We start from the raw sequence: 57,671 nt of genomic DNA, 5'->3' as shown, positions 1-57,671 counted from the left end.
ACAGAAACGCGAGGAGCTGAAGCCGTGGCTGGACAGGATAGAGCGGCGTTTTGGTGTAGACCGGGATATATTGCTGGCCATCTGGTCCATCGAGTCCAGCTATGGTGCGATTCTCGACAATCAAGAGGTTGTGCGAGACCTGGTCCGCTCCCTTGCCACCCTCGCCTATGCGGATCCGAAGCGCAGTAGGTTTGGGCGCCAACAGCTCATCGCCGCCCTGAAGATTCTGCAGAGCGGTGATATTGACGAGGGGCACCTGGTGGGTTCCTGGGCCGGGGCCATGGGCCACACGCAATTTATTCCCACCAGCTACCTGGCGTATGCGGTGGATATCGACGGTGACGGCAGGCGCGATATTTGGAATTCGGTCCCCGACGCGTTGGCTACCGCCGCAAGTCTGCTGGCAAAAAATGGCTGGCGCACCGGCGAAACCTGGGGTTACGAGGTGGTTACCCCAAACCGCAAACTACCGGCCGGGCGGCGTACTTTGGCGGAGTGGCAAAAGCTGGGTGTTCGCCGAGCCAATGGCAAGCCGTTTCCTCGTCCTGCCGATAAAGCCGAACTCAAACTGCCGGCGGGACCTGATGGCCCCGCATTCCTGATGTTAAAGAATTTTCGTGTGATCAAGCGCTACAACAACTCGGACCGCTATGCCACTGCCGTGGGACTGCTGGGAGATCAGATAGGTGGTGGCAGTGGACTGGTCCACGACTGGCCGCGACCGTTTACGCCTATTGATAGCATCGAAGTTGAAGAGCTACAAAAACTGCTCCGGGAAAAAGGCTTCTACGATGGAGAGATCGACGGTAAGGCCGGACCTGCGACACGCAAGGCGATCAGGGTGTTTGAGCAAAGCCTGGGCGCCGAAGTACAGGGCTACCCGAGTAGGGAAATCCTGGAGCGGCTGCGTGGTGGTCGGTAAGGGGATAGGAAATGACCAGGGATAGCTACTCTTTGCCAATATCCTCAACGCCGACAGCTCACAGATTGTAATGGGCAGTAATTCTGTCGGCGGTTAACACAACTGTCGGGTTGAAATCCAATACGCCTTACCGATTCTATATATGACCGGAGGCGGTACATCCCTGTACCGTATTAACCCAGTAATTTATTGAATTTGTGGGTTAATAGTATCGGCGTCACTCCTTAAGCTTAGTGTCCGGTTTCGTAGTGCATGGTGGCTTCTACAAATTCGATACTGCCGTCATCGTAGTGGATGTAGGCCTTTCCCCTTTGTATGGAATAGGCAGGTACATTAACTATACATGATAAGCCAGAACTGCATCCGTCAGTCCAGACAACTCGATCAATAGATTTGGTAATATTGACGATACTCCAGCTTCCTGTGGTCGAATTGCCAAAGCTAAAATCTATTCCAAAACAGGAGGAGGTGCCATTGCCAAATACATTGCCTCCAGCTCCGGGTTGCAAGCTCAGGTGGCAAACCATGTCTGCAGAAAGCACAGGCATAGGGGTCACGACTAATAAGCATGCTAGTATTATTTTCTTTGCATTCATATCCTTAACCTTATTTTTTTAGTTTCTTCGTTGCCGTCGTTGATTTGACGACTAGCACGAGCCTATCACCAGTATTTTAACCGTGCCACTGCCAAAAACTTTCCTGCTATCGGAATGCGATCGGGTTAACAAAATTCATGTGGTCGACAATTCTCAATTAATTTTAATTAAGTGGCGTGCAAAATAACCTGCAAGGGACCAAGATAAAATTTTCGCTACTTTAAGTGCTCTGTAACAATTTATTTTTGCTGTCTCACTGCTAGAACCTGACCGATCTATTGTACTGCTTTGCAGTATGGTTCTGGTTGCAATCGGATTTAGAGTTGAATATCCATCAATATTGACCTGGAAATGCGATAGTCTGCCGGGTTAGTGAGAGTTTTTTTCTGCGCATAAACCGCTGCTAGTCAGAACGTTTCTGATGAAAAGAAAGCTAATGGTAGAAAGTCAAAAAGGCCGATGATCTATCGAAAAATACTGCGATAAATCAGAATCCTCCTTTCTATTCTGAATTTTATTTTGAAAATATTTATGGTGAGAGGATTGGTTATTGTTTAATTCTTGCGCAAAAGGCGCCTAATTAGCCCTCCTTTTGGTGACTTGTATCTATTAAACTTAAGAAATGTTTTTACATTATTTGCCTGCAAATAATTACAATTAGCATCACTGGTCAATTCTGTAACGCTGATTGGGTTTAGTGTGTTAGGACCTCACCAGATTTTCTTTTCGCGGGTTTCCCGCTTCAACAAGCTGGCACCTGGGAGTCTATTACTACGGATACCGGGGGGCTATAAATAACCCGTAATTGCGACAAATTTTGTGTTGTGGAGCGCCGGGCTTGCCTGTGGTAATTCTGCATGGCTTGTCAATAGGGTAATTGGAGGGACAAATAGCCCGACTAATGCTCATTGATCAATTTGAGCAAGGTGTCGAATCTCCGCAAAATTCGTGTTTATCAGCAGGGTCCCGTTTCGGAACACCGGCCTCAGCAGATTATTGCGTCCACCGAGAGCAGTCGCAGCCACTGTTTGCAACTTGCCCCGGTCATCTACGATAAGTGCCAGGCGTCCGCGCTTGGATTTTTTTTCCGGATCGGTGACTGGGTCCTTGTAGATGGGCTGCCAGTGGCCATTTATGCGGATGGCACTGGCCTTCATGGCGAAGTTCATGACATCGCGATCGAGTTTTTGCAGCAGTTCGCCGCCCATGCCAAAAGTGATATTGTCAGCGCTGATTTTCCGCTCTTTCATCGCTTGCAGGATTTTGGGTATGGAGTGACGCGATACGCCGTCGCCCTGTATTACCCGGATGAAGTCCGGCAGCACCCGGTAACCCCTGGTATTCTCGCAAAAGCCGAAGATACGCATGAGTCGCTCCAGGCTTTCAGTCACTATGGCGACCGGATCACCGGAGTCCGGTCTCAACACCAGAGTTCCGCCACTGTTGACCACGCGGCTGCGCAGTTTGCCACCCCAGAGGTTTTCGATCGCATGCCAGAGGTCGTAGCTGTCGCTCACCACGGCCAGGGTTTTACCCGGCCCCGCAAACCGGTCGAGCATATTGGCGTAGGCATCGACTTCCCGCTCCCTGCCCCAGGCGGTCATGGTGCAATGCTCGGCGGCCGGAATGGAGTGGCCTGCCATGTCCGCGGCATAGAAACGTCGGGCTGCCACCAGCCCCGCTACCGTATCGGTGCCCTGGAAATTCACCAGGTGCGCCATGCCGCCCAGCATGGCGGATTCCTGACTGGTGGCACCTCTGGCACCGAAGTCGTGTAATTTGAACGGCAGTCCCTCCAGATTGTCGGCCGTCTCGCGCAGGAAACCAGCGATGCGCTTTTTGATCTCCCTGCTTTGGGTGGCCACTGTGGTGGGGTACCAGATGGCGCGTAATAAAGCGGTTTCCATATAGCTGGTGAGCCAGAAGCAGGCCGGGCAGGTATTCACCATCTGCAGCATCACATTGTGCGATGGAACCGGTGTGCCCTCGGCAACTGCGGAGATTTCCAGTGGCAGCAGACCGCCGTGGGCTGCGACGATATGCTCCCAGCCGGCGCGGTGAAACGGCAGCCCGTGCTGATGCAGAAGCGTTTCCGCTGCAGCGATATCCGCTGTGCTGATGGGCTGCAGCAGGTACTCTTTCACAAAAGCCTGCAAGCCAAAGAAGACCGCCTCGGGAAACTGCCCTCCCCGGCTCTCTATGTAACTGCTCACATACTCGGAGCCGGGCGGGTACTGGAGATAATGGCTCGCCTTGTAGCTGTCGGTATTCAGGATCAGGTTGTGTTTCATCGTCCGGGGGATCTGTTCACGGGGTTGTGTGACCGAAGGCGGAGGGCAATGCAAGCCATTGGCAGGGGTTCCATTCCACGCAGTCGCACAGGGTTTCAGGCTCAGAGGCGGTATTTCTTCCTTTGATTGCCGGCGAAAGGCTATCCTTGCCATGACTGGGCGGAGCACGGCCTTACCCAGGAAACTTTAGCTGCAAATCTGTCGACGGTCGGAGCGGGTTAGGGACTGCGGGTGAATATTTTCACATGGGGATTGGCGACGTCTCATGGAGTATAAGGATTACTACAAGATTCTGGGCCTGGAGCGCGACGCAGACCAGGCGACAGTCAAGCGCGCCTACCGCAAACTGGCGCGTAAATATCATCCCGATGTCAGTGAAGAAGAGCAGGCGGAGGACCGCTTCAAGGATGTCAACGAGGCTTACGAGGTCCTGAAAGATCCGGAGAAACGTGCCGCTTACGACCAGCTTGGCAGTAGCTACCATTCCGGACAGGAATTTCGCCCGCCGCCGGGCTGGGATGCAGGTTTCGAATTTCATGGCGGTGGCTATACGGAAGCGGACCCGGGTGCTTTCAGTGACTTTTTCGAGAGTTTGTTTGGCCGAGCGGGCGGTTTCGCGCAGGGCTTCGGCGGCGGTCATCAGCCCCAGTTCCACGCGCACGGAGAAAACACTTACGCCCGCATCGCCATAGCGCTGGAGGACAGTTACAGTGGCGCGACCCGGCAGATTTCCCTCAAGCATTCCGAGTGGGGCGAGGATGGGCGCCCGCATACAGTAGAGCGAAAGCTGAAGGTAAAAATTCCCCGGGGGGTTACCGAGGGGCAGCAGATCAGGCTTGCGGGCCAGGGAGAGCCGGGAATTGGTTCGGGTAAGCGGGGCGATTTATACCTGGAAGTCACCTTTACCCCTCACAGCCTATATCGTGTCGAAGGCAAGACAGTTTATTTGGATCTGCCAGTGCTGCCCTGGGAGGCTGCGCTGGGTGCCAAAGTGGAGGTGCCCACCCCGGATGGCCCGGTTAATCTGACCATTCCACCAAACAGTGCCAACGGGCGCAAACTGCGCCTCAAAGGGCGTGGAATACCCGCGGCAGAGCCGGGGGACATGTATGTGGTGCTGGAGACGGTAGCGCCACCGGCCCACAGTGAGGCGGAAAAAGATGCTTATCGGCAGTTTAGCCAGGCTTTTGAATATGACCCGCGCAGCGGGCTGCGGAGCTGACAGGAGATAGAGATGCCGTCAGATAAAGACCAGACAAAGGCTGCCGCAATCCTCGATGAACAGAGTCAGCTCAGCCTCAGTGAGCTCTGCCGCGCCTGCGGCCTCTCGGCTGAGTATATATTGGCATTGGTGGAGGAAGGCGTTATAGAGCCCCAGGGCAGATCCCAGGCGCTCTGGCGCTTCAGTGGTATCAGTGTGCGGCGGGTGCGTCGCGCCAGTACCCTGGAGCGGGACCTGGGTATCAACCTGGCCGGTGCAGCACTGGCAGTGGAATTACTGGAGGAGATTGAGCGACTGAGGGTGCGTCTGGCCCGGTTTGAGAGAAGGCCCTAGCAGGTTGTTGAAAAGGGCATCCTGCCTGTTTCAACGCACGAAAAGCAAAAAATGTGATTTTCACTTTTCTCCCAAAATCAACGACTTAGGCGTCGCCGATTTTGCCGGAACATCCATATTCCGGTACCAGGCGTCGAAATTCTTCCAATTTCAACAGCCTGCTAGGCAACCGCCGCGCGGCCCACGGTTACCACCAGATAGCCCATATAGGTGCAGTATGCCAGCAGCAGCACTGCACCTTCCCAGCGGTTGATTCGCCCCTGGCCGCGAAAGCCGTATGCAAACAGGTACAGCAGCAGGGTCAGACCCACGACCGTGGGCCAATCGCGGGACAGCACTTCCGGCGGTACCGAGTCCATAGGCGCTATGGCACCGGCAATGCCCACTACCGCCAGCAGGTTGAACATGTTGGAGCCCACCACATTGCCCACCGCAATGTCGAACTCCCCTTTGCGGGCTGCCGCCACTGTTGCCGCCAGTTCCGGCAGTGACGTTCCCAGCGCGACTATGGTCAGGCCGATAATCAAATCGCTGACCCCGAGCGCCTCGGCGATGGATACCGCGCCCCACACCAGCAGCCGGGAGCTGATGATCAGCAGTGCCAGCCCCCCCAGGACCCAGAAAATCGCCCAGCCCAGGGGCATCACGTGGGATTGCAGCTCTCTTTCCACCTCCCCTGCCAGTACATCGCCCTTGCCCTTTAGCGCAGCGTAAATAGTCCAGCCGATGAGGCCGACAAAGCCCGCCAGCAGGATCAGGGCCTCCCAGCGCTGCAGAGCGCCATTCCACAGGAAGGCGCCGGTGAGGCAGCTGATGGCCAGTAGCAGCGGCAGCTCCCTGCGGACTATTTTTGAGTGCACTATCAGCGGCACAAACAGAGCAGTAAAACCCAGGATAAGACCCGTGTTGGCGATGTTCGAGCCGTAGGCGTTGCCCAGCGCCAGCCCCGGGCTGCCACCCAGGGCGGCGATGGCGGACACCACCATTTCAGGCGCAGAGGTGCCAAAACCCACAATCACCATACCGACCACCAGCGAAGGTACGCCGGCGTGGGTAGCGGTAGCCGCGGCGCCCTCCACAAAGCGGTCGGCGCTCCAGACCAGTAGGATGAACCCGGTAATGATAGCGAGGGAAGCGAGCAGCATTTTCTGTTCCTGATAGCAGTTACCGGGACCACCGGGCCCTATAGCGGGGTTTGCGACCCGCATCCAAGTTTCGCAGCCGGCGGGCGGCAGTGCATGCGCGCCGGACCATGCGGGCAGGGTCGGACAAGCAGGGCACGGGAGGGCGATTGTACCCGCCCGGTAGAATAACGAAAGTGTCCTGCCCGGGAGCCGTTCCTGCCCAGGTGGGTTAGGACCGTCGGCGGGTGTGGTGAAATTACCCGGTGGTGGGAACTATATTCGTGGAAAGAATGCTGGGGGTGGGGAAACTGCCGTAACCTGAGCGAGAAAATTCAGTGGCGATTTTTTTCAACAACCGGACAGGCCCTAGCTCCAGCCAGCGGCGGCAGTGTCCCTTGCCGCACAGGACTGCCACTTGTTGCGCGGTTCCACAATCTCAGCGCACAGGCGGTCAGGCTGGCCGGGGCGTGCGCCCTTGAACCTACCGGCGTGGGCGATGGGCTCCGCGGTAGGGCCGGCTGTAGTGGGGACGGGCGCGATAGTAACGGCTTGAGCGGTAATAACGGTGTCCGCGGTAGCCGTGGTGATGGTAGTAGCGATAGCGCGGGTAGCCGTGGCGATAGTAGTAGCGGTACGCTGGGTAGGTACGGTAGCGATAGTAGCGGGGTGAAGAGTAGTAAAACGAAATATTGCTCGAGGGGTAGGCGTAGGGGCTGCGGTAGTAATAGCTCGGGTAGCTCGACGAGTAACCGCGCGCATAATAACTGCCGGAGTAATAGCCATCCGAGGCACAGGCTCCCAGGCCCAGCGCTGCAAATACAGTGGTGCTGATGAGCACCATTTTAAGCTCTCTGTTCATAGCAGTATCTCCCGTGGGACATCTCCGTTGATGACGGCATTCCCTGCGGCTACTGCTCGCCGCTCGCCCTCGGTTGGATAAGGCGGTCCTTTCCGGGGCCGCCGGGAAGTGAGTTCACAGGAATCGCGGCCGCGCCAATGGAGGCCGCATGGTGATGGGGTGTGTTGAGACTGTTTGGCTTGTAGCTGCCGCCGCACAGGGTTTGGTTGACGGGAAGTGTGCCTGGGCAGAAACAGCCTGTGGAATAGGGCGGATGAGCCCTGGTGACACTGCCGGCGCCGCCAGGGCCCCTCCCATAGGGCACAGCGAGATGAATGACGGGTTGGAACGCTGCCATATCAAGCGCCCGGCGCCCGTCACCAGCAACTGCTCGGATCGTCGCTTCACTACAGACCTCCACGCCTTTCGGCGGGTACAGCGTCTACTTTCAGCCTAGCACTGTTGGCGCGAATTTCATCTTTTGTGTTTCGCCCAGGTTACTCCCTCACCCTGTGGGTTTGGGCTCAAAGAGAGCCGTCACCGGGAGCGGATACGGCTGGTTTGTATCCGCAACAGGCCCTAGCTTAGTGTCGTGGGGAGGCGGACCCCACAGATCCGCAATTGGCACTGGGGCGCCGCCACCGGGCGTCTGCTGGCGTCCTTTACTAAGCCCGGGGGAGATGGTTATTCATCGGTGCCCTCGACAGTGTTGGTGGCGAGTATCTTCGAGTTCATCAATGCCCGCTGCAGTCCTGGGATAAAGGTGGCACCGTGCACCACCTGTACGCTGGAGCCTTTCAGGTCATCGCCGAACGGCTGGTAGCGGCCACCGAGGCAGTCGGATAAAAAGGCTTCCGCGGCGGCGAAAAAAGACAGTCGGTTTTCCGGCTTCTGAAAACCATGTCCCTCATCCGGGTAGAGAATATAAGTTACCGGAATCTCCCGGGCCTTCATCGCCGCCACTATCTGATCCGACTCCGCCTGCTTCACCCTGGGGTCATTGGCGCCCTGGCCGATGAGCAGGGGGCGCACAATTTTGTCCGCGCGGTGCAGGGGTGAGCGCTCGGTCAGCAGATTTCTCCCCTCTTCCGTATCCGGATTGCCCACGGCGGCATGCAGGGTGGAGCGGAAGCTCTCCCAATAGGGTGGTATCGAGCTGATCAATGTGTTGAGGCTTGACGGCCCCACTACGTCCACACCGCAGGCAAATTTCTTCGGTGTGAAGGTGAGCCCTACCAGGGTGGCATAGCCACCGTAACTGGCACCCATGATCGCCACCTCATCCGGGCTGGCAATGCCCTCGGCTATGGCCCAGTCCACCGCGTCCACCAGATCGTTGTGCATGGCCCCGGCCCACTCGCCGTTACCGGCGTTGACGAACCCCTTGCCAAAGCCAGTGGATGCGCGGAAGTTGACCTGCAGCACCGCATAGCCGCGATTGGCCAGCCACTGGGCCTCGGGGTCGAAGCCAAAGCTGTCCCGCCCCCAGGGGCCGCCGTGCACCAGCAGCACCATGGGTATCGGCGCCGTCAGGCTGCCGCCCTGGTCGAGATCAGCCGGCAGGGTCAGGTAGGACACCAGATCCTTGCCATCGCGTGCGGAAAGGACCAGCAGGTACATCTTCGCCAGCGGCAGTGTCGCTAGTTTGGGGTGAGTGGTGAACAGCGTCGACAGCGTATTATCGCGGGTGTCGAAAACCTGGTACCGGGGCGCTGCGGCAGCGCTATCGGTATACAGAACCCACTGGCTGGCGTCGAGGGTGGAGCCGAGGATGTTGAAGTCACCGCGCACCTGTTTTTCCAGGGTGGCCAAGTCCTCGGTGTAGGCGCCGTCCAGGGGAATCCAGGCATTGGTCTCGAAGTTAATGGCGTAGGCGATCGGCAGGTGCCTGCGCGGATGCATCAGCACATTGGCAATATCCGCCTTGTTCGACTCGGCGATAACAACCTTGTGACCGCTGTCCAGCGCATAGTGGACCAGTGCCGCCTTGTCCCGCCCGCGGCTGTCGAGCATGTAAAATCCATTGTTGTCGCCATCAAACCCGAGAATGTGCGTGGTCAGTGCATCCTCGAAATCCACCTCGAACACTTCCAGCCAGTCGTCGTCGGTAAATTTGTATGCGCGGTAGCCGCCACTGGGCGTCGACTCAGTAGCGAGCCTCAGCTTGAGGTCGTGATCCAGAAAAAAATGGGCGAAGCCGTCATTTTCCTGCAGCAGCTCGCGTTCGGCGGTTTTCAGATTGACTTTATAGAGATCGTGCCAGCGCGGGTCCCGGTCGTTCATGCCCACAATAACCGCGCCCGGGTGGGTTTCGCTCTGCGCGACCATCTGCGCCTGCACACCGTCGAACGGAGACAGGTCGATGATTTTGTTATTGTCCAGATCTACGGCGTAAAGGTGCCAGTTTTCGTCGCCATCGCGGTCGCGGATATACAGCAGGTGGCGGCTGTCCAGTGCCCAGAAATGGCTGGGTATACCGCGCCCCGTATCCCGCGTGACCGGCTTCGCCGAGTCTATGTCGCCGGCGGGTGCTACCCAGAGATTCATCACCCCGTTCAGGGGAGCGCGAAAGCTCATCATTTTCCCGTCCGGACTCAGTCGCCCCTGAAAGCGGCTCGGGTTGCCGAATAACAATTGCCGGTCAATGAGGGGCGGAGCCTGCGCTGTGGATTTTGTTTGTTCGGTGTTTATTCCGGTTTCTTCTTTTTTGTTGGCATCGGTCTGTTTGTCCGGCGCACACGCCGAGAGCAAAGCGGCAATGGAGAGGGCCCCTAAAAATCTCAATCGATTTATTGTTGGTCGCTTCATCACTAATTCCTTGTCTGCTTGCAGGTGCTTCCTATTTTTTTACCAGGGCAGCATCGCACAGGCGCTTGGGGGAAAGAAGGGGCGGATCCGGGGCTGAAGAAATTTGTGGCGTGGAAATTATTTCATGCAAAAAAAAGGCGCCAGCAGAAACTGGCGCCTTCTGAGAGTCTGGGTTCAGCCTCGCGGCTGGACAACCATCACTGATTTCCCGGCAGCAGATCCTCCGCCACAAAACCCCGGTATTCTGAGCCTGCGAGTAACTGCTTGGCCTGTTGAATATCCGGCGCGAAATACCGGTCCTTGTCGTAAAAGGGTACACGCGCGCGCAACAGTGCCTTGGCCTGCTCCAGTTTGGCCGTGGTTTTCAGCGGTGCGCGGAAATCCAGTCCCTGGCAGGCAGCCAGCAGTTCCACCGCGAGAATACCGCAGGTGTTGTCGGCCATATCCCGCAGGCGCCGCCCGGCAAAGGTGGCCATGGATACATGGTCCTCCTGGTTGGCGGATGTGGGCAGTGAATCCACACTGGCGGGATGGGCCAGGGACTTGTTCTCACTGGCCAGGGCCGCCGAGGTTACCTGGGCGATCATAAAGCCGGAATTGACACCGCCGTTGTCTACCAGAAAGGGCGGCAGTCCGGACAGGTTGGTGTCGATCAGCAGGGCCATGCGCCGCTCCGAGAGGGCACCGATTTCCGCCAGCGCCAGGGCTAGGTTGTCCGCCACCATGGCCACCGGCTCGGCGTGAAAGTTGCCGCCGGAGATAATGTCGGAATTTTCCGGCTGGGCGCCATCGGTAAACACCAGGGGGTTGTCGGATACACCGTTGGCCTCCGCCAGCAGCACCTCGGCGGCGCAGCGGATCTGCTGCAGGCAGGCGCCCATCACCTGTGGCTGGCAGCGCAGCGAATAGGGATCCTGCACTTTTTCACAGTCCTGGTGGGACTTGCCGATGTCACTGCTGTCACCCAGCAGGTCGCGGTAGCTGGCCGCCACATCCCGCTGTGCCAGCTGGCCGCGGGCGGCGTGGATGCGATCGTCGAACGGGCGGCGGGAGCCCTTGGCCGCCTCCAGGGTGAGCGATCCGGTGACCAGTCCGCCGGCGAACAGGTCCTCCGCCGCGAACAGTCCCAGCAGTGCGAAGGCGGTGGAAGCCTGGGTGCCGTTCAGCAGCGCGAGGCCCTCTTTGGGCGCCAGTGTGAGGGGGGCCAGCCCGGCTTTTTTCAGTCCCTCGCTCGCGGGTTTGCGCGCGCCGTCGATAAAGACTTCCCCCTCCCCCAGAAGCACCACACTCATGTGGGCCAGTGGTGCCAGGTCACCTGAAGCACCCACCGAGCCTTTTTCCGGAATCGCCGGGAAAACACCGGCGTTGACCAGTTGGATCAAAGCTTCGATGACTTGCGGGCGCACTCCGGAAAATCCGCGCGCGAGAGAGTTGATCTTCAACACCATGAGCAGGCGCACCGTGGCCTCATCCATAAAATCCCCGGTGCCGGCAGCGTGGCTTAAAACGATGGCCCGCTGCAAAGTCTCCAGGTCCTGCTGCTCGATACGGGTGTTGGCCAGCAGACCGAAACCGGTGTTGATGCCGTAGACAGTGCGGCCCTGAGTGATCACCTGCGCCACTGTCGCCGCCGATGCCTCGATGGCGGTGTAGGCACTGGGGGCCAGAGAGAGCTTGACCGGCTCGCGGGCCGCGCGGCGAAGCTGCGCCAGGCTCAGCTGGCCGGGATCTATTTCCAGTTGATACATAAATATTTTCACCGAAAAATACGTGTTCGATTATATCTTCGTGCTTGCGGGCAAAAATTGAATCAGCCGTTCAGCATGGGCAGATCCAGGTCCAGCTGGCGAGCGCAGTTTTTGGCAATGTCGTAGCCGGCGTCGGCGTGGCGCATCACGCCGGTGGCCGGGTCGTTCCACAGCACGCGCTCGATGCGCTTGCGCGCGGCCTCGGTACCGTCGCAGACAATCACCACCCCGGCGTGCTGGCTAAAGCCCATGCCCACACCGCCGCCGTGGTGCAGGGAAACCCAGGTGGCGCCCGAGGCGGTATTCAGCAGCGCGTTCAACAGAGGCCAGTCGGACACCGCGTCGGATCCGTCCAGCATCGCCTCCGTCTCGCGGTTGGGGCTGGCTACGGATCCGGAATCCAGGTGATCGCGACCTATGACCACCGGCGCCTCCAGCTCGCCGCTGGCAACCATTTCGTTGAACGCCAGGGCCAGCCGTGCGCGGTCCTTCAGGCCCACCCAGCAGATACGCGCCGGCAAACCCTGAAACTGGATGCGTTCGCGGGCCATGTCCAGCCAGTTGTGCAGCTGCGGGTTGTCCGGTATCAGTGCCTTCACCATGGCATCGGTCTTGTAGATGTCCTCCGGGTTGCCCGACAGGGCGGCCCAGCGGAAGGGTCCTATGCCCTCGCAGAACAGAGGGCGGATATAGGCGGGCACGAAACCGGGAAAATCGAACGCGTTCTGCACCCCTTCCTCGAGGGCCATCTGGCGGATGTTGTTGCCGTAGTCGAGGGTGGCGGCGCCGCACCGCTGCAGCTCCAGCATGGCCTCCACCTGGATTGCCATGGACTGCTTGGCCGCCTTCACCACGGCGGCCTCGTCCTGTTTGCGCATCTGGGCCGCGTATTCCAGGGTCCAGCCCCTGGGCAGGTAGCCGTTCAGAGGGTCGTGGGCGGAAGTCTGGTCGGTGACGGAATCCGGTGTGATATTGCGCTCTACCAGCTGCGGGAAAATTTCCGCGGCGTTGCCCAGCAGGCCCACGGACACCGCCTGCTGCTTTTCCCTGGCATCCGCAAGGATATTCAGGGCCTCGTCCAGGCTGGTCGCTTTTCGGTCCAGGTAGCCGGTGCGCAGGCGGAAGTCGATACGGGTCTCATCGCATTCCACCGCGATCATACTAAAACCCGCCATGGTGGCCGCCAGTGGTTGCGCGCCGCCCATGCCGCCGAGGCCGCCGGTGAGAATCCACCTGCCCGCGGCGGCGCCATCGAAATGTTTGCGCGCAACGGCGGCGAAGGTTTCGTAGGTGCCCTGCACTATGCCCTGGGAACCAATGTAGATCCAGGAGCCGGCGGTCATCTGGCCGTACATGGCCAGCCCCTTTTTATCCAGCTCGTTGAAGTGTTCCCAGGTGGCCCAGTGCGGCACCAGATTCGAATTGGCCAGCAGTACCCGCGGTGCATCGGCGTGGGTCCTGAACACACCCACCGGTTTACCGGACTGCACCAGCAGGGTTTCGTCGTCCTCCAGGCGTTTCAGCACCTCGACAATTTTGTCGAAACACTCCCAGTCCCGTGCGGCCCGGCCGATACCGCCATAGACCACCAGATCTTCGGGCCTTTCGGCGACGTCCGGATCCAGGTTGTTCATCAGCATGCGCAGAGGCGCTTCTGTCAGCCAGCTTTTTGCATTCAGCGCAGTACCGCGGGGTGCAGTAATCCTGCGGCTGGGGTCGTGACGTTTATCGGCAGTCATGGTCACCTCGAATCCTGTGATAAGTGGTTCAGATATTCCCGGGCGCGACTGGCGCCCCCGTTTTTTTGTAGGTTAAAACCGCAGCAGTGCACCCAGGCGGTAGCGGTTACCGGGGTGTATCAAACGGGCAAAGCTCACTGTGCCCGAGCTGCTTTTAGTGCGGCGACAGATCTGCAGGCAGGCGCTGCCGGCCTCTATTTGCAGTGCCTGCGCAACCGGGCCGTCCGCCCCTATCGCTTCCACCGTGGTGTCCGCCTCGGTCAGCGGTGCCACCCGGGACAGATAGGCGTTCGGCGTGCTGCTGGAAAAGTCCTGACGCAGATATTCCGGGGCCAGCTCCGGATTGGTGTAGCGCTCCTCCCACTGGACCGGCAGGCCGTTGTCCCTGTGCACTATGATTGAGTGAAAGGTGCGTGCTCCCTCCCCCAGAGACAGTGCCAGGGCCACTTCAGCGGTAGCGCATCGTGCCTCCAAAACCAGAACCCGGCTGCTGTATCTGTGGCCGCGGGCCGAGATTTCGTCGGCGATATTGCGAACTTCCAGCAGCGAGCCGGCGGGCACCGGCTCGGCGACGAAGGTGCCCAGCCCCTGTGTCCGCTGTAACACACCCTCATCGGTCAGTTCACTCAGGGCGCGGCGCGCGGTCATGCGGCTGACACCAAACTCCTGTGCCAACTGGTTTTCCGACGGCACCTGAAAGTGTATCGGCCAGTCGCCGGACTCAATGCGACAGCGCACATGGCGCTTGATGGCAAGGTAGCGGGGCTGCCCCGGCACCGATGGCACATCTGCTGAGGGTTCTGTTGCAGTATTCATAAACTCAGGTAGAGTGCGGCCTCGTCTTGTATATGCTTGTATATACAAGACCAACTATGAATCGGCGACCCCGGTCTGTCAAGGTGGTCACTGGACCCCAGGCGTGGCAAGGTTCACCTCTGGCGCCGACCTTCGCCGGGACCCGCACCCGGGGCCGCCGGTAGACCGGGGTTAAAATAAGAGGAAAACGCACCGTGAGCCTTCTATGACAGAACGCTGTGACCTGTTGATTACCAATGTGCACGCCGCCACCATGGACCCCTCTGTCAGTGGCGCCTATGGCGCTGTGGAGGATGCGGCGGTCGCCATCACCGGCGGCAGGATCGTATGGCTGGGGCCGCGCAGAGAGCTGCCCCACTGTGCCGCAGACCACAACATCGACGGCGAGGGTGGCTGGCTTACCCCCGGACTCATCGATTGCCACACCCACCTGGTGTACGGCGGTCACCGCGCGTCCGAGTTCGCCCGGCGCCTCGGCGGTGAGAGCTACACAGAGGTGGCACTATCCGGTGGCGGAATTTTATCCACGGTGCGCGCTACCCGCGCCGCCAGCGCCGAGCAGCTCTACCGTGCCGCCGAACCGCGTCTGCGGGCCCTGCTGGCCGAAGGTGTGACCACGGTGGAAATCAAATCCGGCTACGGGCTGGACCTGGACACAGAGTTGAAACAGCTGCGCACCGCGCGGCGGCTGTCCCAGCACTACCCGGTGGCAATTACCACCACCTGCCTCGCCGCCCATGCGCTGCCGCCGGAGTACGAAGGCCGCGCAGATGAATACATAGATCTGGTGTGTGAAGAGATACTGCCAGCGGTGGCCCGCGAGCAACTGGCCGACGCGGTGGATATGTTCTGCGAGTCCATCGCCTTCTCTGTGCGGCAGTGCCAGCGGGTCATCGACTGTGCACGGGGGCTGGATCTGCCCGTCAAGGTGCACGCTGAGCAGTTGTCCCGATCCGGCGCCACTGCCATGGCCGCCGGGGCCAGCGCCCTGTCGGTGGACCATGTAGAGTATATTAGCGATGAGGATGTAGCTGCCATGGCCGCCAGCGGCACAGTGGCAGTGTTGCTGCCGGGCGCTTACTACACATTGCGCGAAACCCAGCGGCCGCCAGTGGAGACATTGCGCGCGGCCGGTGTCTGCATGGCGCTGTCCACGGATCTCAACCCCGGCAGTTGTCCCATAGCGTCGCTGAGGCTGATGATGAATATGGGCTGCAATCTGTTTGGGCTCACCCCTGCCGAAGCCCTGGCCGGCGTCACCCGCAGTGCGGCCCGCGCCCTGGGAATGTGTTGTTCCCGCGGCGCTTTGCGGCCCGGGTTGCGCGCCGACATGGTGCTCTGGCCTATGGACACCCCGGACCAGTTGGCCTACGAAATAGGCGCGCTGCAACCCGCACAGATTTTTTTTGGAGGCCGGGATGTTACAGCTGGCTGATATGCGCCTGTGGAGCGGCCGCACTGATGCTGAGGACGGCAGGGCAGGCGAGCGCTGGCACCAGCGCATTACCCCCCTGCAACTGGACAGTGCTCCGGGACTGGCGGTGCTGGGTTTTGCCAGCGATGAGGGGGTGCGCCGCAACCAGGGGCGTATCGGTGCCGCCAAGGGCCCGCGCATTTTGCGCCTGGCGATGGCCAACCTGCCGGCCACTTTCGACCGGCCCCTGTACGACGCGGGCAATGTGCGGGTGGAACAGGCGGACCTCGAATCGGCTCAGGCACTGTTGGGAGCGCGGGTTGCGGAACTGCTCGACGGAGGCCACTTTCCCCTGGTACTGGGAGGTGGTCACGAAATCGCCTACGGGAGCTATCAGGGAATTGCCCGCTGGATGCGCGAACTGCACCGGGATAAAACCCTCGGCATCATCAATTTTGATGCCCACCTGGACCTGCGTATCCCGTCACCGGCCAGCAGTTCGGGAACACCTTTTTATCAAATTGCCGAGGAGTGCAAGCTCGCCGGCAAACCTTTCAACTATCTGTGCCTGGGTGCGGCGGACAATGCCAATACCGATGCCCTGTATCGCCGTGCCGCGGAACTGGGCGCGCAGGTGATCCGCGACCGGGAGATCACCGCCTGGAACCTGGATGTGACGCTGGAAAGGATCGCCGCATTTATCGATGCGGTGGACCTGGTCTATCTCACTGTGTGCCTGGACGTATTTCCGGCAGCGGTGATGCCGGCAGTCAGCGCCCCCGCCAGCAGGGGGGTACCGCTGGAATTGTTTGAACCCATGCTGGATAGGGTGCTGAACTCCGGCAAGGTCTGCCTGGCGGACATGGCCGAATTCAATCCCTACTTCGATATCGAGGATCACGCCGCGCGCACCGCTGCGCGTATCGGTTTCCAGATCGCCAACGGTGTAATGGCCTAAGGCCTGTTCAAAAAGCCTCCACGACCAGCCAGCTTGATTTGCGGCCCGTACCCGCCGGTTCGAAACAGCCGCCCACCGTTAACTTGGCGACTCAATAAGTCATCGGTTAACAGGAAGGGCCTGTGCGCCTGGAATCTGCTGGCTGACCTCATACCAAAGGCAAAGAGAAAAAGGTCCGGGTAAATTTCCACTGGAAAAATTTTCGTAAGTTTTTTCACCGCCCAGGTACTGTAGAGGTAACAACAGGGGGTGTAGTGGAATCACGCGACCAACTTTTTCAGCAGCTGCTGGCCGAGCACAGTGGGGGCGTGTCCCGCGTCGCAGCGACCTATGCGCGCGGCATCGGCGAGCGCGAGGATCTCACCCAGGAGATCTGGCTGGCAGTATGGCGGGCCCTGCCCGCATTCCGCGGCGAGGCGAGCCTGAAAACCTTTGTCTACCGCATCGCCCACAACCGCAGTGTCTCCGCGTTGGTGCGCCGCCACCCGCCGGGTGATGCGCTGCAGGACGCCGAAGAGCCGGAGGACCCGACACCGGGGCCGGCGCAACAGTATGCCGCTCTGCGGGATGCGCAAAGCCTGCTGGCCGCTGTGCAAAAACTGCCGCTGGGTTTGCGCCAGACACTGAGTCTGCGCCTGGAAGGCTTGAGTTACGAGGAAATTGCCGAGGTACTGGGGGTTTCGGAATCCAATGTGGCGGTAAGGCTGAATCGCGCGCGCCAGCGACTGAGCGCACGCCTGACAAGGGATGAGTAGATATGGCTGATGGGAACAACGGTCACTGGCGACAACTGGAAGCGCTCTGGCAGCAGCAGCCGGTTGCACTGCCGGTGCCGGAAGAATTGCGCAAGCTGGTCAAGCGCCAGGCCCTGCGACTGCGTGTCTTCGCCGGTCTGGAGTGGTGTATGGCGGCGCTGCTGGCGGTCTACGCACTCTATAGCCTGGGACAGGGTATGACCCTCAGCAACCTGGCCTGGAGCCTGATTCTGGTGGGCCTAGTGGCCTGGGCCCTGCGCTTTTCCATTGGCAACCGGCGCGGTATCTGGCACCCGTTGGAGGAGTCCACCCAGGCATATCTGGCACTGGCACGCGAACGGCTGCAGCGCAAGCGCGCCGCCATTCGGTTCGCCTGGATTCTCTTTGCCACCGAACTGGCTATTTTTGCCCTTTGGCAATTGCTGGCGGCCTTCGGCTGGCTCGACCCCCTGTTTAATCTTTTCTCCTGGCGGGCGCCGCTTACTATCGGTGTGATCGCTGGAATTCTCGGCGCCTGGAGCTGGCTGACAAGCGCCCGCATCCGGCGGGAAACACTTGTGTTTGAACAGATTCAACACAACCAGGAAGAATAATTTTAAGGAAAAACCCCAACCGCGACAGAACAGATAAAACCCGATTATTTTTGAATATTCAGATTTTTTAATTTGCAGGAGAAACCTAATGTTCACGGATTTTGATCAAACCCTGGCGGCGTTTACCGAGGCCTTCCGCCAAATGAATTGGGTACAGGTGCTGGTGTTCACACTGTTTTTTCTGGTGGTGTGGTTCCTGCCGGCAATAGTGGCACTCTTCTGTAACCGCCGCCATCTGGGCAAGATATTCATTGCCAATATCCCCGCCATCGCCTCCTGGGTGGTCTGGTTCGGCCTGCTGGCCTGGGCGGCGACGGGTCGTTTGACACAGAAAAAAATCGCCGAAGAACCATAAACGTCAAAAGCGGCAATCGCTATACGCCGGCAAGTCATTTAGTTACCGGGCTAATAATTGAAATCGGAAGCCGCTGGAAGAGAGCGCTGAAATACTGCAACCAATATGCAACTAGTTGCATATTGGTTGGGTAGCGGCTATGGTTGGAAAATCATGATAACAATAGGGCGCTGCCCATGGCTGCTTCGAAACCGGCTTCCCAGGCCCCAAAGCCCAGCCGCTTGCGTATTGGACGGCGCTACCGCGCCACCCGACTCGATCCCCCCTACGATGCCATCGTCATCGGCTCCGGCATTGGCGGGCTCACAACGGCAGCCATGCTCAGTGCCGCGGGTCGCAAGGTGCTGGTGCTGGAGCAGCACTATACCGCCGGGGGCTTCACCCACGCCTATGATCGCAACGGTTACGAGTGGGACGTGGGTATTCACTATATCGGTGACGTGGGTGAACATCCCACCATGGTCCGCAAGCTGTTCGACTTTCTCTCGGATGGCCAGTTGAAGTGGGCACCGATGGATCGGACCTACGACCGGATCTTTCTCGGTGACCAGCATTTCGATCTGCGCGCCGGGCCGGAGGCATTTATCTCCGGTTTCCTGGAGCGCTTTCCCGGCGAGGAGCGGGCACTGCGCGAATATCTCAAACGAGTTTCTGCGGTGGGCCGGGCCATGCCGCTGGTGACCATGGAAAAACTGCTGCCGCTCTGGTGCGGTCCCCTGTTGTCGCTGATCAAAAAGTGGAGCCTGCCGCCCTATCTGCACAAAACCACCTATGAGGTGCTAAGGGAACTGACCGACAACGAAACGCTGATTGCCGCGCTCGCCGGCCAGTGGGGTGACTATGGCATGACCCCGGATGTCGGCAGCTTCATGGTTCATGCTCTGATCGTCAAACACTATCTGTACGGCGGCTACTATCCAGTGGGCGGGGCCAGCAAAGTGGCCGAGACCATTATTCCGCGGGTTCAAGCCAGCGGTGGTGAAGTGTTTACCTATGCAGAGGTCGAGACTATTTTGCTCGACGGCCACCGTGCCGTCGGTGTGCGCATGGCCGACGGCACCGAGATCCGCGCACCGCTGGTAATTTCCGGCGCCGGTGTATTCAATACCTTTGCCCGACTGCTGCCCGCAAGCGCGGCGGAACATAGCGGTTATCGTGACCATCTCACCAAGGTGCGCCCGTCCATGGCGCATCTGTGTCTGTACATCGGCTTGCAGAAAACCGCTGAAGAACTGGGCTTGCCGAAAACCAACTACTGGCTGTATCCGGGCGCTGACTACAGCGGCAATGTGCAGAAGTTCCTCGAGGACCCCAAAGCTGAAATCCCGCTGGTCTACCTGTCTTTCCCCTCGGCCAAGGACCCCAGTTTTACCCGGCGCTATCCGGGCCGCGCGACCATCGAAATCGTCGCCCCGGGGCCCTATGAATGGTTTGCCCAGTGGCAGGAGCAGCCCTGGGGCAAGCGCGGGGTGGACTACGAGTCCCTCAAGGAAGACTACAGCCAGCGCTTGTTGGAGTATTTGTACCGACACTTCCCCCAGCTGCGCGGGCAGATCGATTACTACGAACTCTCCACCCCCTTGTCCACACGCTATTTCTGCAGTTACGGGAAAGGGGAAATCTACGGCCTGGACCACGATCCCGATCGTTTCAAGCAGACCTGGCTGCGGCCAAAAACCCGCATCAAAGGTCTCTTTCTCACTGGCCAGGATATTATGAGCTGCGGTGTGGCGGGGGCCATGGTGGCTGGTATGGTTACCGCGCAGAGTATCCTGGGTCTGCGCCGGGGGCGGTCACTACTGAAAAAAGTCTTCGCCGATTCCGCTTCTGCAACGGTGAAAGAAACGGACCCGGCGCCGGGCTCCGTTTCCCGCTCCCCCTGACTCCAGAGAGCCCCTGCTGCGCGAAAGGCTGATTTCGCCTGGGGCAGGTGTCATAGGGTACCGCTGGTAGCGAACCCCGGTGATGGGACAGGTCCAGCGGGGACCTATGACGGTGCAGTGAGGGGCAGGTAGGTTTGAGAATGAAAAAAAGGCCGCTGGGGGCGGCCGAGTTAGGGGGTCAATATTCGCAGCGGGTCAGACGTCGAGTTTTACCAGGTCGTAGGGGGCCAGCGCCGGGATTGCGGACTGCAGTTTTTGCTCGGTGCTGTCGATCACCGCTATCTGACTGCAAAGTGCCTCCACCCTCTGCTCAAGCCGCTCAGCCCGCCGTTCCACTTTGTGTCCGATTTCCTCTGCCATCTGTTCAGCTTTGGCATCAATACTGCCGCCACCGGTAAATACCGCTTTTAGAGTGTGCCAGGCGATGGCGCTGGCGGACTTTCGCGCGAGCCGCTCCACCTGGGGCTCCAGTTCCTCGTCGACCATTTGCGCGATGAAGGTGTCCGTTTCCGAGTGGTCAAGGGTATACACCTCGCCGTTTTGGTTCAGGTGGTCCTCTACCCGCTGGCGCAAAGCGTCCGCGGCCTGTTTCATATCGAGGGTATCCGGGTGATCCGCTCCGAGCGCGGCCAGTGCGACGGAGACACCGTCGAGGGCCAATTCCACCGCTTCCAGCGACACCAGGGTCAGCTCGCGGCCGGCCTGATGCAGCTGCTGCTGGTACTGCCTGAGCAGCCGTTGCTGAGCGCTGTTCAGGGCGACCTTTCGACCATCCACCAGCAGCTGGTCCGGGGCGGCGTAATGGAACAGGGTGTCGGGGTCATCTGCCGCGGCCCTGGCTTCGATAAAACCGGGGCCGACACTCACCGAATGGCGTAGCTCCGCGGAGCATTGGACGTCGTCGTCAATGGACAAATCAATGTTGTGTGCCCAGGCACAGCTGCCGGCGACCGCAAAGCAGGACACCAGGCCGAAGTTGGTGAGGGGTTTCCACATAGAGTTAATACCAAAATTTTTATCGATTGGCATTAAGACGCGCTCAGTAGAAAAATGGATGCGCCGCAGGGGGATTATTTTTTAGGTAACTGAACACGAACCCCCGGACGATTCAGAGGACGCAAAAAAAGGGGCCAGAGGCCCCTTTCCCATCCTGTTACAGTGGTTATGGGTATCAGCGGTTTGGCTTACCGCCTCCATTGCCACCGCCTCCACTACCGCCACCGGGGTTAGAGCCGCTACAGGCGTTGGCGGCAAGATAATCAAACGCCGCCTTGGCCTGGACCAGGCCGTAGCCATAGGCGTTGTCCCGTCCGGCGGCACCCAGGTCTTCCGCCGTGGCGTCCAGGGCAGCGCGGATTTCACCCGGAGCACAGGACGGATAGTGGCTCCAGACCAGCGCCGCGACACCGGCCACATGTGGCGTGGCCATGGAGGTGCCGTTGTTATAGCCATAGTCGCTGGCTTCCACCGTCACAGTGGCGGAACTGCCCAGCTGTGTCAGCAGCGCTGCACCGTCGGTATCGGAAATACCCACCGAGGGAATGCCGGTGACAGTTTCCCCCAGGGTGCCTGACACGAGGCCCGCTTCGTTGTTGTAGATGATGGCGCCTATACCGCCGCCGGCTTCACAGGCCTGTACCTTCTCGGCGAAGGAAATGTCGCCACGGGATATGAGACAGACCTCACCCGCTGCTGCGGTGCAAGCAGTGTCGCCCAGGCCGCAATCAACCAGTGCACCGGTAGCAGACGCTAGCGGGCTGCCTTCCATACCGTTGGCATCCACGTCACTACCGGAAACTGTCAGCGAGGCATCGGTGCCGCTGCCCACCGGAACAGAGGACAAAATGGCCACTCCAGGGGCCGACAATTCCACCTGGTCTGTCTGTTGGGAAAAGTCGGCGATGTTCTTGTCGCTGTCGATGGCCGCCACAGATACGACGGAGTCGTAGGAGGCCGGGTAGGAGTGGCGGGTGTTGCCGTCGTTACCGGCGGCGGCAATGGAGAGTACGCCCTGGCCGTACAGGTTGGCGAAGGCCCGCTCCTCAGTGCGGGACTTGCGCTCACCACCCAGGCTCATATTGAGTACGTCGGCGCCGTTCGCGACACAGACATCGGTCGCGGCCACCAATGTGGAGGAATAGCCCCAAGTTCTGCCGACGAAAACCTTGACGATATGCAGGTTGACGTTGCCGTTGGGCAGCACGCCCACTACACCGGTACCGTTGTTGATGGCGGCGATGGTGCCGGCTACGTGAGTGCCGTGACCAAGCTGGTCCTCGTACCAGTTGCCGGTACCCGAGTCATTGGTGCCGGTCACTGCATTGCCCGACAGATCCTCGTGGCCAATATCGTAACCGGAATCGATGATACAGACGGTGCGGTTGCCCGCGGCCACATCGCTTACCTGATCCGCCTGCACCATAGAGATGCCGAAAGGGACTTCCTGAGCCATCAGATGGCGTTTAACGTCTGGCTCAACATACTCTACGTTGGGATTGTTTGCCATTGCCCGCAACGCCTGCTCCGGCAAGTAGGCCGCCATGGCGTTGTGCTTGCTCAGTGCCAGTGCGGACCGGCCGCTGGCCTGCCGCATTTGCGACTTTACGGCGGCACCTTTGCCGGCTTTGAATTTGATGATGTAGCGCTGGTCGTCGGCGCTGGCGTAGGAGGAAACTGCAAGCGCGACCGCACTGGCCGCGAACATGGACATCGTTTTTCTCATAAATACTCTCCGCAGTGGGCTGTTTTTTTTTTAATATTCTTACTGCCAGCGCCCCGACCAAATCGCCGCAACAAGTGGTAGCCTGGTCTGCGCGGTGGTAGAAGAGAGCGAACCGTAGCAGTTTCACAACAGCAGCCAATGGAAAAGTGTCGACGGTGTGAACAAGTTGGCAGTTTGAATGCAAAAAAATTGACGTAGCGGTTAAAAATATCCGCAATCTGAGGTGGCGAAAACTCTGTTTTTAACGTAGGGAATGCTTTATTGATCCTGTCGCGTAGTGAAAAAATTCCGGCCTTTAATAAAATATCCAAAAGCCGAAATGTCAATTCAGACCGGTGTGTTGGGCTTGTACCGGTTTCTGCAGAAATTCCAAAAATCAATGTGACCAAAAAACACTTGACCGTCAGCGTGAATCGAGACGCTATTTCCAATTCCGGCGTACAAAGACGGCCATTTACCCCCTGGCTGGGAAGTCGCCAAATATTCCGCGTTTGACAGTATTTTGACAAAAACCCCACAAGACACTGACACAAGGCTCAATAGAATAGCGACACCTAAACCGCTGTAGATCATTGATGATGTGTCCGGATGTCGAACAGGCCGAAAGCTCCGGGTGGGCCTGGCCATTACTGTGTCGCCTTCGTGTTCCCTTCACCGGCTTTCTCGCTGCCGGTGGACTGGCAACCGGCGTCCACTGGGGGGTAATGGCTCTGGTTGTCTCCCTCACCGGCCAGCCCGCCATAGCCACTTTTGTCGGATCTGCGTCCGGCGCCGCGGCCAATTATGGCTTGCAACGTCAGCTGGCTTTTCCCAACGCCGGCAGTCACCGGCAGACCTTTTCCCGCTATCTCCTGTCCTGTGTGCTGGCATGGGGCGCCAATCTGTCCTTTTTCATCCTGTTGAATCAGATTATGCAGGTTACGGTTATCGCCGCGCAGCTGGTCACCACTGCAATGGTGGCCGCCATGAATTTTGTCGTTTATAAAAGGTTGGTATTCAATGACAAATTATCTTAATCCCCTACCCGATCGGTACCAGGATTTGTTGCTGTCGATCGTAGTACCTGTGTTTAATGAAAGTGCCATGCTGCCGGTATTTTTCCAGCAGGTCCTGCCCATCGTAAAGGCGCTGCCACTCAGGACGGAACTGATATTCATTGATGATGGCAGTGAAGACGACAGCGCGGAATATCTAAAGCGGGCCCTGCATAAGCATAGCGAGCAAAAGCTGATTAAACTCAGCCGGAACTTCGGCAAGGAAGCCGCAGTTACTGCGGGTTTGGAACATACCCGCGGGGATGCGGTGGTGATTATGGATGCCGATCTGCAGGACCCCCCGGAATATATACCGGTTATGGTGGATACCTGGTTGTCAGGCACCGATGTGGTGCTTATGCAACGCCGTTCGCGGGTCGGCGAAACGCTGTTGAAACGGCTGAGTGCGCATTTATTTTACCGCTTGCTCAACCGGACCAGTCGTACCGAGATTCCGGTGGATACGGGGGATTTTCGCTTGATGAGTCGCCGTTCAGTCAATGCGCTGCTATCGCTGAAGGAGCGCAACCGCTATATGAAGGGCCTGTTTGCCTGGGTCGGCATGCCCACCAAAGTGATTCACTACGATCGGGCGTCCCGTGCTGCCGGGACAACCAAATGGAGCTTTTGGGGTCTTTTGGGGCTGGCCCTGGAGGGCTTGACTTCCTTTTCCATCTCCCCATTGAGGTGGGCGGCGGGGGTGGGACTCCTGGCCTCCGCCGCCGGAGCATTGTTCGGCATCTGGATTGTGGCCAAAACCCTGTTTATCGGTGACGTGGCTGCCGGCTATCCGTCGCTGCTGGCCATTGTCACCTTCCTGGGCGGCGTGCAGCTGTTCAGCATCGGCCTTGTTGGGGAATATGTCGGCAAGACCTATATGGAGACAAAGCAGAGGCCCGTCTATCTGGCCGAGGAAATTATTACCAGCCCACCGGCAGATAAAACGGCGAAAGTTCAACACAGGGAACCGGTGCAGCATGTCAAAGTGGTCTAATTACTGGTTCCTGGCTCTGGGTGCCATCGCGATCAGTCGCCTGGCGGCCATGGCAGTATTGCCATTCGTGGATACGACCGAAGCAAGGTATGGGGAAATCGCCCGCCTGATGGCCGAGACCGGCGACTGGATCACCCCCTGGTTCGAGCCGGGAGTCCCATTTTGGGGTAAGCCGCCACTTTCATTCTGGGCCCAGGCCGCTGCCATAAAAGCACTTGGATTAAGTGAATTCTCCCTTCGCCTTCCCTCCCTGCTGGTTACCGGTGTTATGGCACTTCTTGTCTGGCACCTCGCGCGGGAGTATCGGGGCCTGAACACGGCCCGCTGGGCTGTTGTGATCTTTGCCAGCATGGCGCTGTCCTATGTCAGTGCCGGAGCAGTGATGACCGATGCCTATTTCGCTTTGGGCACCACCCTGTCCCTGGCTGGATTCTATCTGGCGATACAGAAAGCCGGCAGCATCTGGGGCTGGTTGTTTTTTCTGGGGCTGGCAATTGGACTGCTGGCCAAAGGACCATTGGCAGTGGTGCTGGTGGCCATACCCATAACCCTATGGATACTGTTTGATTTTTGTCGTTTGCGAGAGCTGGCAGTTCTGCCCTGGCGGGCGGGAACGCTGTTGACACTGGTGCTCGTGCTGCCCTGGTATTTATGGGCGGAAATCAAGACACCCGGGTTTCTGCACTACTTCCTGCTGGGTGAACATATCCTTCGCTTTATAGATCCCGGCTGGTCCGGTGACCTCTATGGTAATGCCCACTTGCAGCCCAAAGGCATGATATGGGTATTCTGGCTGTGGGCCAGTTTTCCCTGGGGAATTTTGTCGATACTCCTGTGGGTCTCTGCGGGCTCGAAAAGTGGCAATCTATTTGATCGGGAATTTTGGCGGGACAAGAAGCTGGTTTTTGTGTTGGCTTGTGCCCTGGGGCCGCTGCTGTTTTTTAGCCTTGCCAGCAATCTATTGTGGACCTATGTGCTGCCGTCATTGCCATTTAGCGCAGTGCTGATAGCCGCGCAGATTACACGGTACAGCAGGTCGCCATATGGCAGACGCCTCTGCAACAGCCTGGCGCTGGTGTCGCCGCTTCTGTTGCTATCCGTCACACTGGCATATGGCCTGAGTGATTACAGGTTGAAGAGTGAAAAGAGTCTGGTTGGCCACTATAATCAGCGCAGTGATGCCGTGCACAGCCCTTTGCTCTATTTGGGAGACTTGCCATTTTCCGCGCGTTTTTACTCGCGCGGAACTGCTCAGTCAGTAACTTATGCGCAATTGACAGCGATGTTGAAAAGCGGCAGTTATGATGAATATTTTATTGCAATTCCCCGCGGGCGGCTAAGTGACGAAAGGTCTGCAATGCTTGCGGATACCGGTATCCGCGAGTTCAAAAATCGCAGATATGAACTGATTTCCATTGACCGCTCGACCCCTGATTCTGAGAGTTTGAGTAGTGCCGAATAGTACTGAAATAAGGGATTGCGGAACTAAAATCCGCCTTCTGATCGTGGAAGACCAAATCGATTTGGCTGAAAATCTATTTGAGTTTTTGGGCGAAGAGCGCTATGTGCTGGATTTTTCTCCGGACGGCCTTACCGCACTGCACTTGTTGGCCACCCATTCCTATGATGTGGTCGTTCTTGATCTGATGTTGCCGGGTGTAAATGGATTTGAATTGTGTCGCAGAATCCGCTCGGACCTGAAATGCAAAGTGCCCATTATTCTTACCACAGCATTGGGTTCTCTGGCGGACAAAGAGAGAGGGTTTTCCTGTGGCGCTGATGATTACCTGGTAAAGCCCTTTGAACTGAGGGAATTACAGCTGCGGATAGAGGCTTTGTATCGGCGGAGCATACTAAAAGAGTCGGGACTCAGGGCGGGAAGTGTCTCTTTTGATCCGGAGACATTGACCGTCGAGCTATATGGTAAAAGTGTCCAGTTGACAGGTATTCCCGCCAAAATTTTTGAATTGCTGATAGGTGCCTATCCGAAGATTATCAGCCATGAAGTCATGCATGAGGCTATTTGGGGAGAGGATGGCAGCGAGCATGAAGGGCACAGCTTGCGCACACATATCTATGCCCTGAGAAAGATATTGCAAAGCAATTTTGACGTCGGCTTGATAAAAACCGTGCACGGGCGTGGCTATCAATTGATAACTATAGAGAAGCAGAGTGCGGCCAAATGAAGCAAAGCGCGCTCTACACCCGTCTTCTGAAAACCATATATTTAATGGTTGCGATTACGGTGCTTATATGCGTGCTGGCGGTGGAAATATTCTTTGAGGATGTGGAAAGCAGGGCTTTAAATTTTGAGTTTCGGGCGAATGCAGATTTTTTCAAGGCAAATATAGAAGGGAATAAATTCCAGCATTGGAAAACGGCTGATTTGGAAGCATTCTTCTTGCCGCAAGCTGGAAGCGATGCCCGCCTTCCGGAATTATTCAGAGGCAGGGAGGCGCCGTCTTTTGATGAAGTAAAAATTGATGGAAAAACCTTTCTGATCACTGTTGAACAAGTTAACAATCCCTCCGGAAAGCTATATCTGGCTAAAGATTTTACCAGTATGGAGAGGCGCGAATTCATCGTCGAAGCTTTTCTGGTTTTATTCGCTGCTATTATGCTGGTGGCGGGGTTTTTCGTTTCAAAAGGAAGTGCGCGCCTATTAATAAAGCCCCTGGAAAAACTCTCCAGAGATATTCGCGTTGTAAAACCGGGGGTTTCAATGCAACGGCTCAAGAGGGATTACCGTGATATAGAGTTTGTAAGGATTGCGGAATCCTTCAATTTGTTTCTTTCGGAACTAGAATTTCATATCAAGCGGGAAAAAGCCTTTGTCAAGTTGGCTAGTCATGAACTGCGTACTCCTCTGGCAGTGATCAGCGGCGCGCTGGAGATTCTGGAGCAACGCCAGAACCTTACGGAACAGGATCAAAAAACCCTGTCCAGAATTGGTAATGCGACCAGGACCATGCAGCAGGATACGGAGATGCTGTTGCAGTTGGCACGTGGAAAGGCGGATGATGAAAACCTGACTCAGGTGAATGTGCCAAGGCTGGCCGAGGAGGTGGTAGCAGACTTGGGCAGCAGTAATCGCAGTTTTGCCAATCGGGCAGAAATTATTTCAGAAGCTTCTGTACCCCGGATTTATACAAATCCCGTATTGGTGCGTATGCTGCTGCGCAATCTGATCAAGAATGCCCTGGTTCATACCCCCTCCAAGGTGGAGATACATCTGGACGAGGAGCAAATTCACATCAATGACTTTGGCGGCGGCCTTCCACCACCTATCGTCAGCAAGGTGACAAGCTCCAGCTACAAGGAATCAGGGGGCCTGCAGGAAAGTAGTTTTGGGCTTCTGATTGTTCAGTTGATCTGCGAGCGCCTGAATTGGCAACTGGAAATAGCCCAGTCATCGAAAAGTGGTACACGCTTTGTTATTCATATGAGCAGACCCCTACAAGAGTAAGCTATGGAAAGACATGGCCTGCACCAGTATATGTCAAGGCGACAATCCAGTGGCTGAGGGATCACCTATTGGATTGCCAGGCTAATAGTTGCGGGCTTGGTTTCAGCATCGATTAGAGGTCCTCACTATCTCAAGCCTTCCCGGCTTGACGCGCAAGTTATAGGGTGTCGCAGAGTTGAAGGGCCATGGCTAGTGGAGGTAGCCATCTCCTGAACCTGAGGTTTTGCCCCGGCCTTGGTGTCCAAGCCGGGCTCCATTCCGCCCCCTTTCACCGGACAGAATCCCGGTTAACGCACTTTTAATCCGGGATATCCTGTTTGTCCCCACCACCGATTGATGTGCCCGCGAAACCGGGCAAACTGCGATTATGGCGTGCGCATCGCCAGGTTTGGGTGCCTGTGCCGGGTCCGGGCCGGCGGCAAAAGGGTAACCAAGCGACAGCGCCGATAGGCATAAATTACGCTTCGGTCAAAATATAAATACCATTCGGGGTAGTGTCGATGAGAAGAACAATTTTCCATAAGGATCGGCTCGCGCTGACCATTTCTGTCGCCCTGGGGGCTACCGCTTGCCCGCAGCTTCTGGTGGCCCAGGAAGTAGACACGGGGCCGCTGGAGGAGATTACCGTAACCGGCATTCGCGCCAGTCTGACCCGGTCCATGGACGTGAAGCGGGACAGTAAAGGTATTGTCGATGCCATCTCAGCGGAGGATATCGGCAAGTTTCCGGATACCAATCTGGCGGAATCCCTGCAGCGCATCACCGGTGTGTCCATTGACCGTCAAAATGGTGAGGGTAGTAAGGTCACTGTGCGCGGTATTGATCCCGAGTTTAACCTGGTGACCCTCAATGGCCGGCAGCTGGCCCGCACTACCGGTGGCCGCTCCTTTGACTTCCAGAATATCGCCTCCGAAATGGTCACCGGGGTATCCGTGGCCAAGAGCAGCAATGCTCTGGTGCCCAGTGGCGGTATCGGTTCCACCATCAACTTGCTGACCGCGCGCCCGCTGGAGATCGGCGAGCGCCGCATCAACTTTGCCGCCAAAGGCGTATTGGACGAGTCCTCCCAGGAAGGCGGCATCACCCCGGAATATTCCGGCTTCTACTCCGACACTTTTGCCGAGGGCACTTTTGGTGTGGCCATTTCTGCCAGCGTGGCGGAGCGCGAGAGCGGCAGCCAGCAGGCACTGGTGGGCACCGGCTGGCGCAGCTTTCCCGGCAGTGTGGATCAAAATTATGATGCGGGCACTGGCGATTGGGGCGGTGTGCCCCAGGACAACCAAGTGAACCGGCCCGGTCCCGACGACATCTATTCGGTGCCGCAGACCACCATCTACAAGTTTGAGGAACAGCAGCGCAAGCGTTCCAATGGCCAGTTGGTGTTGCAGTGGGCACCCAATGACGATATCACCGCGACCCTGGACTATATGTACTATGCCAACGATATCGCCAAGCAGCACAATGATATCTCCGCCTGGTACACTTTTGCGCCGTCGGAAAACGTCTGGACCGACGGTCCAGTGGCGTCGCCGCTCATCTACTCGGAAACCTATGACACACCCCAGGATCTGTCCATGGGCGCGGGCAGTGTGGCCGAAGCCTATCGCGGCGACACATTGGGGCTGAACCTGCAGTGGCAGCTCAATGAGCACCTTTCCCTGGCATTGGATACACATCACTCCGAGGCCGAGCGGCGCCCGGACAGCCCCTGGGGCTCCAATGTCACCCTTTCCACTGCGGCGTTTATCCGCACCAGCGCTACCACGGATTTTACCGGGGAGCTGCCGGCGCTGGCGGTAGGCGGCGGCAACGCGGTTAAGCCATCGGATATGCGAATTACCGGTAGTGTGTTTGGCAATTCCCGTGATTTTTCTGAAATCGACGCCTACCACTTCAGCGGCAACTTTGAATTCAATGAATCCTCCGATATCGATTTTGGTATCAGCAGCCAGGAAGTGACCAATCACTCCCAGTCCGTGAATGTGCAGCGCAATGCCTGGGGGGGTGTGGGCGCGGAGGGGGATTTTGATGATTCCTTCTTCCCCGCTGACAGTATTCAGGACAATTTCGATATTTCCACCGGTGATTTCTCCGAGATTGGTGACGCAGACATTCAGGACATCTATTTCGCGTGGGATTTTGACCGGGTGCGCGCGCGGGCGGAAGAACTCTACGGCGACCAATTAGAGTCGGGTTTCATAGGTGACTGTGGCACCCAATTCTGTCCCTCTACGGATTACAGCGCCGATGTGGACCGCTTGACCACCGAAACCACCACGGCTTTTTACACCCAGTACAACTTTGAATCCGCACTGGGCTCCATGCCTTTCGACGTTCATCTCGGTCTGCGCTACGAGGACACGGAAGTGGATTCCACATCTGCAGCCATTATTTATGATGCGGCGGACTGGATTGCGGCAACTGAGATAGCACTGGTGCCCACTGGTGAGCGCCAATTTTTTACCGACAAGGGTGGTTATGACTACTGGTTACCGAGTTTTAACCTAAATTTTGAACTGCGCGATGACCTGTTTGTACGCGCGGCCGCCAGCAAGACCATAGGCCGCCCGGACTACAACTCCATCAAGGGTGGTACTACCCTGGGGACCCTGGGCAACCGCAATGAATTTGGCGGTTCTACCGGCACTCCTGCATTGTTGCCATTGGAATCGGTCAATCTGGATCTCTCCGTTGAATGGTACTACGGCGAGTCCAGCTATGCCTCCATCGGCTTGTTTAAGAAGGAGATCTCCAACTTTATCACCCAGGTTAAGGAGGAGCAGAATTTCTTTGGTATAGCGAATCCGGCCGACGGCGCTTGGTACAACGAAGCCGTGGAAGCGGTGGGAACCGATGCGCTGGCGATAAAGCGGTATATCGCCGAAAACTATGGTAGCAGTGAATTTGTCACTGTCGCCATAGATCCGGAAACCGGCGATATTGATCCGTCGAAAACTGTGATCAGAGGTAACCCGGAAACCGATGAATTGGTGAAGTTCCTAATCGACACGCCGGTCAATAGCGACCGCGACGAAACCGTGGATGGCCTGGAACTTGCAGTGCAACATGTCTTTGGTGAGACCGGCTTTGGGGTGATCCTCAACTACACCATGGTGGACTCCGGCCTGGAGTACAACCCCTACCTGTTGGAGGACCAGGAGGCACTTGTCGGTCTCAGCGATTCCGCCAACCTGATTGCCTTCTACGATAAAAATGGCCTGCAGGCGCGGGTGGCTTATAACTGGCGCGATGACTTCCTGAACTCCCGCGGCCAGGGCACCGGCGCCAACCCACAGTTCACCGAAGCCTACCAGCAGGTGGACCTGAATGTGAGCTACGATGTGCCGCAGTTGCAAGGTCTACAAGTGTTTCTGGAGGGCTTGAACGTGACCGAGGAATACAGTCGTGTTCACGGGCGCGCCCGGGAGCAGGTGCTCGGTGTTTATCAAGGTGGAGCCCGCTGGCAGTTGGGTGCGCGCTACGCATTCTGATAGCATCCTGGAACAATGCAGAAAGCTATGGAAAGCCGCTGATTCCCAGCGGCTTTTCTGTTGACGGAGACGGCCCGGCGAGTCAATGGCAATGTCCCTTTGTGCGGCCCAGTTTCCAACCGGTGGTTAGAAGAGTATGAGTAGGCTTGACCCGACAACCCGACACCTGGTGATCGTTGGAGGCGGTAGTGCCGGCTGGCTTACGGCCGCCCTGTTGGGGGCCGAATTCGCCGCTGACCCGGATAGTGGTGTGCGGATAACACTGGTGGAGTCCCCCCAGATACCCACTGTGGGTGTGGGTGAGGGCACCTGGCCGTCCATGCGCGGAACCTTAAAGCGCATAGGGATTGCGGAAACCGAGTTTCTGCGTCAGTGCGATGCCAGCTTCAAACAGGGCAGCCGTTTTATCGACTGGGTCAGCGGCGCGGGGGAGGAATACTTCCACCCGTTCACTCCTCCGGTGGCTTTTCAACAATTGAATCTGGCACCCTACTGGCAGGCGTACCGGGATCAGGTCTCCTATGCGGACGCTGTGTGCGGACAGGCCCAGGTCAGCCGCGGCTGCCTGGCACCCAAGATGCTATCCACGGCGGAATACGCCTTTGCGCTGAATTATGGTTACCACCTGGATGCGGCCAAGTTTGCCACTTTTCTGCAGCGCCACTGCACGAAAAAGCTTGGGGTTGTCCACCGGCGGGAGCGGATTACCCGCATACAGAATGACCCCGATGGTTATATTGCACTCCTGCACATGGAATCGGGCGTTCAATTGCAGGGGGATTTATTTGTAGACTGCAGCGGCGCGGCGGCGCTGCTGATTGGCAAGCATTACGGTATTGGGGTCCGGCCCCAGGGGCGGACGCTGTTCAACGATCGCGCCCTGGCGACCCAGGTCGCCTATGCGCAGGAGGACAGCCCCATCGCCTCCTGTACCCATTCCAGCGCCAGGGATGCGGGCTGGGTCTGGGATATCGGCCTGCCTTCCCGGCGGGGCATTGGCTACACCTACTCCAGCGCCCACAGCGGGGATGCCCAGGCAGAGCAGGTGTTGCGTGACTATATCCAGCGAGGCGGTGGCGGGGACCTGCTCAGCGAGCCGCGGCAGATCCGCTTCAACCCCGGCTATCGGGAGAAGTTCTGGCACCGGAACTGCATCGCCATCGGCATGGCGGCGGGCTTTATCGAGCCGTTGGAAGCTTCGGCGCTGGTAATGGTGGAAAAGTCGGCCCAGATGCTGGCCGAGCAGTTGCCGCCGAATCGCGCCGCCATGGCGGCGGTGGAGCGCCGCTTCAACCGGCGTTTCAGCGCACACTGGCAACGTATTATCGATTTCCTCAAATTGCACTATGTACTGTCGAAGCGGGAGGACAGCGATTATTGGCGCGACCACCGCACGGCGGCGGGCATCCCTGACAGCTTGCGGGAGGCGCTGGAAATCTGGCGTCTCTACCCGGCCTCGCTGAATGACGCGCTGATGGCGGATGAGTTGTTTCCGGCAGCCAGTTACCAGTATGTACTGTCCGGTATGGGGCTGGTATCGGCGACGGAGGCATTTTCGCGGCGTCGCAAAGACACGGCGGAGGCGGAGCGGCTTTTTCGCGAAAATGCCGAGCAGACCAGGAAAATGCAGCGGGCCCTGCCCACCAATCGGAACCTGCTGCGGCAGCTCAGGGAGGTAGCGCTGCCAACTATTTAAGCCCTGCAGGTTACCAGGGCATCGAATGAATCAGAAGCGCCCCAGGCCCCGTTGAAAGTGGTTTTTCAACAGGCTGCCGGGGAGGGCTCCGCTCACGCGGGGTTGCAGAATTGGATAAGTATAACGAGGTAAATATGACCAATGCGGTACCACTCAACAGCGTTGACCACAGCGAGCTTCGCGTTATTACGGAGCGCTCTGCGGCCTACGGCGACGACGTCTGGTATGCGCTGACGTTTCCACTCGAATTCCGCTCTTTACAGGCCAGCTATCCGATTTTCTTTCAGAAGGATGCGCGCACGGGAAATTTTCTCTGCCTGGCGTTGCTGGGTTTTACCGAGGGCGAAAACCTGTATCTGCGCGATGGCCGCTGGGACGCCTCCTATGTGCCGCTGGCTATCCGCCGCCAGCCATTTCTCATCGGCCGCCAGACGGTTTTCGAAGAGGGTCGGGAAAAAAATCAGCGGGTGGTTCACATCGATCTGGAGAATCCGCGGGTGAATAGCGACAAAGGCGAAGCCCTGTTTTTGCAACACGGCGGCAACTCGCCCTACCTGGACCAGGTCGCGGACATGCTGGAAGCCATTCACCAGGGGCTGGGCCAGAACGAGGGGTTCATTGCCGCACTGCTGGCCCACGAGCTGCTTGAATCCTTCACCCTCGATATCACCCTGGACAATGGTGAGCGCAACCAGCTGGTGGGCTTTTACACCATCAATGAGGACCGGCTGCGGCAACTGGACGGAGAAACGCTGGCACAGTTGCACAGCGCCGGTTATCTGGAGGCGATTTTTATGGCGATGGCATCGCAGTCCAATGTGCGCCGGCTGATGGATGAGAAAAACCGCCGGGTGGCCGGCGGGTGATTCCGGTGGATACGAGGGGCGAGGACCTGTTTGCTGATCTGCCGCCGGTGGTGGAAGTGGACAAGTTGCCCGCGGACAGTATCGCCGGGAAAATTCGCGGACTTTCTCAGCCATTGGTGATACGGGATTTCTGCGCCCATTGGCCTGCAGTGGTGGCCGGTCGTGCAGCGCCGCGGCAGGCGGCCGACTATCTGCGCGGTCACTATAAGGGTGTGCCGGTATCCGCCTGTTATGGCGCCCCGGAAACCGGCGGCCGGGTGTTTTACAATGAGGAACTGAGCGGTTTCAATTACCGGAGTGTGCGCGAGGACCTGAACCGGGTTCTGGACGATATTCTCGCCTGTGCCCATAGTGAAAAACCGCCAATGATTTACATGGCCTCTACCGATGTGGGCCACTGGTTCCCCGGTTTCGCCGCCGAAAACGATGCGGGAATTAGCCAGTTGAACCCGACAGGATTTCTGTGGCTGGGCAATCGCGTACGGATTGCCGCACACTACGATTTGCCCGACAACCTGGCCTGTGTAATCGCCGGTCGCCGCCGCTTCACCCTGTTTCCACCGGAGCAGATCGCCAACCTTTATCCCGGTCCACTGGAGTTTGCCCCGGGCGGCCAGGAAATCAGTTTGGTGGATTTACACAACCCAGACTTCGAGCGTTTTCCGCGTTTCCAGGAGGCCCTGGCCTCTGCGCAGGTGGCCGAGTTACATCCGGGTGATGCCCTGTTCCTGCCGGGCATGTGGTGGCATCACGTGGAGAGCCTGGATTCCTTCAACCTGCTCTACACCCAGTGGTGGCGGGACTCACCGGCCTATATGGGCCGCCCCATGAATGCCCTTCTGCACGGGATTCTGAGTATTCGCGATCTGCCGGAAAGGCAGCGCGACGCCTGGAAGGCACTGCTGGATTACTATGTGTTCGATGCGAATGGTGCCGACCACATAGCGGAGCCCGCAAGGGGCGTGCAGAGCCGGCCACTCAGTGAATTGCAGGCGCGCCGGCTGCGGGCGGAACTGCTCAACAGGCTGAAGCGCTGACGACGGGATTGGGCGGGGCTTTGGGTATTTTTATCGAGGTGTTAAGTGATGACTGAAAACCCTATCAAAAAAGTTGTCATAGCCGGTGGTGGCACCGCTGGCTGGATGACAGCCGCAGCCCTGGCGAAATTAATCGGTAAGCACCTGGACATCCGTCTGATTGAGTCCGATGCCATCGGCACTGTGGGCGTCGGCGAGGCGACCATTCCCACTCTGCATATTTTTCACCAGTTGCTGGGGTTGAAAGAGCAAGAGGTGATGGCGGCGACCAACGCTACCTTCAAGTTGGGTATCATGTTCGAAAACTGGCGCGATACTGGCGCCGACTATCTGCACTCCTTTGGCTCCCTGGGCAAGGATTGCTGGGCGGCGCAATTCCATCACTTTTGGCGCAAGGGGCTGGAGAAGGGGATCGATTTTGAAATCGGCGACTATTGCAAAGAACACCTGGCCGCCCGTTCACACCGCTTCGCCGCCCTGCCCAACCAGGATCGCAACCACGCCTATCACCTGGATGCCTCTCTGTATGCGCGTTTTTTACGCAGTTTTGCCGAAACCCATGGGGTAAGCCGCACCGAGGGCCAGATCCTGGAGGTACAGCTCAACCGGGACAATGGTTTTATCGAGGCACTCCACCTGGACACTGGCGAGTGTGTGGAGGGCGATCTGTTTGTCGACTGTACCGGTTTTCGCGGGCTGCTGATCGAGGGCGCACTGCACAGCGGCTACCACGACTGGACCCACTGGCTGCCCTGTGACCGCGCCATTGCAGTGCAGACGGCGACGGTTGCGCCACCGGTCCCCTATACCCGCTCCATTGCGCGGGAATCCGGCTGGCAGTGGCGAATACCACTGCAAAGCCGGGTGGGTAATGGGCTGGTGTATTGCAGCAGGTATATGGACGAACTGCAGGCAAGCGCGCAACTGCTGGAGAATCTGGAGGGGGAGCCAATCAGCGATCCCCGGGTGATCCCCTTCCGCACCGGAACCCGGCGCAGGCACTGGAACAAAAACTGTATTGCTATCGGGCTGTCCGGCGGTTTTATCGAGCCGCTGGAGTCCACCAGTATCCACTTGATTCAGCGCAGTGTCGTGCGCTTGATGCAGTTGTTTCCTTCGCGGGGAATCTGTGTGGCGGATGTCAATGAATTCAATGCGCAGACGATCCAGGAAATGGAATATATCCGCGACTTTATCGTGCTGCATTACCATGTCACTGAACGCAGCGACAGCAAATTCTGGCGCTACTGTCGCTCGATGCCGATTCCCGACAGCCTGGCCCATCGCCTGGAGATGTTTCGAGACAGCGGCAGTTTGTTTAAATACGAGGCGGACCTGTTTGGCGTGGCATCCTGGGTGCAGGTGATGCTCGGCCAAGGATTGATGCCCGCCCGCCACCACCCGATCACCGACCTGATGGGGGATGCGGAACTGGCCAGCTTTCTCGACAATATTCGCCAGCAGGTGCGCCGTCAGGTGGATAATCTGCCCGGCCATCTGGACTTTCTGGACCACTACTGCAAGGCGCAGACTGTGTGAGCGAAGTCGGCAGCGGAAGGCGGATCGGCACCGAGCGCACCCCGGTACTGGTCATCGACGGCTTCACTCCCTGGACCGAACCGTTGCGGCGCAACGCCCGTGCCGGTAGTTTTGCCGAGGATGGCGCCACCCTGTATCCGGGCCTGCGCGCCAAAATGCCGAGGGAGCCGGCGCTGGCGGTGCTGGAGAGGGTTTATCGGCAGCTGTATGGACTTTACCGGATTCCGAGTAGTTTGCGCCTGAAGCCGTTGCAGGCGTATTTTTCTCTGGTAACCCGATCCCCAGCGGAACTGGATACGCTCCAGCGCATACCCCACTTCGACACTTCGTCCCCTTTTTTCTTTGCCCTGTTGTTGTACCTCAATCCCGGCAGTCACGGGGCCACCGGTTTTTTTCGTCACAAGCCCACGGGTTACGAGCGTATCGGCGACGACCGTGTGGATTCCTATTTGGTGTCTGCCAGTGAGTATATGCAGAGTGCCGGAGCGCCTGCGCAACAATACTGCACTGGGACCACGGGTCAATATGAGCTGTATCATCGAGTCGAATATCTTCAGCACCGCCTGGCAATCTACCCGGGCAATCTGTTGCATTCGATCCTGGTGGATTCAGAGCGTGATATCTGTGCCGACCCCACCAGGGGACGTCTCACGGCCAATATTTTCTTCGAATTCCGCTGAGTCCCGGTCGCCTACGATTTGTACCTCCTTGCCGAAAAGCGGCCTTTAGGCTGGTGCTTTTGTGTTACAAGGTCACCTGGGCCCCACTATTTTTGGGGCGGCCATCCAACCGGTGAGGGGTCATCGATTAGATGGTCGGGTTAATAAAAGTGCAGTTTTAGGAATAAGAACAATGGCAACACTGGGAACCAATGTCGAGACGGGTTCGCTCGATACCAAACAGCGGGAAGCTTCCGGCTACCGGTTTGCGCTGGTCGCGCTCACCTCGCTGTTTTTTATGTGGGGCTTTATCACCTGCTTGAACGATATTCTCATTCCGCACCTGAAGGGTGTGTTCGATCTGAACTATGCCCAGGCGATGCTGGTGCAGTTCTGCTTCTTCGGGGCATATTTTCTCGTTTCACTGCCGGCCGGTTCGCTGGTGAGCCGGATTGGCTATCAGCGTGGCATAGTGGTTGGCCTGTCGGTGGCAGTGGTCGGATGTCTGCTGTTTATCCCCGCTGAACGACTGCAGGCTTATCCGCTGTTTCTATTTGCCCTGTTCGTGTTGGCGGCGGGGATTACTGTGTTGCAGGTGTCGGCGAATCCCTATGTGACCGCGCTCGGCAGCGAGCGCACCGCCGCCAGTCGCTTAACCCTGACCCAGGCGTTCAACTCCCTGGGCACTACAGTGGCGCCATTTTTTGGTGCCATGCTGATCCTCTCAATCGCTATCCCCGCCGGTGGGGAAGCGGCGGCGGCCCAGCGGGCCTCCGCGGTCGAGGGACCCTACTTAATGCTGGCTGCAGCCCTGGCGGCCCTTGCGGTGACTTTTGCATTGCTGAAGCTGCCGCGTATCGACAGCCATAAGGTGGTGACCGGTCTAAACGACTTCGCCGCCTTTGGCAAAACCCTCGCGCACCGCCACCTGTTTCTCGGCGCCATCGCGATTTTCCTCTACGTCGGCGCGGAAGTTTCTATTGGCAGTTTTCTGGTCAACTTCCTCTCCGAAGACTCCATAGCCGGTATCAGCGAACAGCAGGCGGCGTTTTATGTCTCCCTGTATTGGGGCGGAGCCATGGTAGGCCGCTTTATCGGTGCCGCGGTGATGCGCTATGTTTCCGCCGGTGCTGTGCTGGGCGCCTGCTCGCTGGGTGCCTGCGTGCTGCTCGCTATCACCATCCTCGGCAGTGGCCGGGTGGCCATGTGGGCAGTGCTGGCGATCGGTTTGTGCAATTCGGTGATGTTTCCGACTATTTTCAGCCTGGCACTGGCCCGCCTCGGTGCTCTGACCAGCCAGGGTTCAGGTATCCTCTGTATGGCGATTGTCGGCGGCGCTCTGGTGCCGGTGCTCCAGGGGTTGCTGGCGGACCGGATTGGCATTCAGCTGGCGTTTGTGCTGCCGATCTTCTGCTATCTATACATCCTTTACTATGGTGCGGCTGGCCACCAGGTGCGCGGGGCTCGCTAAGTTCCGTCGCCGTGTGGCGGATCGTCGAAAACAGTTCTCCCCTATTTGCCGCCAGCGGGGTTCAAAGTGTGGACCCTCTGGCGCGGCCCGGCCCCTTATCCGGTTGGCGAAAAAACCTCGTGTTTATTTTTCCAACCCGCTTTCGTCCGCATCTACTCCTCAACTTTTAGGGGCAGATCAAGCACCCGTGCTGAGAAAAGCCAGGTAAGGCTTTTTCCGCAACCTGTCAGATTCGCAACCCCAAGCCCCTCTATGCACCGGGTCTATACTGCGGTGGTGGTTGCGGTAAAGGTTATTTCCAATAGATTTTTCCGCGTGTCGGTGTGAAATTGCCGACTGCTCTCCATGATTTTTTTGGCGTTGAACTGAACCCAATTGCCACTCCCGAAAACGCTAATGGGTTTTGGTGGTTCTGCGGGCAAAATCAATCCTCCGGGAGAATAGAGTATGTTGAAGCTGTCAGATTTTTTTATTTTATCCGCTGTAGCGGTGTCTTTTGCGCTATCGGGCTTTCTCTGGTTCAACGGCTACCGGGAGCAAGGGTTGTTTACCTCTCTTTGGGTACCCAGCATTCTCGCTTTTGGGATCTATTTCAAAGTGTCGGCCATTCTGACACGGGGATGAGGGAAAATGTCCGATTCAGTGCTGCTGGCGATCGCGGCGGGGGTCTTCCTGCTGTTGTTGGTGGGTATCGCCCTGACCATTTACGAGTTTCACAAGGCGGGCGCGGAGCCGGTCGCAGATACCCGTGACAGGTCCGATATACAGGAACACTGATACCACCCGCCTGGCTGCCATGATGCGTTTGCGGTTGGGGATCAGTTTTCGCTGTCGAGAAGGGCGCTGTAGCCCGCGCGGAAATCCGGAAACTTCATCTGGTAACCGCTTGCCAGCATGAGCCTGTTATTGAGTTTTTTCGATTGCCGCCCACAACTTTGCACAAATTCGCGCAGGTGTGCACTGGTGTAGCCCATCGCCTTGGCGAGCCATTGTTGTAATTCGTGCAGCGGCACCGGCGTGCAATCGGAACCGATGTAAAGTTGTTCCGGCGACCAGCCCAGCCGCTGCTGCGTAATCAGGTGGGTCAGGAAACCGACACAGTCATCCACGTGGATGCGATTGGTGAACTGCGTGGGTTCGGCCGGGGCACAGCGTCCGGCGCGCACCTGTGAGAGCATCCGGTCGCGACCCGGACCATAGATACCGGCGAAACGCACCACACAGACTGTCGGTGCGGCCCTGCGAATGATTTCCTCTGCCGCCAGCAGTTTATCCCCCTGAAAGTTGGCGGGGGACGCGGGTGTGCTTTCGTCGATCAGTTGATCGCTGTTCTGGCCGTAAACCCGTGTGGACGAGACCCAGATCAGCAGCCGCGGTGGGCGGGGCAGTTTCGGCAGCACCTCTGCCAGGGTGGTGGCGGTATCCACATAGGCGTGCTGGTAACCGTTGGGAGAGCGGTCCTTGGGGGTAAAAGTGGCCAGTATCACATCCGCGCCATCGGCGAGCAGTTCCGCGACGGCCTCTTTGTTGGTGGCATCCCCCCGGCGCCACTGCAGAGCACCGGCGCGGCGCCTGCGCGCCAAAGCCACCAGTGGATTGCGACGTACACCGTAGACGGAGAATTCCCGCTTGGGCAACTGCGCAGCCAACCGCGCCCCCAGATCCCCGCAGCCAAATATCCAAATTTTTTCTTGAGCCATATCAGTACACGGGCGGTCGGGCCGCTACTGCGTCCCCCCAATGCCGCGATCCTTGTTGAAACTTTGAACCCCCGTGTGGCTGCCCGGTGAATACCGTTTGGAGAAACCCCGCCTTTGAAGAGGGGTTTCTCCAGGCTGCCCTGAAAACTGCTAGCGGTTCATGCGCCTGATCATTCGGTAAATGAACAGCAGGATGATTGCGCCAACCACTGCGGTGACAATGTCACCGGGACCAAATCCTGTCACCGGTCCACCAATACCCACCATGGAACCCAGCCAGCCGCCGATAAAAGCGCCGACAATGCCAATCACCATGGTGACGATCCAGCCACCGGGATCCGGTCCCGGCATAATCCATTTGGCCAGTGCGCCGGCGATAAGACCCAAGATAATCCAGGATAAAATGCCCATAGCAAGCCTCCGTTCTAGTCGTTCCTCTATATATAGCAAAAGTTAGCGCCTAATTCCTTATTTGCCTGCCAATATTGGAAAAATCTACCAACTTTTACACCCTCTCAGTGACCGGATCACACTATACGCCCTTCTTGGCACCCTGTTGGATCGAGCTTGCCTTACTTTGCCTGTCCCCCCAAATTTCCGGCGCAACCGGGCTGGGACACCGAGTATTAGAGTCGTGCAGACCCGAACTGCTATGGACGGTCACATTTGCGCATGGTCAGTGACGATTATTTATGAATAATTACTATCATCACTGGGTAGCTGATTGTAAAAGCCATGACACTCAACGAGTTGCGTTACATAGTCACACTGGCGCAGGAGAAGCATTTCGGCCGCGCGGCCGAACGCTGTTTTGTAAGCCAGCCAACCCTGTCTATCGCGGTGAAGAAACTCGAGAAAGAATTGGGCGTGGCATTGTTCGAGCGCTCCAAAACCCGGGTACAGCCGACCCCCCTGGGCGAGCGTATCGTGGGTCAGGCGCAACTGGTGCTGGAACAGGCGGCAGCGATCAAGGATATTGCCAGCGCCGGCAAGGACCAGCTGTCGAGCCCCTTATCGGTAGGCGCCATCTTTACCATTGGCCCCTATCTTTTCCCGCATTTTATTCCCCAGCTTCAGCTGCGGGCGCCGGATATGCCGCTCTATGTGGAGGAGGGTTACACAGCCACGCTGCGCCAGCGCCTGCGCAAAGGGGAGTTGGACACCATCATCATCGCGCTGCCATTCACCGAGCCGGACGTGGTCACCCAGCCCCTCTATGACGAACCCTTCATGGTGCTGATGCCGGTTTTCCACCCGCTGGCAAAACAGAAAGCCATAGATCCGGAACAGCTGGCGGGGGAAAACGTGTTATTGCTGGGGGAGGGCCACTGTTTTCGCGACCAGGTGCTGGAGGCATGCCCGGATCTGCAGCAGTCCATGGAGCGCCAGGGGGGCAGTGCCCAGGTGCGCACCGTAGCAGACGGCAGCTCACTGGAAACCCTGCGCCATATGGTGGCCTCCGGCCTGGGTATCACCGTATTGCCCATGTCGGCGGCAACCGGCTCCCAATATGCTTCGGGCCTGCTGGAAACACGGCCGTTCACATCCCCCAGCCCGCAGCGGACGGTGGCGCTGGCGTGGCGCGCCAGTTTTCCGCGCCATCAGGCGGTCGATGTGCTGCGGGATGCCATCAACCAGTGTCAGCTGGGGGCGTGACGGCGGGCAGTGAGGGATCTGGCGGATCAACCGGTAACAGTGCTCAAGGGCGTGGGCGACAGGGTGGCCCAGGTGCTGGCCAGGCTGCATATCAACACGGTGCAGGACCTGCTGCTGCACCTGCCCTGCCGCTACCAGGACCGCACCCGCATCACCCCTATCGCCGGCCTGCAGACAGGGGTGGACGCTGTGGTGGAGGGGGATATCCGCGCTGCCGATATTCTGTACGGCCGCCGCCGCAGCCTGGTGGTGCGGTTGCAGGATCACAGTGGCACACTATCGCTGCGCTTTTTTCACTTCACTGCAGCACAGAAAAATCGCTTTGCACCCGGCACCCGCCTGCGCTGTTTCGGCGAGGTGCGCCGCGGTGCCGCAGGCCTGGAACTGTATCACCCGGAAACTCTGATCCTGCAAGGTGAGTCGCCGGCGATCCCGGATAGTCTCACCCCTATCTATGGACTGACCGAGGGCATGACCCAGGCCCGTCTGCGCCGCCTGGTACTGCAGGGGCTGGAGCTGCTCGTGGACGGTGGCGTCGACGAACTGTTGCCGCCACAGCTGTTGCCCGCGGGGATGGGTGGCCCCCTCGCCGGCGCTATCCGGTTTCTGCACGCGCCCCCGGCGAGTGCGGACCCGGCGCAACTGGCCGAAGGGCAGCATCCGGCACAGCTGCGCCTGGCTCTGGAAGAGTTGCTGGCGCACCACCTGAGCTTGCTGGCGTTGCGGCGCGGCATGTCCAGGATCGGTGCCCAGGCACTGCCGGAAAATCCCGCGCTGCGACGTGATTTTCTCGCCCGCCTGCCCTTTGCCCTGACCGGCGCCCAGGAGCGGGTTTGTGCGGAGATCGCCACTGACCTCGCCAAAGCCGCGCCGATGATGCGCCTGTTACAGGGGGACGTGGGATCCGGAAAAACGCTGGTTGCCGCCCTGGCGGCGCTGCAGGCACTGGCTAACGGCGCCCAGGTGGCGGTAATGGCTCCCACGGAAATACTTGCGGATCAGCACCGGCGCAACTTCTGTAGCTGGTTCGAACCATTGGGAATTTCGGTGACCTGGCTGGCCGGTGGTCTCAGGGCGGCGGAAAAGCGTCGCCAGCTCGCCGCTATCGGTTGCGGTGACACCCAGCTGGTAATCGGTACCCACGCGCTGTTCCAGGCGGAGGTGGTGTTCGCCAACCTGGCCCTGGTGATCATCGACGAACAGCACCGCTTCGGCGTTCGCCAGCGCCTCGAACTGAGGGACAAGGGCAGTGCCGCCGGTGACACCCAGCGCCTGCAGCCCCACCAGTTGATCATGACCGCCACACCGATTCCGCGCACGCTGGCCATGTCCGCTTTTGCCGATCTGGACTGCTCCGTGATCGACGAACTGCCGCCGGGGCGCCAGCCCATCAATACTGTCGCTATTTCCAATGAGCGCCGCGACCAGGTGATAGAGCGGGTGCAGGGAGCCGTGGCCGAGGGGCGCCAGGCCTATTGGGTGTGCACCCTGATCGAGGAATCCGAAACTCTGGAGGCCCAGGCGGCCGAGTCCACTGCAGCCGAATTGGCCGCGGCACTGCCGGGGCTCAGTGTCGGTCTCGTGCACGGCCGCCTGAAACCGGAGCAGAAAGAGGCTGTTATGGCCGCCTTCAAGGCGGGACAACTGGACCTGCTGGTGGCGACCACGGTCATCGAGGTGGGGGTGGACGTCCCCAATGCCAGCCTGATGATCATCGAGAACCCGGAGCGTCTCGGCCTGGCCCAGCTGCACCAGCTGCGCGGCCGGGTGGGGCGGGGCTCCATCGCCAGCCACTGTGTACTCCTCTACGGTACACCGCTGTCACAAACGGGCCGCGCGCGGCTGCAGGCGATGCGGCGGCACAGTGACGGCTTCGCCATCGCCGAGGAAGACCTGCGCCTGCGGGGGCCGGGGGAAATACTGGGAACCCGGCAGACCGGCGAAATAGAACACCGGATCGCCGACCTGCAGAGGCATGCGCACCTGTTGCCCCAGATACAGAAAATCGCTGCTGACCCGGCGCTCAGCGACCCTATGCGCCAGCAGCTGATCGCCCGCTGGTTACAGAACAAGCCGCGTTTTGCCGAAGTCTGAGCGACGGGCGGTTGCTCTCTGGCGCGGTAGCTGGCAGCCTTGGGGTGCTTATAGACGCCTGCGAATGCAGGCCTGACATCAAACGCCCATTTTCTGTATCCAGGGAGAGCAACAAATGACAAAAATGACGACTATGCTCTGCAGCCTGATGCTTTCTGGATCGCTGCTCTTGACTGCAGAGAGCGCCACTGCCCAGGGCGGGCTCTTCGGTCTGGGGGCGGATGAGGCCAATCCCACCCTGACCATAGACCCCATTCGGATCCACCTGAACATCCCGGTGCCGGTCAACGGCGCCAAACTCTATCAGCTGCTCGCCCAGGCCGGTGGCGAGGGGGAACTCAGCGCATTGCGTAATGCGGCCCTGGCCCGGTACCGCGCGCAATTCGACAGTGAAATGCAACGGCATTTTCGGGAGTTTTTCGTCGATGAGGAGGTTCCACTGACGCAGACTGAGGCGCTGTTGACGTTGCGCACCATCGCGCAGCTAACCGTGGTTAAAAACCTGGTGGCGCTGGAGAGCAGCGACGGCTATGAAGTTGAACGCGGCACCATACGTCTTGAGGGGTCAGTGCGCATAGAGATTCGCGATCGCGCCGATCGCAGCCTGTTTAGTCGCGATATAGACGTCGGCAGGCTGAGGGTGAAAAAGGATTACACCGTGAAGTCCGCCGCTGACGGCAGCAATAGCGAGGATACCACCGATGCCGCTATCAGCGAGGTCCTGAGCGAAGTGGCGAGGAGGCTGGTGCGTCGCGCAGACGGCGACCTGGAGGCCGACGAACTGCGCGATTTGCTCCCCGCCACCGGTTAACAGGCCCTGGCAGGTTGCTGAAAAGCCCTCCCTGGCTTCCCTAATCCCGGGTTTGCGGCGCATGTCCGCAAACCCTCCGCGACAAATCGAGCAGCCACGCCTGAATCGCGATCCGAAAATCCCCGCCAGGGGATTCCGCCGCAGTCAGCGGGCGGCGGTGGCCGCAGCGGCACCGTCGATCGCGGTGTAGTTGCGGTCATTGAAAACGCTTTCGTCGAAAGCGCCCTCACTCTTCGCCACGATGGTGCTGATGACAGAGTCCCCGGTGATGTTGATCGCGGTGCGCACCATGTCCAGCAGGCGGTCGACGCCTATCACTATGGCAATCCCCTCCAGCGGCAGGCCCACCTGCTGCAGAACCATGGCCAGCATGATCAGCCCGACGCCGGGCACACCTGCAGTTCCAATGGAAGCCAGGGTTGCGGTGAGAATGACTGTCAGGTAACCCGCCAGGCCTATGTCGATACCGTACAACTGGGCGATAAACACCGTGGCTACACCCTGCATGATGGCGGTGCCGTCCATGTTGATAGTCGCTCCCAGGGGGATAGTGAAGGCCGCCACCTTGTTGTCCACCCCCAGGCGCTTTTCCACCGTGGAGAGAGTCACTGGAATCGTCGCCGCCGAAGAGGCCGTGCTGAAGGCGAACACCATGGCCGGACGCATCTTTTTCAGCAGTTCGAGGGGATTCAGTCCCGACAGCAACTTGAGCAGAATTGAATAGACACCCAGCGCGTGCAGCAGCAGGGTCGCCAGCACTACCAGGAAATACTTGCCCAGCTGGAATATGGCATCGACACCCAGTTGCGCAATCTTGTTCGCCAGCAGGGCGAATACCCCATAGGGTGCAAATACCATCAGCACGCCGACCATGCGCATAATCACATCGTTGAGATCACTGAAGAAATCGGCTACGCGGCGGCCGGCCTCGCCGGTGCGGGCTACGGCATAACCCATCAACAGCGCGAACACGATAATCTGCAGCATATTGCCCTTGGCCATGGCATCCACCGGGTTGGTGGGAAAGATATTCACCAATACCTCCGACAGGGGAGGGGCCGGCTTGGGCTGAAAGGTCGCATCGGCCACCACGTCCGTCATGCCCATACCCGGCTGAAACAGCAGCGCCATGCACAGTGCCAGTGTGATTGCTGCAGCGGTGGTCACCAGGTAGAGCACCACGGTTTTGCCCGCCAGCATGCCCATGCGGCTGCCCTCGGACAGGGCGCAGGCGCCGCAGATCAGGGATACCAGCACCAGCGGTACCACCATCAGCTTCAACGAGGCGATAAATATGCGCCCGATGATGTCGAACAGGCCCTCTGTCAGGTAGCTGTTGATAAACTCGGTCACGCCGCTGCCCAGCAGTTGACTGGCATTGAGGAAATTCAGCAAAACGCCGACGACTATGCCCAGCAGCATCGCCATTACGATTTTGGTGGTGAGGCCCATAGCGATATCACTCTTCGGAAGGGTTCATTATTGTCTCGAGGGAAAGGGCACTATATCCGTCGCCGCGCCCCTGAGCAAAGGTCCAACCTTGCGGCTTGATCAACCCCACCGCCGAGCGGGTACAATGCGGCTTTGATTTTGCACCGAGGGCAGCGTTGTACCAATCCCCCTATGTTCCGTACGGAGCCTGGCTGGCTGAACCGCTGGAGGCTGTGCACGGCCAGCCGCCGGCGCGGCTGCGGCCCTGGCTATGGTATCCGGGCTCGTTGACCGCGGCACTGAAGCGAGAGAGTCGCGGGTGCCTGGCCGTCAGGGTGCTCAGCCAAAGCTGGCGGCGACCGGCGCAGGAGGAGCGCCGCGCACTGGGCCTGCGACCGCGCCAACTCGCCCTGGTGCGCGAGGTGTTGTTGTGTGGCGGCGGTGTTCCCTGGGTTTACGCGCGCAGCGTGCTGCCCATGCGCAGCCTGCAGGGCAAGTCCCGCTATCTGCGCAGCCTCGATGACCGGCCACTGGGAGAGCTGCTGTTCTGTGAGGCGGACATGCGGCGCGGCCCCATTCTGCTCAACCAGTTGCGGCGCAACCCGGACTGCCGGCTGGCGGAACTGGAGGACGCGGGGGACAGTGCCTGGGGGCGCCGCTCCACTTTCTGGTTGCGCGACAAGCCCCTGTTGGTGGCGGAGACCTTTCTCGGTAGCTTTCGCCCCGCCGGGCCGCCCTGTACCGGCGGCACCGGACAGCAGCCCAGCGATATGAAGCTCGGGGAGGCAGAGTGATCAGTCAACAAATCGCCCAGCGCTGGCCGGCGGTACTGCCCTATTGGCAGCTTGCCCGCATGGACAGGCCCGTTGGCTGGATGCTGCTGCTGTGGCCCACCTGGTGGGCGATGTGGCTGGCGTCCCCGGGGTGGCCCGGACTGCACCTGTTTGCGGTGTTTACCCTGGGAGTGCTGTTGATGCGGGCCGCCGGCTGCGCGGTCAACGACTTCGCCGACCGCAATGTGGACGGCCGGGTGAAGCGGACCGCAGCGCGGCCACTGGCCACCGGCGCGGTCAGTGCGGCCGGCGCACTGTGGCTGTTTGCCGGCCTGAGCCTGGTGGCCTTTCTGCTGGTGCTGACTACCAATGCATTGACGGTAAAGCTGTCGCTGCTGGCGGTGGTGCTGGCGGCCGCCTACCCATTCGCCAAGCGCTACACCCACCTGCCCCAGGTGGTCCTGGGCGCGGCCTTCAGTATGGGTATACCCATGGCCTTTGCCGCCAGCACCGGCGCAGTGCCGCCGCAGGCATGGCTGCTCTTCACCGCCAACCTGCTGTGGACCGTCACCTACGATACCTTTTATGCGATGGTGGACAGGGACGACGACCTGCGTATCGGGGTCAAGTCCACCGCCATATTGTTCGGGGACATGGACCGCGCGATGACCGGTGCCCTGCAGGGAATGACAATTTTTGCGCTGCTGTTGATCGGGCGGCAGTTTCAGCTGGGCGCTGTCTATTTGGTCAGCCTGGCGGCGGTCGCGGGCCTGTTTGTATACCAGCAGTGGCTGGTGCGGGAGCGCCGGCGCGAGGCCTGTTTCATGGCGTTTATCAATAACAACTGGGTCGGCGCACTGATCTTTGCTGGAATTTTGGTGGACCAGTTCATCAATGGATAAAACCAGTGCCCAGCTTTCCCGCCAGTGTTGGGATTAAGTTCCCAATGCTCCGGCGATTATTTCCCCCCGAATTTTTGCCCCGGTGATCGTTACCCATGGGTCATTAAATTAATGTGCGGGGCGCTCCGGCTGTCATATATTTGTCACTGAGTTGCCGTTAAATGTGCGTCGAACGGACATCACTTATGGGATCAGGATGCACAGTAAAACCATTCTAATCGTCGATGATGAAGCGTCAGTGCGGGAAATGCTGCGTGTGGCGTTGGAGATGGCAGACTACCGCTGTATCGAAGCGGAGAATGCCCAGGCCGCGCACGCCCTGGCAATCGATGAAAAGCCGGATCTGATGCTGCTGGACTGGATGCTGCCGGATATTTCCGGTGTGGAGCTGGCCCGCCGTCTCAAGCGGGACGAGCTGACCGCCTCGCTGCCGATTATCATGCTCACCGCCAAGGGCGAGGAGGATCACAAAATCAAGGGACTGGAAACCGGTGCCGATGATTATATCACCAAACCTTTCTCCCCCCGGGAGCTGGTGGCGCGCCTGAAAGCGGTATTGCGCCGCGCCGGGCCGTCTTCACCGGAGGAGCCCCTCACCGCCGACAAACTGGTGCTCGACCCCATTTGCCACCGGGTCACCATCAATGGACGGGCAGTGGATATGGGCCCCACCGAATTTCGCCTGCTGACTTTCTTCCTCTCCCATCAGGAGCGGGCCTATACCCGGGCCCAGCTGCTGGACCATGTCTGGGGTGGCAATGTTTACGTAGAGGAGCGCACCGTGGACGTGCATATCCGCCGTCTGCGCAAGGCGCTGAGCATGGACGGCCACGAGCGCTATGTGCAGACGGTGCGCGGTACCGGCTATCGCTTTTCTGTGCAAACTGCGGAAAAAGTGTGACAATTCCCCCACGCGGGATCGGGGGTTCGCTGGACAGACCCGGGGCCCGGCGCGAAAGATTACCATACCAATAAAATGCCGGCGCCCAGAGCGAATGGTCGCTACGGACCTGCCCCCGCTCGAATCCAATGATGGAGAGAACCAACCACCATGCTGGAACGCAGTATCGGCGAACTCGCGCGCTTTCTGGTGATCGCTCTCGGCTGTATTATTTTCGGTTTCTCGTCCGGGAACTGGCTGTTAGCGATTGCCATGGGGCTCGCCATTTATGTGAGCTGGATGCTGTGGCAGCAAAGTCGCTTTAGCCTGTGGCTGGCCAACGGCCGCCGGGGTGCAGTGCCCACCATGTTTGGTATCTGGGGCGAAATCTTCGACGATTTTTACCGGATGCAGCGCCGTCACCGCCGCGAGAAACAGAAACTCCACACCATGTTGCGCCGGGTCCAGGACAGCACCGGCGCCCTGCGCGAGGGCATTGTGGCACTGGAGGATGGCGGCAATCTGGCCTGGTGGAATCCGGCTGGGGGCGAATTGCTGGCGCTGCAGCCCGGGGATACCGGTCAGCCACTGGTGAATTTTGTGCGCGACCCGGGTTTTGCCCGCCTGATGCACACTGGGGAGCCATCTGCCGGCACACCGCTGACCATGCCGGCGCCGGGGAACGAGGCGCGCACCCTGCAGCTGGAGGTCACCCGTTTCGGACGCGATGAGGCCTTGGTGATAGTTCGCGATATCACCCGCCTGCACAACCTGGAGCAGATGCGCCGGGATTTCGTCGCCAATGTCTCCCACGAGCTGCGCACACCCCTGACGGTGATCGCCGGCTATCTGGAAACCCTGGAAACCAGTGGCCAGGCACCGGCGGGCTGGCAGCGCCCGCTGCTGCAGATGCGCGAGCAGGCAGACCGTATGACCGACCTGGTCAACGACCTGCTACTGCTGTCGAGGCTGGAGACGTCCGAACTCGATCATGGTAGCGACAGGGTGTCGGTCAGGGAATTGATCGGGCAGGTCGCCCACGAGGCGCGCAGTTTCAGCGGCGGGCAGCATGAGATCAGCATCGATTGTAGCGGGGACGCGGTGCTGACCGGGGAGGCCTCGGAATTACACAGCGCCTTTGCCAATCTGGTACTGAATGCAGTCAGATACAGCCCGGAAGGCGGTCCCATCGCCCTGCGCTGGTGGGTGGATGAGCAGGGAGGCCACTTCTCCGTGCGGGACAGTGGTATCGGCATAGAGCCCATTCATATTCCGCGCCTCACCGAGCGTTTCTATCGTGTCGATGCGGGCCGCTCCCGGGACAGTGGCGGCACCGGCCTCGGCCTTGCCATTGTCAAACATATACTGCTGCGCCACGGCGCCGACATGACCATAGAAAGTACGCCGGGCTGCGGCAGTACCTTTGCCCTGCATTTCCCACCACATAAACTGGACTCGGCAACGGCGGCCTGAGTTAGGGCCAACTTACTCGGTGTGAACAGACCTAGCAGGCTGTTGAAAAATACTTTCTCAACAGGCCCTAGTCTCCCAGCTCTTGCAGCAGCCGCTCAATACCGTCCCTGCGGTACGTCACCTCCTGGCCTTCGCTGACGGCCTGCGCCTGGTGGTTCAGGGTGACATGGTACAGTTGTCGTTCAGAGTCCCGCACCAGCAGGTGTTCGCGCCCGTCGTCATCCACAGGCAGTTGATCGGTGGATATCAAAGCGTCGCGCAGGGCGCGCAGGCGGGGTACGTCGCGGTAGCGGTCCAGATCGCTGGAGAGGCGTTTCTTCATGCGTTCGCATTCGTGCAGGGCGGTGGCCGTCTCCCGGTACTTGGCGAAAAAAAATACCGCTGCAATGGCGAAGGCGATAACCACGGACATTTCAAACCACTCGGGCATCTCAACTCCCCTCTATTGTTTTGTGCCACACCATCAACTGGTTGTTGGCCGGTAGGTAATTCAGTTCCGTCCGTCGCAGGCCCGCCGCCTCTGCCAGGCCGTCGAGCCACTCCAGATCGCGGATGCCCATATCGGGGTCGCCCTGGCGCAGGCTCTGATCGAAAGCGGCATTGCCCTGGCCCACAAACTCGCCGCCAATCTTAACAGGCCCGTACACGATCAGGCGCCCGCCGGGGCGCAGGGCCAGGGGCAGGTGCCGAAACAGGGCCTCTACCGTTACCGCGGACATTATGTGAAAGGTGTTGGCGGTAAAAATAGTGTCGGCTTGAACCGGTGGCCATTCGCCGCTCACATCCAGCTGCAGGGGCGGCAGCAGGTTGGTTGCCGGTTCCGCTTCCAGCCAGGCGCGGATGCCCGGCAGCTTGTCTGCCCGGTCGGTGGTCTGCCAGCGCACATGGGGCAGGCGGGGAGCGAAATAGACCGCGTGCTGGCCGGTACCACTGCCGATCTCCAGCAGGCACTGGGGGTCCGCCAGCAGGCGCTTTAGGTGAGACAGTATGGGTTCCCGGTTGCGCCCGCAGGAGGGTGCGTCCGGCAGAAGATCGTCGCGGGGCGCATTCATGACGCCTGCTCCCGGGTGAAGACCCAGTCGTTGCCCTGCGACAACTGGGGGTTAAAGGCATAGCCGGCCTCGGTGAAGGCTTTCAGTTCTGCGGCTTTCTTCACCCGGTGGTCTATGGCCCAGCGGCTCATCAGGCCGCGCGCTTTCTTGGCGAAAAAACTGATCATCTTGTATTGGCCGTTCTTCAGGTCCCTAAAATGTGGGGTGACAATCTCGGCCTGCAATTCTTTTGGTTGCACCGATTTGAAATATTCATTGGATGCCAGATTGACCAGTTCGCGGCTTTTCAGTGCGCTCAGCTGTGTATTTAATGCCTGGGTGATTTTGTCACCCCAAAAATCGTAGAGGTTGTTGCCGCGGGCGTTGGCAAACTTGGTGCCCATCTCCAGGCGGTAGGGCTGCATCAGGTCCAGCGGCCGCAGCAGGCCATAGAGGCCGGACAGAATACGCAGGTGTTTTTGCGCATAGGCGAAGTCGCGTTTGCCCATGGTCTCCGCATCGAGGCCGGTATAGACATCGCCCTTGAAAGCGAGCAGCGCGGGGCGGGAGTTTTTCTCGGTAAATTTTCGCTTCCAGCTCTGGAAGCGGTCGTAATTCAAGGTGCCCAGCTTATCGGAGATTTTCATCAGGCTGGAGATATCCTGAGGGCTCAGTTTGCGCAGCTCTTTGACCAAGGCGGCTGAATCGGTGGGGAATTCCGGCTCAGTGGAGTCCAGTGCCGGTATATCGCTGTCGTAGTCGAGCGTCTTGGCCGGGGAAATGACGATTAACATAATTGTCCTTGGTTGCTGTTGCGGAGGTTACTCGGGCGCCAGGATATCCCGCCACCAGTTCAGCGGCGTCTGCCCGTCCTCCGGGTCGTATACGTTGCCGTAGTACCAGACGCTATTGGCTCCGTCGCAGGCCTGGTTGAGAATCTTCTCGATGTCCGCAAAGCCGCAACTCACGTGGATGCTGTAGACCAGCAACCTAGGCGTCTCCAGGTCCAGTTCGCCGCCGAGTTTCTCCAGTTGCGGGGTCAGCTGGTCGGACAGCGCGCTACTGTCACCGCGACACAGTACCCTGATGGCCAGGTTGCCCGAGCGCTTGACCAGTTCGAACTGCTGCTTGTGTTTGTCGACCTTGATGGTGTCGCCGCTGGCGATCCCCTTGACAAAAGCCGGAGAGCGTACCAGTTGGCAGCTGTGGTCCTCGTTAACCCTCACCTGCAATCTTTCCACTACCGGTTGGCCGTCCGGGTCGGTGCCGGCAAATAGTTCGATAGTCTGCAGTGCCGCCATAACCCAACCCCGTGAACTGTGTAAACTATGCGCCAGTAAGGTTCGCATTATACAGGGAGGAAGCCATGTTTCCGCGCGCTATTACCGCCATTTTGCTGGCGGCGTCACTGCTGGCCGGCTGTGCGGTCAATCCGGTTACCGGTGAAAGGCAACTGTCACTGATTTCCCCGGGCCAGGAGCTGGCGCTGGGTGCGCAGCAATATCCCATCAACCAGCAACAGCAGGGTGGTCAGTATTTGATCGATCCGGCATTGCAGGATTACGTTGCCCGGGTTGGCAGTAAGCTGGCAAAGGTATCCGACCAGCCGCAGCTGCCCTACGAATTCGTGGTGCTGAACAACTCGGTACCCAATGCCTGGGCCCTGCCCGGCGGAAAGATAGCGGTTAACCGGGGCCTGCTGGTGCTGCTCGACGATGAGGCGGAGCTGGCGGCGGTGCTGGGTCACGAGATAGTCCACGCCGCCGCGCGCCACTCCGCCGCGGCCATGTCCCAGCAGCAGGTATTGGGCGCCGGCCTCGCCGTGCTAGGTGCCGCCACCAGGGAAACCGGTTATGGCGATCTGGTGAATCTCGGCGGCCAGTTGGGGGGCTCCGCCTATATAGCCCGTTACGGGCGCGGCAACGAGTTGGAATCGGATCGGTACGGTATGCAATATATGGCCGCCGCCGGCTACGATCCCCAGGGTGCCGTGCGACTGCAGCGCAAGTTCGTCGAGTTATCCAAGAACCGGCAGGCCGGTGGCCTGGACGCCCTCTTCGCCAGCCATCCGCCGTCCCAGGCTCGCGTCGATGCCAATCTTCGCCACGCGCAGAAGCTGCCCAGGGGAGGCACAAGCAACCGCATTGGCTATCAGCGGGCCATCGCCCAGCTCAAGCGCGATGCGGACGCCTATGATCGTTATGACAAGGCCCAAGTCGCAGCCAGGGACAAACAGTATGATCGCGCCCTCAGTCTGGTGCGCGAGGCCCAGAAGCGACAGCCCAGGGAGGCCTCCTTTTATCAGCTGGAGGGGGATCTGCTGGCACAGAAAAAGCGCTACAGGGCCGCCTACAATGCCTACGACCAGGCGCTGCAGAAAAACCCCGGACTCTTCTCCAACTGGCTCAAGCGCGGTCTCGCCAGCGCACAGCTGAAAAACTACAGTGAAGCGGAGCGCGATCTGACCCGTTCCCTGCGCTATCTGGAAACGCCCTACGCTCACTACTATTTGGGAGAGGTAAACGAGAAGCAGGGGGATCTCAAAACCGCCTACAGTCATTACCAGACCGCGGCCAAGGGCGGAGGCCAGATTGGCAGCGCCGCACAGGCACGGATAGAGGCTTTGGCCGAAAAGGGCTGATTTCACCTGAGCGGATGCCGGTGGGACGCCACAAGCGCAATCAAAATATAAGCCTTGGGTTGTAGCGTTCCATTTAAAGCTCTCCGACAAGGCTGGCGACCGGGCAAAGAGAGGATTATTTGATTGGTCGCCAGAATAAGGCCTCAGCTCAATTACCGTCAACAGACCCCGGCAGGTGACTGCAAAAGTTCTCTTTGGCGTTTTTCATCCCGGGTCTGCGGCGCAGATTCCCGGACCCTTAGCGAAAAATCAAGCAGCCTGTGGTTAACCCGGGAACTTATCGAGCTGTCAGCTTGATGATTAGAATTGTAAAGATAAATCTACGGTGTATTGATTGGACTCTATATCGTATTGATTTAACTGCTGTATACCATGCTGGTAACCTACTTCGGCAAGAATATTCGGGGTGAAGAAGTGCGAAAAACTTATACCATAGCGATTGTTCTCACTTGCACTCAGGCCAATAGAAGTGAAGCGGGAGAAATAGTACTCCCCTCCCAGGTTCCATAGGCCGGAGTTGCTAAACAAGGAGCCGTTAAGTGTAAAATAGGTTTCATCTCCTAGGTCCTTGAAATATTTAGTGGAAAATACTGATTCGGTATCAATTCCCAATGCCTCAAACGTAAAGCCAATATAATCCGTTTCATTAAATGGATGGCGGTACTTCCCTGTAAGCACGGTTCTCGTATCTCCATCCAGACTTTGGCCACTCACCTTGGCCATAAAGTTGGGCGAGAAGAAATAGCCTGCCGTTGCGGTATATCGCTGCTGCCCATTGAAATCACCAATGGAGCCACCGATAAGGAAATTGTTAGCGAAATATTCTCCACCGATATTCCCGTAATTGGAATCAGAAAACTCACCTTCCGTCCGTATATAGCCAGCATAGATATTGCTGCTGCTATTGATATAGTCAAATTCCTTTAGAGGGCCAAGTGCACTCTTATCCGAGAAGAAATAGGTACTGTCAATAGAATAAAAATCTGTGCTACTTCTAAATAGCTGGGGCTCGTGCTGGCCTATATCCATGTTCCAGCCATGTATCAGCCAATCGGATAGGCTGCGATTAAATCCCGCGCTGGAAAAGGACTGGTACTGCTCTGCAACTGCCGATACGGAAAGCAGGCAACAAATGATCAGGCAACTCAATCTCATGCGATTATTCCTTATTTGTATAGATCATCCAGGTGGTTCCGGGTTCTTGCTGCAGGTTGGACGCCGGATCTTTATCCTGGTGGAGATATTGCGATCGCCTTGGTTAGTTGGCGTCGTTTATGAATAGTTCCCGGTCAAATAAATAAATTAGGATGAATTTGGCGTCAATCGGTGATTGTATTATGCGCATTTGATGGTTGACGTAAAAGGTATTATTAATAGTTTATAGATTTCCCAAACTTCTGCTGAGGGTTATTTGATTTTGAGAATTATTTACAAGTCGGAGCTTATTTGTCTGGCTAATGTTGTGCGGTGTTACCTCCTTTGTCGAAATATCCGGTGGGCTCAGAATAGCAATACTGGTTTAAGTGTCCGGACATCATCAGAATGATGGTCGGCTGATTTATTGCACTCGCTAAATTTATATTAGAAATTTACTAACACGGCAACTAAATAAGTTGCCGTGTTAATGTGGTATAGGGTGTGCTGCCGCCGAGAAGAGGTTGGCGCAGGCCCTTGAAAATAAACCGACCTCGCATAATTGCATGGATTTTCAGGGGTGGCAAACCAATAAATGGAAGAGCATTTATTGAATTGCCTGATTAATAGTGACAGAGTTTGGATGCCTCTTTGATTTTCAGCTTTGAAGCAGCTTCAAAGAGTTTGGCGGCGAGACCGTTAATACTCTCCTCTAATTCCTCATTTAATTCCGAATTTCCTAAAATTAGCGCTCCGATTTTATCGATGGGATTGAAAAACATATAAGAGAAGTAACCCGGGTCTGCGCCATTATGACCAATTAATTTGTTGATTTTCCCGTTGTACTGTAATGGCCAATCTATAATCCAGAAGATACCAAAATTATCTGTTATGGGAGTTAGCATCTGAGCAGCAGAATCAGCTTCTAGAATTCTTATTTCTTTTTTTCCTGTACTAAGTTTTCCACCATTCATAATGGTTGCTAGAAACAACGCCATCTCATAGGCGCTACTTCTCAGGCCGCCATCTGGCCAGGTTGCAAGCTCATAGAGTGGTAAGGCGGTTAAATTGCCATTTATAGGATAATGAGGCTTGGCTATATTGTCAGGGATAAGTTCTGGAATTCTCCAGCTTGTATTGACCATACCCAAAGGAGTAAATATTTTCATTTTCGCGTAGTCGGCCAGGGTGAATCCACTGCTTAGCTCCAACGAATACCCCGCTAGGGCGGCACCGATATTTGAGTAAATGTACTCCTCGCCTGGTGCCCGTGCGAGAAAATTTTCATTTTGGTTGTAAAATTCTCCTTCACTGTCAAGGTAGGCGCCGAGAAAGCCAGCCAATGTGATCGGGCTGTCGTCAGGACAGCTCCCCGGTTCTTCAAGGTCTACCAGCTTTGTATGGGTGCCATCACCATTGTCAATATAGAAACTGCATCGGTAGGCAGGCCTATAATCCTTGATGCCGGATCTGTGGGTTACAAGGTGTTCGAGAGTGATTGGTCGTAAACCGGGGTTATCGATGTTGAAGTGACCGCCAGCCAATAAATATTGCACTTCATGGTCCAGATCTAGTATCCCACTCTCTAGGGCCTTGGCAATGGCTGTGCCCATAACGGCTTTGCTGATTGATGCTAAGGAACGTCTGAATAACTCAACAATCGCTACGGCAGTATCAGTATTTTCTGGTGCGGGCCTGAATTTGACCAAAACAACCCTGAGATTGTTTGTTTTTTCACCTGGAATCTACTTCTCAGCAGATTCCAGGTGCACTGG

General features: G+C 58.1%; 51 protein-coding genes (1 of these 51 running past the window's edge). 32 read left to right on the top strand and 19 right to left on the bottom strand.

Features of this window, described 5'->3' with window-relative positions; genetic code table 11:
- A protein-coding gene (locus AB1S50_RS07710) for a lytic murein transglycosylase (protein WP_367149973.1) crosses the window boundary here: on the top strand, positions 1–922 show its 3' portion. Its footprint begins 290 nt before the window's first position; 922 of the gene's 1,212 nt are visible here — the last part of the coding sequence; the start codon falls outside the window, past its left edge; it ends in the stop codon at positions 920–922.
- A gap of 230 nt (positions 923–1,152) precedes the next feature.
- On the opposite strand, the gene AB1S50_RS07705 is transcribed toward AB1S50_RS07710, so the two are convergent.
- Together AB1S50_RS07705 and AB1S50_RS07700 are read right to left on the bottom strand one after the other, a co-directional pair.
- Positions 1,153–1,518 (bottom strand): hypothetical protein, encoded by a 366-nt coding sequence (locus AB1S50_RS07705; RefSeq protein WP_367149972.1) that lies wholly within the window; start codon positions 1,516–1,518, stop codon positions 1,153–1,155.
- Between the two features lie 905 nt (positions 1,519–2,423).
- A complete protein-coding gene (locus tag AB1S50_RS07700) occupies positions 2,424–3,809 on the bottom strand; it encodes a nicotinate phosphoribosyltransferase (protein WP_367149971.1) in 1,386 nt (461 codons plus the stop codon).
- A gap of 265 nt (positions 3,810–4,074) precedes the next feature.
- Between AB1S50_RS07700 and AB1S50_RS07695 the strand changes: the two genes are divergently transcribed.
- On the top strand, positions 4,075–5,031 hold the full coding sequence (locus AB1S50_RS07695) for a DnaJ C-terminal domain-containing protein (RefSeq protein WP_367149970.1): 957 nt from the start codon (positions 4,075–4,077) through the stop codon (positions 5,029–5,031).
- Positions 5,032–5,043: 12 nt separating this feature from the next.
- A complete protein-coding gene (locus tag AB1S50_RS07690; RefSeq protein WP_367149969.1) occupies positions 5,044–5,364 on the top strand; it encodes a chaperone modulator CbpM in 321 nt (106 codons plus the stop codon).
- 161 nt (positions 5,365–5,525) lie between these two features.
- Here the strand turns inward: AB1S50_RS07690 and AB1S50_RS07685 are convergent, their stop codons facing one another.
- Positions 5,526–6,509 carry a calcium/sodium antiporter gene (locus AB1S50_RS07685; protein ID WP_367149968.1) on the bottom strand — a complete coding sequence of 328 codons (984 nt, stop codon included), beginning with the start codon at positions 6,507–6,509 and terminating at the stop codon, positions 5,526–5,528.
- A 460-nt stretch (positions 6,510–6,969) separates the two neighbouring features.
- A complete protein-coding gene (locus tag AB1S50_RS07680) occupies positions 6,970–7,347 on the bottom strand; it encodes a hypothetical protein (protein ID WP_367149967.1) in 378 nt (125 codons plus the stop codon).
- Positions 7,348–7,600: 253 nt separating this feature from the next.
- Here AB1S50_RS07680 and AB1S50_RS07675 point away from each other — a divergent pair, with 253 nt between their 5' ends.
- A complete protein-coding gene (locus AB1S50_RS07675) occupies positions 7,601–7,783 on the top strand; it encodes a hypothetical protein (RefSeq protein WP_367149966.1) in 183 nt (60 codons plus the stop codon).
- 227 nt (positions 7,784–8,010) lie between these two features.
- On the opposite strand, the gene AB1S50_RS07670 is transcribed toward AB1S50_RS07675, so the two are convergent.
- The 4 genes from AB1S50_RS07670 to hutC form a co-directional block, all read right to left on the bottom strand.
- Positions 8,011–10,134, bottom strand: a complete 2,124-nt coding sequence (locus AB1S50_RS07670; protein ID WP_367149965.1) for a S9 family peptidase — start codon at positions 10,132–10,134, stop codon at positions 8,011–8,013.
- A gap of 197 nt (positions 10,135–10,331) precedes the next feature.
- Positions 10,332–11,882, bottom strand: coding sequence for a histidine ammonia-lyase (gene hutH / locus AB1S50_RS07665; protein ID WP_367149964.1), 1,551 nt, complete (start codon positions 11,880–11,882; stop codon positions 10,332–10,334).
- 62 nt (positions 11,883–11,944) lie between these two features.
- Positions 11,945–13,621, bottom strand: coding sequence for a urocanate hydratase (gene hutU / locus AB1S50_RS07660; RefSeq protein ID WP_367149963.1), 1,677 nt, complete (start codon positions 13,619–13,621; stop codon positions 11,945–11,947).
- Between the two features lie 72 nt (positions 13,622–13,693).
- Positions 13,694–14,437 (bottom strand): histidine utilization repressor, encoded by a 744-nt coding sequence (gene hutC, locus AB1S50_RS07655; RefSeq protein ID WP_367149962.1) that lies wholly within the window; start codon positions 14,435–14,437, stop codon positions 13,694–13,696.
- A gap of 205 nt (positions 14,438–14,642) precedes the next feature.
- Between hutC and hutI the strand changes: the two genes are divergently transcribed.
- From hutI to AB1S50_RS07625, 6 genes are all read left to right on the top strand, one after another.
- The gene (hutI, locus tag AB1S50_RS07650) at positions 14,643–15,872 is read left to right on the top strand and encodes an imidazolonepropionase (protein ID WP_367149961.1); all 1,230 of its coding nucleotides are present in this window, start codon (positions 14,643–14,645) and stop codon (positions 15,870–15,872) included.
- Entirely contained in the window at positions 15,856–16,809 is a 954-nt protein-coding gene (gene hutG / locus AB1S50_RS07645) for a formimidoylglutamase (protein WP_367149960.1), read from the top strand. Before hutI ends, hutG begins: the two co-directional genes overlap by 17 nt.
- A gap of 254 nt (positions 16,810–17,063) precedes the next feature.
- Positions 17,064–17,564, top strand: a complete 501-nt coding sequence (locus tag AB1S50_RS07640; protein WP_367149959.1) for an RNA polymerase sigma factor — start codon at positions 17,064–17,066, stop codon at positions 17,562–17,564.
- A gap of 2 nt (positions 17,565–17,566) precedes the next feature.
- Positions 17,567–18,157 (top strand): hypothetical protein, encoded by a 591-nt coding sequence (locus tag AB1S50_RS07635; RefSeq protein ID WP_367149957.1) that lies wholly within the window; start codon positions 17,567–17,569, stop codon positions 18,155–18,157.
- An 88-nt stretch (positions 18,158–18,245) separates the two neighbouring features.
- Positions 18,246–18,512, top strand: coding sequence for a superinfection immunity protein (locus AB1S50_RS07630; protein ID WP_367149956.1), 267 nt, complete (start codon positions 18,246–18,248; stop codon positions 18,510–18,512).
- A gap of 176 nt (positions 18,513–18,688) precedes the next feature.
- Positions 18,689–20,395 carry a phytoene desaturase family protein gene (locus tag AB1S50_RS07625; RefSeq protein ID WP_367149955.1) on the top strand — a complete coding sequence of 569 codons (1,707 nt, stop codon included), beginning with the start codon at positions 18,689–18,691 and terminating at the stop codon, positions 20,393–20,395.
- A 195-nt stretch (positions 20,396–20,590) separates the two neighbouring features.
- Here the strand turns inward: AB1S50_RS07625 and AB1S50_RS07620 are convergent, their stop codons facing one another.
- Positions 20,591–21,391, bottom strand: coding sequence for a DUF2884 family protein (locus tag AB1S50_RS07620; protein WP_367149954.1), 801 nt, complete (start codon positions 21,389–21,391; stop codon positions 20,591–20,593).
- Positions 21,392–21,566: 175 nt separating this feature from the next.
- Complete coding sequence (locus tag AB1S50_RS07615) at positions 21,567–23,117, bottom strand: S8 family serine peptidase (protein WP_367149953.1); 1,551 nt, start codon at positions 23,115–23,117, stop codon at positions 21,567–21,569.
- A 575-nt stretch (positions 23,118–23,692) separates the two neighbouring features.
- On the opposite strand from AB1S50_RS07615, the gene AB1S50_RS07610 reads away from it, so the two are divergent.
- The 14 genes from AB1S50_RS07610 to AB1S50_RS07545 all read left to right on the top strand — a co-directional run bounded on the left by AB1S50_RS07610 (position 23,693) and on the right by AB1S50_RS07545 (position 40,147).
- Positions 23,693–24,133: a GtrA family protein gene (locus AB1S50_RS07610; RefSeq protein ID WP_367149952.1), complete on the top strand. Its 441-nt coding sequence runs from the start codon at positions 23,693–23,695 to the stop codon at positions 24,131–24,133.
- Positions 24,117–25,145: a glycosyltransferase family 2 protein gene (locus AB1S50_RS07605; RefSeq protein WP_367149951.1), complete on the top strand. Its 1,029-nt coding sequence runs from the start codon at positions 24,117–24,119 to the stop codon at positions 25,143–25,145. Before AB1S50_RS07610 ends, AB1S50_RS07605 begins: the two co-directional genes overlap by 17 nt.
- Entirely contained in the window at positions 25,129–26,607 is a 1,479-nt protein-coding gene (locus AB1S50_RS07600; RefSeq protein ID WP_367149950.1) for an ArnT family glycosyltransferase, read from the top strand. The genes AB1S50_RS07605 and AB1S50_RS07600 overlap by 17 nt, the downstream gene beginning before the upstream one ends.
- On the top strand, positions 26,597–27,331 hold the full coding sequence (locus tag AB1S50_RS07595) for a response regulator transcription factor (protein ID WP_367149949.1): 735 nt from the start codon (positions 26,597–26,599) through the stop codon (positions 27,329–27,331). The genes AB1S50_RS07600 and AB1S50_RS07595 overlap by 11 nt, the downstream gene beginning before the upstream one ends.
- The gene (locus tag AB1S50_RS07590) at positions 27,328–28,611 is read left to right on the top strand and encodes a sensor histidine kinase (protein WP_367149948.1); all 1,284 of its coding nucleotides are present in this window, start codon (positions 27,328–27,330) and stop codon (positions 28,609–28,611) included. The genes AB1S50_RS07595 and AB1S50_RS07590 overlap by 4 nt, the downstream gene beginning before the upstream one ends.
- Positions 28,612–29,111: 500 nt before the next feature.
- The gene (locus AB1S50_RS07585; protein ID WP_367149947.1) at positions 29,112–32,102 is read left to right on the top strand and encodes a TonB-dependent receptor; all 2,991 of its coding nucleotides are present in this window, start codon (positions 29,112–29,114) and stop codon (positions 32,100–32,102) included.
- Between the two features lie 136 nt (positions 32,103–32,238).
- On the top strand, positions 32,239–33,798 hold the full coding sequence (locus AB1S50_RS07580; RefSeq protein ID WP_367149946.1) for a tryptophan halogenase family protein: 1,560 nt from the start codon (positions 32,239–32,241) through the stop codon (positions 33,796–33,798).
- Between the two features lie 110 nt (positions 33,799–33,908).
- The gene (locus AB1S50_RS07575; RefSeq protein ID WP_367149945.1) at positions 33,909–34,664 is read left to right on the top strand and encodes a SapC family protein; all 756 of its coding nucleotides are present in this window, start codon (positions 33,909–33,911) and stop codon (positions 34,662–34,664) included.
- 5 nt (positions 34,665–34,669) lie between these two features.
- The gene (locus AB1S50_RS07570; protein WP_367149944.1) at positions 34,670–35,701 is read left to right on the top strand and encodes a cupin-like domain-containing protein; all 1,032 of its coding nucleotides are present in this window, start codon (positions 34,670–34,672) and stop codon (positions 35,699–35,701) included.
- A 48-nt stretch (positions 35,702–35,749) separates the two neighbouring features.
- The gene (locus tag AB1S50_RS07565) at positions 35,750–37,240 is read left to right on the top strand and encodes a tryptophan halogenase family protein (protein ID WP_367149943.1); all 1,491 of its coding nucleotides are present in this window, start codon (positions 35,750–35,752) and stop codon (positions 37,238–37,240) included.
- The gene (locus AB1S50_RS07560; RefSeq protein WP_367149942.1) at positions 37,237–37,920 is read left to right on the top strand and encodes a DUF6445 family protein; all 684 of its coding nucleotides are present in this window, start codon (positions 37,237–37,239) and stop codon (positions 37,918–37,920) included. The genes AB1S50_RS07565 and AB1S50_RS07560 overlap by 4 nt, the downstream gene beginning before the upstream one ends.
- 172 nt (positions 37,921–38,092) lie before the next feature.
- Positions 38,093–39,370, top strand: a complete 1,278-nt coding sequence (locus tag AB1S50_RS07555; RefSeq protein ID WP_367149940.1) for a sugar MFS transporter — start codon at positions 38,093–38,095, stop codon at positions 39,368–39,370.
- 447 nt (positions 39,371–39,817) lie between these two features.
- Positions 39,818–39,994: a hypothetical protein gene (locus AB1S50_RS07550; protein WP_367149939.1), complete on the top strand. Its 177-nt coding sequence runs from the start codon at positions 39,818–39,820 to the stop codon at positions 39,992–39,994.
- Between the two features lie 6 nt (positions 39,995–40,000).
- A complete protein-coding gene (locus tag AB1S50_RS07545; protein WP_367149938.1) occupies positions 40,001–40,147 on the top strand; it encodes a hypothetical protein in 147 nt (48 codons plus the stop codon).
- A 41-nt stretch (positions 40,148–40,188) separates the two neighbouring features.
- On the opposite strand, the gene AB1S50_RS07540 is transcribed toward AB1S50_RS07545, so the two are convergent.
- Both AB1S50_RS07540 and AB1S50_RS07535 read right to left on the bottom strand, forming a co-directional pair.
- A complete protein-coding gene (locus tag AB1S50_RS07540) occupies positions 40,189–41,070 on the bottom strand; it encodes a sugar nucleotide-binding protein (protein WP_367149937.1) in 882 nt (293 codons plus the stop codon).
- Between the two features lie 150 nt (positions 41,071–41,220).
- Positions 41,221–41,481, bottom strand: a complete 261-nt coding sequence (locus AB1S50_RS07535) for a GlsB/YeaQ/YmgE family stress response membrane protein (protein ID WP_367149936.1) — start codon at positions 41,479–41,481, stop codon at positions 41,221–41,223.
- A gap of 324 nt (positions 41,482–41,805) precedes the next feature.
- On the opposite strand from AB1S50_RS07535, the gene AB1S50_RS07530 reads away from it, so the two are divergent.
- The 3 genes from AB1S50_RS07530 (at position 41,806) to AB1S50_RS07520 (ending at position 45,631) form a co-directional block, all read left to right on the top strand.
- Positions 41,806–42,726 (top strand): hydrogen peroxide-inducible genes activator, encoded by a 921-nt coding sequence (locus AB1S50_RS07530; protein WP_367149935.1) that lies wholly within the window; start codon positions 41,806–41,808, stop codon positions 42,724–42,726.
- A 9-nt stretch (positions 42,727–42,735) separates the two neighbouring features.
- The gene (recG, locus tag AB1S50_RS07525; RefSeq protein WP_367149934.1) at positions 42,736–44,820 is read left to right on the top strand and encodes an ATP-dependent DNA helicase RecG; all 2,085 of its coding nucleotides are present in this window, start codon (positions 42,736–42,738) and stop codon (positions 44,818–44,820) included.
- Between the two features lie 115 nt (positions 44,821–44,935).
- Complete coding sequence (locus tag AB1S50_RS07520; RefSeq protein WP_367149933.1) at positions 44,936–45,631, top strand: hypothetical protein; 696 nt, start codon at positions 44,936–44,938, stop codon at positions 45,629–45,631.
- Between the two features lie 144 nt (positions 45,632–45,775).
- Here AB1S50_RS07520 and AB1S50_RS07515 read toward each other — a convergent pair whose 3' ends face one another.
- On the bottom strand, positions 45,776–47,083 hold the full coding sequence (locus tag AB1S50_RS07515; protein ID WP_367149931.1) for a dicarboxylate/amino acid:cation symporter: 1,308 nt from the start codon (positions 47,081–47,083) through the stop codon (positions 45,776–45,778).
- 95 nt (positions 47,084–47,178) lie between these two features.
- On the opposite strand from AB1S50_RS07515, the gene AB1S50_RS07510 reads away from it, so the two are divergent.
- From AB1S50_RS07510 to phoR, 4 genes are all read left to right on the top strand, one after another.
- Positions 47,179–47,856 (top strand): chorismate--pyruvate lyase family protein, encoded by a 678-nt coding sequence (locus AB1S50_RS07510; protein WP_367149930.1) that lies wholly within the window; start codon positions 47,179–47,181, stop codon positions 47,854–47,856.
- Positions 47,853–48,737 (top strand): 4-hydroxybenzoate octaprenyltransferase, encoded by an 885-nt coding sequence (gene ubiA / locus AB1S50_RS07505; protein WP_367149929.1) that lies wholly within the window; start codon positions 47,853–47,855, stop codon positions 48,735–48,737. The genes AB1S50_RS07510 and ubiA overlap by 4 nt, the downstream gene beginning before the upstream one ends.
- A 196-nt stretch (positions 48,738–48,933) precedes the next feature.
- Positions 48,934–49,638 (top strand): phosphate regulon transcriptional regulator PhoB, encoded by a 705-nt coding sequence (phoB, locus tag AB1S50_RS07500; RefSeq protein WP_367149928.1) that lies wholly within the window; start codon positions 48,934–48,936, stop codon positions 49,636–49,638.
- Positions 49,639–49,788: 150 nt separating this feature from the next.
- On the top strand, positions 49,789–51,090 hold the full coding sequence (phoR, locus tag AB1S50_RS07495) for a phosphate regulon sensor histidine kinase PhoR (protein WP_367149927.1): 1,302 nt from the start codon (positions 49,789–49,791) through the stop codon (positions 51,088–51,090).
- Positions 51,091–51,157: 67 nt separating this feature from the next.
- On the opposite strand, the gene AB1S50_RS07490 is transcribed toward phoR, so the two are convergent.
- The 4 genes from AB1S50_RS07490 to AB1S50_RS07475 are packed head-to-tail and all read right to left on the bottom strand — an operon-like array spanning position 51,158 to position 53,422.
- A complete protein-coding gene (locus AB1S50_RS07490) occupies positions 51,158–51,520 on the bottom strand; it encodes a hypothetical protein (RefSeq protein ID WP_367149926.1) in 363 nt (120 codons plus the stop codon).
- Between the two features lies 1 nt (position 51,521).
- Positions 51,522–52,142, bottom strand: a complete 621-nt coding sequence (locus AB1S50_RS07485) for a DUF938 domain-containing protein (protein WP_367149925.1) — start codon at positions 52,140–52,142, stop codon at positions 51,522–51,524.
- Positions 52,139–52,915, bottom strand: a complete 777-nt coding sequence (gene yaaA, locus AB1S50_RS07480; protein ID WP_367149924.1) for a peroxide stress protein YaaA — start codon at positions 52,913–52,915, stop codon at positions 52,139–52,141. The genes AB1S50_RS07485 and yaaA overlap by 4 nt, the downstream gene beginning before the upstream one ends.
- 27 nt (positions 52,916–52,942) lie before the next feature.
- Positions 52,943–53,422, bottom strand: coding sequence for a DUF4265 domain-containing protein (locus tag AB1S50_RS07475; protein ID WP_367149923.1), 480 nt, complete (start codon positions 53,420–53,422; stop codon positions 52,943–52,945).
- 65 nt (positions 53,423–53,487) lie between these two features.
- On the opposite strand from AB1S50_RS07475, the gene AB1S50_RS07470 reads away from it, so the two are divergent.
- A complete protein-coding gene (locus AB1S50_RS07470) occupies positions 53,488–54,762 on the top strand; it encodes a M48 family metalloprotease (protein WP_367149922.1) in 1,275 nt (424 codons plus the stop codon).
- Between the two features lie 300 nt (positions 54,763–55,062).
- On the opposite strand, the gene AB1S50_RS07465 is transcribed toward AB1S50_RS07470, so the two are convergent.
- A complete protein-coding gene (locus tag AB1S50_RS07465; protein WP_367149921.1) occupies positions 55,063–55,917 on the bottom strand; it encodes a putative porin in 855 nt (284 codons plus the stop codon).
- 602 nt (positions 55,918–56,519) lie between these two features.
- Positions 56,520–57,605 carry a serine hydrolase domain-containing protein gene (locus tag AB1S50_RS07460; RefSeq protein WP_367149920.1) on the bottom strand — a complete coding sequence of 362 codons (1,086 nt, stop codon included), beginning with the start codon at positions 57,603–57,605 and terminating at the stop codon, positions 56,520–56,522.
- Positions 57,606–57,671 lie beyond the last annotated feature (66 nt).

Source organism: Microbulbifer discodermiae (genome assembly GCF_040742695.1).
GTDB lineage: Bacteria > Pseudomonadota > Gammaproteobacteria > Pseudomonadales > Cellvibrionaceae > Microbulbifer.
Note: the sequence above shows the minus strand (reverse complement) of the source record. Positions and strands in the feature narration are given on the sequence as shown.

Bases quoted from the DNA above. Each gene is read 5' to 3' on its own strand.
- AB1S50_RS07705 (WP_367149972.1), bottom strand. From the start codon at position 1,518: ATGAATGCAAAGAAAATAATACTAGCATGCTTATTAGTCGTGACCCCT.
- AB1S50_RS07700 (WP_367149971.1), bottom strand. From the start codon at position 3,809: ATGAAACACAACCTGATCCTGAATACCGACAGCTACAAGGCGAGCCAT.
- AB1S50_RS07695 (WP_367149970.1), top strand. From the start codon at position 4,075: ATGGAGTATAAGGATTACTACAAGATTCTGGGCCTGGAGCGCGACGCA.
- AB1S50_RS07690 (WP_367149969.1), top strand. From the start codon at position 5,044: ATGCCGTCAGATAAAGACCAGACAAAGGCTGCCGCAATCCTCGATGAA.
- AB1S50_RS07685 (WP_367149968.1), bottom strand. From the start codon at position 6,509: ATGCTGCTCGCTTCCCTCGCTATCATTACCGGGTTCATCCTACTGGTC.
- AB1S50_RS07680 (WP_367149967.1), bottom strand. From the start codon at position 7,347: ATGAACAGAGAGCTTAAAATGGTGCTCATCAGCACCACTGTATTTGCA.
- AB1S50_RS07675 (WP_367149966.1), top strand. From the start codon at position 7,601: ATGAGCCCTGGTGACACTGCCGGCGCCGCCAGGGCCCCTCCCATAGGG.
- AB1S50_RS07670 (WP_367149965.1), bottom strand. From the start codon at position 10,134: ATGAAGCGACCAACAATAAATCGATTGAGATTTTTAGGGGCCCTCTCC.
- hutH (WP_367149964.1), bottom strand. From the start codon at position 11,882: ATGTATCAACTGGAAATAGATCCCGGCCAGCTGAGCCTGGCGCAGCTT.
- hutU (WP_367149963.1), bottom strand. From the start codon at position 13,621: ATGACTGCCGATAAACGTCACGACCCCAGCCGCAGGATTACTGCACCC.
- hutC (WP_367149962.1), bottom strand. From the start codon at position 14,437: ATGAATACTGCAACAGAACCCTCAGCAGATGTGCCATCGGTGCCGGGG.
- hutI (WP_367149961.1), top strand. From the start codon at position 14,643: ATGACAGAACGCTGTGACCTGTTGATTACCAATGTGCACGCCGCCACC.
- hutG (WP_367149960.1), top strand. From the start codon at position 15,856: ATGTTACAGCTGGCTGATATGCGCCTGTGGAGCGGCCGCACTGATGCT.
- AB1S50_RS07635 (WP_367149957.1), top strand. From the start codon at position 17,567: ATGGCTGATGGGAACAACGGTCACTGGCGACAACTGGAAGCGCTCTGG.
- AB1S50_RS07630 (WP_367149956.1), top strand. From the start codon at position 18,246: ATGTTCACGGATTTTGATCAAACCCTGGCGGCGTTTACCGAGGCCTTC.
- AB1S50_RS07625 (WP_367149955.1), top strand. From the start codon at position 18,689: ATGGCTGCTTCGAAACCGGCTTCCCAGGCCCCAAAGCCCAGCCGCTTG.
- AB1S50_RS07620 (WP_367149954.1), bottom strand. From the start codon at position 21,391: ATGTGGAAACCCCTCACCAACTTCGGCCTGGTGTCCTGCTTTGCGGTC.
- AB1S50_RS07615 (WP_367149953.1), bottom strand. From the start codon at position 23,117: ATGAGAAAAACGATGTCCATGTTCGCGGCCAGTGCGGTCGCGCTTGCA.
- AB1S50_RS07610 (WP_367149952.1), top strand. From the start codon at position 23,693: ATGATGTGTCCGGATGTCGAACAGGCCGAAAGCTCCGGGTGGGCCTGG.
- AB1S50_RS07605 (WP_367149951.1), top strand. From the start codon at position 24,117: ATGACAAATTATCTTAATCCCCTACCCGATCGGTACCAGGATTTGTTG.
- AB1S50_RS07600 (WP_367149950.1), top strand. From the start codon at position 25,129: ATGTCAAAGTGGTCTAATTACTGGTTCCTGGCTCTGGGTGCCATCGCG.
- AB1S50_RS07590 (WP_367149948.1), top strand. From the start codon at position 27,328: ATGAAGCAAAGCGCGCTCTACACCCGTCTTCTGAAAACCATATATTTA.
- AB1S50_RS07585 (WP_367149947.1), top strand. From the start codon at position 29,112: ATGAGAAGAACAATTTTCCATAAGGATCGGCTCGCGCTGACCATTTCT.
- AB1S50_RS07580 (WP_367149946.1), top strand. From the start codon at position 32,239: ATGAGTAGGCTTGACCCGACAACCCGACACCTGGTGATCGTTGGAGGC.
- AB1S50_RS07565 (WP_367149943.1), top strand. From the start codon at position 35,750: ATGACTGAAAACCCTATCAAAAAAGTTGTCATAGCCGGTGGTGGCACC.
- AB1S50_RS07555 (WP_367149940.1), top strand. From the start codon at position 38,093: ATGGCAACACTGGGAACCAATGTCGAGACGGGTTCGCTCGATACCAAA.
- AB1S50_RS07550 (WP_367149939.1), top strand. From the start codon at position 39,818: ATGTTGAAGCTGTCAGATTTTTTTATTTTATCCGCTGTAGCGGTGTCT.
- AB1S50_RS07545 (WP_367149938.1), top strand. From the start codon at position 40,001: ATGTCCGATTCAGTGCTGCTGGCGATCGCGGCGGGGGTCTTCCTGCTG.
- AB1S50_RS07540 (WP_367149937.1), bottom strand. From the start codon at position 41,070: ATGGCTCAAGAAAAAATTTGGATATTTGGCTGCGGGGATCTGGGGGCG.
- AB1S50_RS07535 (WP_367149936.1), bottom strand. From the start codon at position 41,481: ATGGGCATTTTATCCTGGATTATCTTGGGTCTTATCGCCGGCGCACTG.
- AB1S50_RS07530 (WP_367149935.1), top strand. From the start codon at position 41,806: ATGACACTCAACGAGTTGCGTTACATAGTCACACTGGCGCAGGAGAAG.
- AB1S50_RS07520 (WP_367149933.1), top strand. From the start codon at position 44,936: ATGACAAAAATGACGACTATGCTCTGCAGCCTGATGCTTTCTGGATCG.
- AB1S50_RS07515 (WP_367149931.1), bottom strand. From the start codon at position 47,083: ATGGGCCTCACCACCAAAATCGTAATGGCGATGCTGCTGGGCATAGTC.
- phoB (WP_367149928.1), top strand. From the start codon at position 48,934: ATGCACAGTAAAACCATTCTAATCGTCGATGATGAAGCGTCAGTGCGG.
- phoR (WP_367149927.1), top strand. From the start codon at position 49,789: ATGCTGGAACGCAGTATCGGCGAACTCGCGCGCTTTCTGGTGATCGCT.
- AB1S50_RS07490 (WP_367149926.1), bottom strand. From the start codon at position 51,520: ATGCCCGAGTGGTTTGAAATGTCCGTGGTTATCGCCTTCGCCATTGCA.
- AB1S50_RS07485 (WP_367149925.1), bottom strand. From the start codon at position 52,142: ATGAATGCGCCCCGCGACGATCTTCTGCCGGACGCACCCTCCTGCGGG.
- yaaA (WP_367149924.1), bottom strand. From the start codon at position 52,915: ATGTTAATCGTCATTTCCCCGGCCAAGACGCTCGACTACGACAGCGAT.
- AB1S50_RS07475 (WP_367149923.1), bottom strand. From the start codon at position 53,422: ATGGCGGCACTGCAGACTATCGAACTATTTGCCGGCACCGACCCGGAC.
- AB1S50_RS07470 (WP_367149922.1), top strand. From the start codon at position 53,488: ATGTTTCCGCGCGCTATTACCGCCATTTTGCTGGCGGCGTCACTGCTG.
- AB1S50_RS07465 (WP_367149921.1), bottom strand. From the start codon at position 55,917: ATGAGATTGAGTTGCCTGATCATTTGTTGCCTGCTTTCCGTATCGGCA.